This window comes from Rhodobacter sp. 24-YEA-8, from assembly GCF_900105075.1.
Classification (GTDB): Bacteria; Pseudomonadota; Alphaproteobacteria; order Rhodobacterales; family Rhodobacteraceae; genus Pseudogemmobacter.
Genome location: NZ_FNSK01000001.1, coordinates 2,881,160 through 2,936,895 on the forward strand (window position 1 = coordinate 2,881,160; position 55,736 = coordinate 2,936,895).

Below are 55,736 nucleotides of genomic sequence, written 5' to 3' on the forward strand. Positions count from 1 at the left end.
TTGGCGAAGACCGAGAAGAGAAATGCGGCCGACAACGCCCCCTTTGAGAGGGACCGGACCGAGGAAAGCTCATTCAGCCCGGATTGCGAGGTGCCTTGGACCAATGCATTTCTCCAGATGTCACATAAATCGCTCAGTGAATGGCCTGATTGTGGCCGAAGCCTGCCACCCGGGGGGTCGCTGCAGAAATGTCCGTTGTCTTGAGGATTGCCACACCGTAAGCCTCTCACGCAATATCTCTGCATCCTTCTCCTAGCTTAGTGTCTCGTGACGCCCTGAGATTCCGTTAATGACCGTGACCAGCCAGACCGAAATCGTCTCTTTCCGCCCCTTCCTGCTGGTCCTCGGGCTGAGCGTGCTTGCGGCCTGTGCCCAGACGCCCCATACGGATGGCATTTATGACCCGATCGAGCCGATGAATCGCGGCGTCCATGCGGTGAATAAAGGGCTGGACACAGTGATCGTGCGGCCGGTGTCAAAGGCCTATGGCACCGTGGTGCCGGGGCCGCTGCGCCAGGGGGTCTCGAATGTCGCCGATACGCTGGATCTGCCGGGCGTGGTGGTGAACCAGGTGCTGCAGGCCCGAATCGGCGAGGCAACGACAAATACACTGCGCTTTGCCGTGAACGCGACCGCCGGGATCGGCGGGCTGTTCGACGTGGCCTCGGTACTGGGGATGCCGAAAACCGATGCCGATTTCGGCCAGACGCTCGCCGTCTGGGGTGTCGGCGAAGGGCCCTATGTCGAATTGCCCATCGAAGGGCCGTCCACCGCGCGCGACACGGTCGGGATCGTGGTCGATTTCGCGATGAACCCGCTGAACAATGTGTTCGACGGCGATGATGCCGATGCGACTCTCGCCATTGAAGGGCTTTCACGCCTAAATGATCGCTACCGCTATTCCGATACGGTGGATTCGATCCTATATGACAGCGCTGACAGCTATGCCCAGCTCCGGCTTCTCTATCTGCAGAACCGGCGCCATGAGATTGCGAAGGCAAAGGGCGCAGCGGATGGGGATGATGGCGACTTCATCGACCCCTATGAAGACGATTTCATTGATCCCTATGCGGATTGACGTTGCGAGGACTGACATGTCTGTTCATCTGGTTTCCGGCCTTTCGCGCCGCCACTTTCTGGGCACCGGGCTTGCGGCAGCTGCCGCGCTTGGTGCCATGCCTGCCTTCGCGCTTTCCGATGCCGAGGCCAAGGCCCTGATCGACAAGGCCGTCGCCGATATCAACGGGATCATCAACTCGGGCCGCTCCGAGGCCCAGATGTATCCGGCCTTTGAAAAGCTCTTCGTGAATTACGCCGATGTGCCGCAGATCGCACGGTCTGCCCTTGGACCGGCGGCGAAATCGGCGTCAAAGGCCCAGATGCAGGCCTTCACCCAGGCCTTCCAGGGCTATATCAGCCGCAAATACGGTCGCCGCTTCCGCGAGTTCATCGGGGGCCGCATTGAGGTCACCGGCGCGCGCCCGGTGAAAAGCTATTTCGAAGTGATCTCAACCGCCTATCTGAAGGGCTCCAGCCCTTTCGAAGTGCGCTGGCATGTGTCGAACAAAAGCGGGCGGGATCTGTTTTTCAACATCATCATCGAAGGCGTGAACATGCTCGCCTCGGAACGCACCGAAATCGGCGCGATGCTCGACCGGCGCAGGGGCGATATTGATGCGCTGATCCAGGATCTGCAAAAGGCCTGAAGCCTCCGGCGCTCACCGGGATCAACACGCAAAAGCCCGCCGGAATTTCCGACGGGCTTTTTCTTTCGCGTGTGGCGGGGCCCGAAGGCCGCCGCCCGTGATCAGTAGTGATAGGCGCGCTCGCCATGCGAAGAGAGGTCGAGGCCTTCGCGCTCGGCGTCTTCCCTGACCCGCAGGCCGCCGGTCAGAACGCCGACCACCTTGTAGATGATGAAGGACAACACCGCGCAGTAGACAATGGTGATACCGACAGCCGCGATCTGGTAATAGACCTGCTCTGCCATGCCGCGACCTTCCGGATAGCCCTGGCCGCCCAGCGACGGTGCCGCGAAGATGCCTGCGCCAACCGCGCCGACGATGCCGCCGATCCCGTGGATGCCGAAGACGTCGAGGCTGTCATCATAGCCCAGCTTCACCTTCACGACGGCGACGAAGTAATAGGCCGCTGCCGAAGCGATGGCGCCGAGGAAGATCGCGCCGATCGGGCCGACTGCGCCGGCTGCCGGGGTGATGGCCACGAGACCAGCGATCATGCCCGAGACACCACCCAGCATCGAGGCCTTGCCGCGCAGCAGCGCCTCAACCAGCACCCAGCCGAGAATGCCGCCGGCGGTTGCGGTGAAGGTGTTGATCATCGCAAGGCCTGCCAGCGTGCCGGCCCCCAGAGCCGAGCCCACATTGAACCCGAACCAGCCCACAAAGAGGATCGAGGCGCCGACCATGGTCAGGGTCAGCGAATGCGGCTGCATGTTCTCTTTGCCGTAGCCGAGGCGCTTGCCGACGCAGATCGCGCCAACCAGAGCCGCGATACCGGCATTGATGTGCACAACCGTGCCGCCTGCAAAGTCAAACACTTCCCAGCCGAAGAAGAGGCCATTCGCGTCCCAGGCCATATGTGCGACCGGGTAATAGACGACGGTGACCCAGATCAGCGAGAAGAGGAGCGCCGCCGAGAATTTGATCCGCTCGGCAAAGGCGCCGATGATCAGCACCGGTGTGATCGAGGCGAAGGTCATCTGGAAGGCGATGAAGACATATTCCGGGATGGTGCCCGAAAGGCTCTCCGGCCCCACACCTGCGAGGAAGAGCTTGCCAAAACCGCCGAAATAGGGGCCCTCGGCGCCGCCAAAGGCGAAGGAATAGCCGTAAACCACATAGGCGACCATCATCAGTGCCGCGATGGTGGTGGTCTGCATCAGCACCGAAAGCATGTTCTTGCTGCGCACAAGGCCGCCATAGAACAGGGCGATGCCCGGGAAGATCATGAAGAGCACGATGGCGGTCGAGACCATCATCCACGCAGTATCACCGGTATCCAGCGCGGGCGCGGCCTCGGCCACTTCGACAACCGCTTCTGTGGCTTCCTGCGCCAGGGCGGGCAGACCGGCCAGGAGCGACATCGCCGCGGCAAGCCCGGAATATTTGACAAGTTTGTTCATTTTGGCTGTTTTCCCCTGTTCCCTCGGGTCCCTGTTCAGATCGCGTCTTCGCCGGTTTCGCCGGTGCGCACCCGCACGGCCTGTTCGACATCGAGCACAAAGATTTTTCCGTCGCCGATCTTGTCGGTCTTCGCGGTCTTCGCGATGGTTTCGACCACCTGCTCGGCCAGCGCATCGGCCACGACGATTTCCAGCCGGACCTTCGGCACGAAATTCACCGCATATTCGGCACCGCGATAGATTTCGGTATGACCTGACTGCAGGCCGAAGCCCTTGATCTCGGTCACCATCATTCCGCGCACGCCGATCGTGGTCAGCGCTTCGCGAACTTCGTCAAGCTTGAACGGTTTCAGTGCCGCAATGATGAGTTTCACATCTGTCCCCTTCCTGAGAGCGAGCCCGGGGCGAGCGGGCCTCTGAGCGAAAGAAGGCGGGATTTTGCAGATGCAGCACAAGAAAACGGCGTGTTCTGAACCGGTGCATCGCGGTGCAGTCGCAAAATTTTTGCACTAATCGGGGCATGTGATTATTTTTTCATCAGCGGATAGATTCGAATCGTTTCCTCCTGCCCTTCGCAAAGCCGGGCGAACCCGCTATTCTCTGCCGGATTCTGAAAGAACACGCTTCGAGGCGGGCAGCAGGCATATGGCGACGAGTGGCGGGGGCAAAAGCCCTCTGGTGGCAGACAGACGATATCCTCCCCGTGCTTCTGCGGGCGGCTCCGGTGGCAATTCCGGCAGAGGCCAGGGCGGAGGCCCGGGGCGTGGTGGCAGCGGCGGAGGCGGAGGTGGCGGCAGACCGCCGCAAAAACCGGCCCCGCGCAAACAGGCACCGAAACAACCCCGCAAAGCGGCCCGCGCCCGGCGCAAACATGGCTTCATTCTCGGGACCATCCTGTTCTTCTGGCGGATGATCTGGGGCGTGCTTTGGCGTGTCACCGCCGTCGGCGCATTGGTCGTCGGCGCAGTGGTCGCGTATTTCTACAGCCAGCTGCCGCCACTTGAGGCGCTGCTGGACGGGCGGGCGCGCGGCTCGGTCACCATGCTCGACCGCGACGGCAGGACATTTGCCTGGCGGGGTGAGACCTATGGCGGCCAGATCACCGCCGATACGGTCTCGCCGCATCTCCTCAATGCCATCGTTGCCACCGAGGACAAGCGCTTTTACTGGCACCTGGGCGTCTCGCCCCGCGGTATCGCCAGCGCGATCCGGATCAACCTTGCCGAGGGACGCAGCGCGTTCCAGGGCAATGGCGGCTCGACCATCACGCAGCAGGTGGCCAAGCTTTTGTGTCTGGGCGTGCCATTCAACCCGGCGGAATGGAAATCCGAAGCCGAATATGAGGCGGATTGCCGGGGCGGCGGTATCAAGCGCAAGGTCAAGGAAGTGCCCTATGCCATCGCGATGGAGCTGAAATACTCCAAGAAGGACATTCTCGGCATCTATATGAACCGCGCCTATCTGGGTGCCGGCGCGCGCGGGTTCGAAGCCGCCGCACAGCGCTATTTCGGCAAATCCGCCGCCACCGTGACCCCGGCCGAGGCCGCGATGCTTGCGGGTCTTCTGCAGGCCCCATCGGCGCTGGCGCCCACTTCCAACCTCGAACGCTCGCAAAACCGCGCCAATGTGGTGATCGGGCTGATGCAGGAACAGGGCTACCTGACCAAAGCCGAAGCCGATGAGGCTCGCGCCCATCCCGCCACCCCGACCGAGGCCGCGCGGCAGCGCTCGGGCGGCTATTTCGCCGATTGGGTGATGGAGACCACGCCGGATTACCTCGCCCGCGACACGACCGAAGATGTGGTGATCGAGACGACACTGGATCAGGATCTGCAGCGGAAATCCGAAGAGGCGCTGAAACATGTCTTTGATACGAAAGTCAAAGACGGCTCGACCGCCCAGGCCGCAATTGTGGTGATGAGTTCGGACGGTGCGGTGCGCGCGATGGTTGGCGGGCGCTCGATCCCGCGTGCGGGTGATTTCAACCGCGCGACCCAGGCGCTGCGGCAGACCGGGTCGGCGTTCAAGCCCTTCGTCTATGCGGTGGCGCTCGATCTGGGCTACAGCCCGCTCGATTATGTCGATGACAGCCCCTATACGATCAATGTGCCCGGCTCCGGCCCCTATAGCCCCAAGAATTACGACAATAAATTCAAGGGGATGATCACACTGGTCCAGGCGCTGAAGGAAAGCCGCAATATCCCGGCGGTCAAAATCTCGGAAATGGTCGGGCGTGACCTCGTGAAAAAGGTCGCGACCGAATTCGGCGTTGCCTCCAAAATGGCCGATGGCCCGGCGCTGGCGCTCGGCGCCTCGGAATCGACGCTGATCGAGATGACCGGCGCCTATGCCGGCATCCTGAACGGTGGCTCTTCGGTGACGCCTTACGGTCTGCGCGCGCTGAAGCTCCGGGGCGAAAATGACGAACTCTTTGGCAGCGGCGGCGGTATCGGCGAAAGGGTGATCTCGGAAACGGCCGCCCATGCGCTGATCTATATGATGACCGAGGTGATCAATTCCGGAACCGGCGCCCGCGCCCGCCTCCCCGGCCGCGAGGCCGCCGGCAAAACCGGAACCACCAATTCGGCGCGCGATGCCTGGTTCGTGGGCTTTACCTCGGATTACGTGGTTGGCGTATGGCTCGGCTATGATGACAACCGCCCGCTGACCGGCGTGACCGGCGGCGGCCTGCCCGCAGATGTCTGGCGCGAGGTCATGATCCGGATCAACGAAGGCGTCCCCCCGATGCCGCTGCCGAAAGAGATCCCCCCGAACACGGTCGAAGCTGGCGGATCCTTCGGCCCCTCCCCGGATATCGGCGGGGTCGACCGCCCGGTCCTGCCCGAGGAAGTGCCCTATTTCGACGGCTCCAACGCGCCGGTCTATCAGGGCGGCTCGAACCAGCAGGGCGCCCCCGCCTCGCAAAACCAGGACGATATCGACCGCGCGGTTCGCGACGCCATGGGATTGAACTGAGCCCCGGTCTTCCTCTTGCCGGAAATACTCCACGGGGGGTGAAGGGGGTGAAACCCCCACCGCGGCCCCCGGACAAATGCAAAAGGGCGGGACAATGTCCCGCCCTTTCCACATCCGTAAAACCGCTCAGAGAACCGAGGCAATCGCCTTTGCCAGCACCGGAACGGTCCCCTTGTTCAGCCCGGCGATATTGATCCGCGAATCCCCGACCATATAGACGCCGAAGTCTTCGCGCAGCTTCACCACCTGTGCTTCGGACAGCCCGAGCCGCGAGAACATGCCCCGATGATCCGCGACAAAGTCGAACCGGTCGGAATTGGTGGCCTTGCGCAGCTCGGATGCCAGCTGCTCACGCAGACCCAGCATGTTCAGACGCACCTCTTCCAGCTCGGCTTTCCAGTCGGCGGTCAGGGCGGCATCTTCCAGGATCGTGGTCACGATCCGGGCGCCGTGATCCGGCGGGAAGCTGAAATTCTGCCGGTTGAGGAAGTTCAGATTGCCCTGCACCACTGCCTTGCGATCCGCCTGGGTCAGCGCGATCAGTACGCCGGTCCGCTCGCGATAGATGCCGAAATTCTTCGAGCACGAGGCCGCGACCAGCACTTCATCAAAGGCCGCTGCCACTTTGCGGGTGGCTTCGGCATCCGCATCCAGCCCGTCGCCAAAGCCCTGATAGGCCAGATCGACCAGCGGCAGCGCCTTGCGCGCTTTCAGAACCGTGATCACCTCATCCCACTGCGCAGGCGACAGGTTCGCCCCGGTCGGGTTGTGGCAGCAGCCATGCAGCAGCACGACATCGCCCTCGGCAACCTGGCTCAGATCTTCGATCAGACCGGCGAAATCCAGCCCCGAGGTCTTCACGTCGAAATAGCGGTATTCCGCCATCGGCAGGCCAAGGAATTTCACCATAGACGGATGGTTCGGCCAGGTGGGGGCCGAAAGCCAGACCTTCGCCCCGGGCCGCGCAAGCTTTACCAGCTCGAAGGCCTGGCGCAGCGCGCCGGTGCCGCCGGGGGTCGAGATCGAGGCAGCACGTTCACCAAACCCATCGCCAAGGATCAGCGCGGTGATCGCGGCATTATAGGCGGGTTCACCGGCAAGCGCGGTGTAGGTCTTGGTGGTCTCGGCTTCCCAGATCTTCTTTTCGGCGGCCTTGACCGCGCGCATCACCGGGGTGAGCCCGGTCGCGTCCTTGTAAACGCCCACGCCAAGATCAATCTTGCCGTCCCGCTTGTCCTCACGAAACATCGCGATCAGTTGCAGGATCTTGTCCTGCGGCTGCTGGGTCAAAGCCTCAAGCATGTCTTCCTCACATCAGCGGGCCAGTCCCTGGCCCCATTGCGCCCGTTCCGGCGGCCTTGCCTTATGCAGCTGGGCCCGTCTCGACCGGCAAATCCTCATACATGCCCCATTCGGCCCAGGAGCCGTCATAGAGCGACCAGTTGCGATGCCCGATCCGCTCCAGCGCGAGCGCCAGGATCGCCGCCGACACGCCCGAGCCGCAACTGGTGATCACCGGCTGCGCCAGGTCTATCCCCGCCTCCTGAAAGATCATCCGCAGCACGGCGGGGTCTTTCATGGTGCCATCCTGGTTCAGCAGATTACCCCAGGGCAGATTGCGCGACCCGGGAATGTGACCTGCGCGCAGACCGGGGCGCGGCTCCGGCGCCTCGCCGGCAAAGCGCGCGGGCGCACGGGCATCAACCACCACGGCCTGTTTCAGTTTCGCGGCATGGGCGACCTGGGTCACGTCTTTCACCAGGTGGTTCTGACGCTGCGTGGTCATATGACGATCGCGGATCACCGGAGGCAGATCCTCGGTCTCGCGCCCTTCCGCCTGCCATTTCGGCAGGCCGCCATCCAGCACGGCGACATCGTTTTTGCCCATCAGGCGGAAGGTCCACCAGATCCGCGGCGCCGAAAAGATACCGGTCGAATCGTAGATCACCACCTGATGCCCGTCGCCGACACCCATTGCCCGCATCCGGGACATGAATTTCTCGACCGGTGGCACCATATGCGGCAGGTTCGAGCGGTGATCCGAAATTTCCTCAAGGTCGAAGAACCGTGCGCCCGGGATATGGGCCGCCTCATATTCCGCGCGCGCATCGCGCTCAGACGGGGGCAGGAACCAGCTTGCATCAAGCAACCGCAGATCCGGGTCTTTCAGATGGCTGGCAAGCCAGTCTGTCGAGACGAGGGTATGTGGGTCATCCTTCGGGGCGGGGGTCAGCGACATGGCGGCCTCAGGTCAAAGGGAGCGGATCAACAGGCGGACCAAAAGCGGTCAGTTTCCTATAGCCCGCCTGTATGTGCGTGCAACCCCGCACTGCCCTGTGCCGGGCAGAGCGGGCGATCTTTGCCCCGAAATTTGCCACCGGATTTGCGCTGAAATCGGAAATCCCGCCCGAAGCTGCTTCGGGCGGGATGATCTGAGACAGGAAGCTTCGCAAGATCAGGCGCTCTGTCAGCGCCGCCCGGCAATTCCGGCTTACTTCACCAGTGCTTTTTTGATTGCGCCGACAATGGCCACGAGGATACCGCCGCCGGCGCCACCGCCGACCACGCTCTGGATGATCGACGAGATGTCGAGCCCGGAAGACGTCGCGGCTGCCGCGGCCTCGCCTGCACCGCCAAGGCCCAGCAGGGACAGGATCTGCCCGCCGCCGACGCCGCCCAGAAGACCGATCACAGAATTCAGGATCGGACCCATGTTGAGGTTTTTCAACGCAGATCCGGCCGCGTTGCCGCCGATAAGGCCGGCCACGAGCTGGATGATAAGTGACATATCCATGATGACTATCCCCACAAAGGGCCGGTGTGTTCCGGCCTCACACCCGGACCATGGCGTAAACTTGCTCTCCGGGCAGGGGGAAGAGTGCCTGATCCTTCCCATTCTGGCAAATGTTGTGTGCAAGCGGCAGCCGGCAACAAGATCAGCCGCTCTGCAGGATCAGTTTTGATAACCCTGTTTCATGATCCGCGCCTTCTGGCGGTCCCAGTCGCGTTTGGCACTGGTATCGCGCTTGTCGGCATTGTTCTTGCCCTTGGCCACACCGAGCGCGATCTTCACCATGCCACGCTCGTTGAAATACATCCGCAAGGGCACGATGGTCATCCCCTCGCGCCTGGTCGCATTCCAGAGCCGTGACAGTTCTTTCTTTGACACCAGCAGCTTGCGGCGGCGGCGCTCGTCATGGCTGTCCCAGGCATTGGACTGTTTGTAAGGCGCAATATAGCCATTGATCAGCCAGAGCTCGCCGCCCTCGACCGAGGCATAGCTGTCGGCGATGTTCGACCCGCCGATCCGCAGGCTTTTGACCTCGGAGCCCTGGAGGACGATCCCGGCCTCGAGGTCGCTTTCGATATGATATTCGAACCGCGCCCTGCGGTTGTCAGCGATGAGTTTGGAATTGGGATCGTGTTTCTTCTGCATGATCGGGCAGAGATAGGGGATGGCGGGCCCTGAGTAAAGAAGCGCACCCCTCTCCGGCGCGCGCTTTTCATACCGCTGTGGCGCCTTTGCGTGCGCGGATCAGGGTATATAGCCCGCTCGCAACAATAATGGCACTGCCAAGCAGGGTCAGATGGTCGGGCCGCTCGGCAAGGAAGATCACCGCAAGAAGCATCGCAAAGACGAGGCGGGTATAGCGGAAGGGCGTTACGGCCGAGACCTCGCCCGTGCGCATGGCGGCGGTCAGCGCGTTATATCCCAGAAGTCCGAAAAACGTGGCGCCAAAGATCAGGCCGGCTCCGGTCCGGTCGGGCCAATGGGCGCCGCCGGTGTAAGACAGGACGATCAGCCCGGCGATTCCGAGCATCGAAAAACCAAGGATCCCGAGCTGCCGGTTCGACATGGTTTTCGGCGCGGCGCGGGTGGCGAGATCGCGCCCGGCAAAGCCCGCCATGCCCGCCACTGCGAGGAGCGACATCGCCGAGAAGCCGTCCAGCCCGGGCCTGAGCACGATCATCACACCAAGAAATCCGACCGCAACCGCCGACCAGCGCCGCCAGCCAACCTTTTCACCAAAGATTAGCGCCGCGCCGGCGAGCACCACCAGCGGCGTCGCCTGAAGAATGGCGACCGTGGTGGGCATGGAGGTCAGTGCAATGGCGAGACTGTAGAAAAGCCGCCCCGCGATCTCGAATCCTGACCGCACCAGCATTGCGGAAGACAGAAAAACCCGCGGAAAGACGGATTCACGCGCGGCGCGTGCCATGAGCGCGAAGACCATGGCGCCGCCAAAGCCCATGACCGCCATGACCTGGCCGACCGGCACATGGGCAGAGGCCTTGCGGATAAAGAGATCCTCGACCGCAAAGCCCGCCATGGCCAGCGTCATCAGGGCCGCGCCCCGCAGGTTTGGCGTGATGCCCTCGGTCATCCCGCGCGCCCCCGGAGTTTTTTGAAAACTCCGGGCCGGTTCCTGTGCAGGAACCGGGCGCTAGTTGAGAAGGCCGGCATGGGTCATGGCCGCGCGGATCTTTGCTTTCGTATCATCGCTCAGCCCGACCAGCGGCAACCGGACCTCTTCGCTGCACCGCCCCAGCAGAGAGAGTGCATATTTCGCGCCGACAAGACCCGGCTCGATGAACAGCGCCTCATGCAGCGGGAAAAGCCGGTCCTGGTAGTCAAGCGCCGTGCGGAAGTCACCGCGCAGCGTGGCCGCCTGGAATTCGGCACAGAGCTTCGGCGCCACATTGGCCGTGACCGAAATCGCGCCGCAGCCGCCATGGGCGTTGAAGGCCAGCGCGGTATCGTCATTGCCGGACAGCTGGATGAAATCTGCGCCGCAGGTCTCGCGCTGCTGGCTGACCTTGCCGATATTGCCGGTCGCGTCTTTCACGCCGACGATTCGCGGCAGCTTAGCCAGCTCGCCCATCGTCGCGGGCGACATGTCGATCACCGAACGACCCGGAATATTATAGATGATGATCGGCAGAGTGCTGGCCTCATGCAGGGCCTTGTAATGCGCGATCAGACCGGCCTGGTTCGGCTTGTTGTAATAAGGTGTCACGACCAGAGCGGCATCGGCACCGACGCGCTCGGCATGGCGGATCAGCCGGATGCCCTCGACCGTGCTGTTCGAGCCCGCGCCCGCGATCACCGGCACCCGGCCGGCCGCGAATGTCACCACGGCCTCGACCACGGCCTCGTGCTCTTCATGGCTCAGCGTCGGGCTTTCGCCAGTGGTGCCGACGGGAACCAGCCCGGTCGAGCCCTCGGCGATCTGCCAGTCGACAAGTTTCTTGAGCATGTCCATATCCACGGCGCCGTCCTTGAACGGCGTAACCAAAGCGGGAATCGACCCCTGGATCATGGCACGCGTCTCCTCATCTGGGGGCCCTTTTCGCCCCTGGCTGCAACGGACTTTCCTTACCCTTGCAATTGCGCCTTGCCAAGCACTGCATGAGGGCGCCGGCAGGACAGGCTCTGCGACAGATCCGGGGCCGGGACGGCGCCCTTTCTGGCAGGTGGTTTCCGACATGCGCCCCTGGTGCCGGGCCGCTGCTGACAGGAACGTGCCTTGTGGCGATCCGGCCTCTTTGGCAGACTCCGCCCCATGACCTTTCTCATCCGCCGCCTCCGCATCCTGACCCTGGTTCTCCCGGCTCTGCTCTCTCCGGCCCTGATCATCCCGCCTTTGTTCCTTCCGACAGCGGCGCGCGCCGATCAGGTGCAGGAGATGCGCAGCGCGCTTGAATTGGTGCGCAAGAAAGACTGGCCCGGGGCTCTCGCGGCCTCTCAGGACGGCCTGGTGCGGGACTTTGTCATCTGGAGCCAGCTGCGCGACGGCGATGGCCGGCTGGGCGATTACGAGGCCTTCCTAGCGCGGCGCGGCGACTGGCCGGGTCTTGCCCTCCTGCGGCAAAAGGGCGAGGAGGCGGTGGCCAGATCCGAGACGCCATCGCGGGTGGCCGGGTATTTCCGCGCCGCGCCACCCCGCAGCGGCACCGGCGCCGTGGCCCTTGTGCGCGCGTATAAGGCGCTTGGCCAGATCGGCCTGGCCGAAACCGAAGCGATGCGGGCCTGGGCAGAGCTTTCGCTCACCGCCGACCAGGAGGCCGAACTGCAGGTCCTGATGCCCGATGCCGTGGCGATGGTGAATGATCTGCGGCTGGAAAACCTGCTCTGGGAGGGGCGGCGTGCCGAGGCACTCCGGATGCTGCCACGGGTGCCGGAGGCAAAGCGCAAACTCGCCGAGGCGCGGCTTGCCTTGCGCGCCGGTCAGCCAGGGGTCGACGGGCTGGTTGCGGCGGTGCCCGACGCGCTGAAATCCGACCCTGGCCTCAGCTATGAGCGGTTCTTGTGGCGGATGAAGCGGGATCTCTATGCGGAATCGGCAGAGCTGATCCTGTCGGTCGCACCGGAAAATCTTGGCCGCCCCGAGGAATGGGCGCCGCGGCGCGCGCTGCTCGCGCGCTGGCTGATGCGCCAGGGGCGTGCGCAGGATGCTTACCGGGTGGCGGCACGGCATGGGATGACAGCGGGCGGCGCTTACGCCGATCTGGAATTTCTGGCGGGCTTTATCGCGCTGAGAAAGCTCAATGACCCCGAGACCGCGCTGAAACATTTCGCGCATCTGCGGGCCGGAGTTTCCACCGCGATCTCGGTCTCGCGTGCCGATTACTGGCAGGGCCGCGCCGATGAGGCCGCCGGGCGGGCCGAAAGCGCAAAGGCGCATTTCCAGCGCGCAGCACAGCATCAGACCGCCTATTACGGGCTTTTATCGGCGGAAAAACTCGGGCTGTCGCTGGATCCTCAGCTTTTGAACGATGCTCCGGCATCGGGCTGGCGCCAATCGTCTTTTGCCGGGTCTTCGGTTCTGGCGATGGGGCGGCTTATGCTCTCGGCCGGAAACCGGGTCGAGGGCAAGCGGTTTCTCCTGCATCTTGCCGAAGGGCAGGACGCAAGGGGCATCGCCCAGCTTGCCGAGATGGCGCTGGAGATGGGCCAGCCGCATATCGCGCTGGTGCTGGCGAAACAGGCGGCAGAGCGGGGCGCGATCCTGCCCCGCACCTATTACCCGGTGCCGGACCTCGTGCCGGACGGGCTGCATGTCAGCCGCGCGCTGGCCCTCGCCATTGCGCGGCGCGAAAGCGAATTCGAGCCGATGGCGCGTTCAGGCGCCGATGCGCGCGGGCTGATGCAGGTTCTGCCCGAGACCGCCGCGCGGATGGCCAAGGGGCTGGGCCTGGAATATTCGCTCTCGAGGCTTTATGACCCGGGGTTCAACACCCAGGTGGGTTCGGCCTATCTGGCGAAGATGGTTGAGGAATTCGGACCTTCGATTGCGCTGATCGCCTCGGGCTATAATGCCGGGCCCGGGCGGCCGCGCCGCTGGATCGGCGAGCTTGGCGACCCGCGCCTGCCCGAGGTGGATGTGGTCGACTGGGTCGAGATGATCCCGATCGGCGAGACCAGAACCTATGTGATGCGGGTGGTCGAAGGCGTGGTGATCTACCGCGCGAAACTGCGCGGGACGGTGGGTCCCGTCCGGGTGACGGCAGAGCTGAAGGGCTGAGGGCGGGTTTCTGGCTGGCGTATTTTGACTAGGAGAAACGGAGCAGCGGCTTTGCTGTCCGTCGCATGATATGCGCGATGGGTTTTCTTCCGGTCCACAACCTGATTTCTGGGCCGTGAAAGCAGCAGGGGGCAGCGATGGAACTGGTTCTGATCGGCATTGGTACCGGCAATCCGGACCATCTCACCTTGCAGGCCGTGAAGGCGCTGAATGCGGCTGATCTGATCCTGATCCCCGAGAAGGGTGAAGACAAAGCCGATCTTGCCGATCTGCGCCGCCAGATCTGCGAGGATCTCGTGACGCGGCCCGGGGTGATCGTCGCGGGCTTTGCCATGCCGGTGCGGGATCCGGCCAATCCCTCTTACCTTGCGCGGGTGAATGACTGGCATGATGCGATTGCCGGCGCATGGGCGGCGGCGATTGACGCGCATCCTGGCGTAAAGCGGGTGGCGCTGATGGTCTGGGGCGATCCCGCGCTTTACGACAGTACCCTGCGGATTGCCGCACGGCTGGGCAGGCTGCGCGAAGTCTCGGTCTCGGTGGTGCCGGGGATCATGTCACCGCAGGTGCTGGCCGCTGCGCATCGCATTCCGCTCAACGGGCTTGGCGCGCCGTTTCTGGTGACGACAGGGCGGCGGCTGCGCGAAGAAGGCTGGCCCGAAGGCGTCAACCGGCTGGTGGTGATGCTGGATGGCGGCTGTGCCTTTCAGGATCTGGCGCCCGAAGGCATCTCGATCTGGTGGGGCGCCTTTGTCGGCATGGCGAATGAGATCACCGAAGCCGGCCCCCTGGCCGAGGCGGGGCCGCGTATCCTCGCCCGGCGCGAAGCGGCGCGGACCGAGCACGGCTGGCTCATGGATATCTATATTCTGGACCGGACATCCCCGGCGGCATAAGCCGCCGGGAAGCTGGTTTATGCCTCGCGGCCACGGCTCCAGAGCGCGGCTGCGAAAAGGCCGAGCAGCGTCCAGACCGCAAGACCGACCCCGATGGCGCGGCCGGCGAATTGCGCAGCCAGTTCGGGCGGCGTCGGGCCGGTGAACTCATGCGGATGCGGCGCGCCGACGATATGGGGCGCGAGGATCAGCAGGATCGCCGCCGCCCAGACCACCCAGTTCCGACCGAAGGCGATGAGCCAGAGACCGATGGCGGTCGCAATCACTGTCGCCACCCACCAGATCGCGCGGGCGTTGACATCGGCCGCGGCCATGCCCGGAAGCTCGGGCGAGAGGCCGAAAGCCGGCGCCATCTGCACCGCGACAAAGCCCGCGATCCCCCAGAGAAGGCCCTGGCGTGCGGTGACCCGGTTGCCATTATTCTCAGACAGGGCCATCGCCGCGACCAGCAGCAGCCCGTAGCCGGCATAGACCATAATCGAGAACAGGATCGACAACCCGTCACGGGCTGCGTCAAAACCGATACCGGGGATCTCTGCCGCCTCGCCATGGTCATGCGCGGCTTCGGACCCATGATCATGGCCCGCTTCTGCCGCAGGCGCGGCCTGAGGCTCTGTCTGCGGCTCTGTGGTTTCCGACGCCGGTTCTTCACCGTGATGATGGTCTGAGGCCGCCGCGAAATGAGTGCGCTCGCCGCCCTCATAAAGCTCGGCATGAAGCAGCACGGGCTGCACGAAAACAAGCTGCAACAGGGCGGCAATCAGCCCCGCTGCAGCGCCAGCGATCAACGCGCTGGTCAGCAGTCTTTGCAACATATCAGTGGCAGGGGAATCCGACCGCGTGACGCACATCATGGGCGGCGTCATGCAGGGTTTCCGACTGGGCGAGGCCAGCGACGAAGATCAGCGCAGCACCCAAAAGCGCCACGACGAGGATATTCGCCAGTTTGACATCAGCCTTCGCGCCTGAGCGGGCAATGGTGGACATATGAGTTACTCCTTGCCGTCATCCCCGACGGCGGTTCCATCAGTGCGAAGGTCGGTCTCCTGACTTGCAGGTCACAGCCTCTGCCCTCCTTCCCATGGATTGCTCCACAGTGGTTAACGGGGTCGGCTCGCTGCGCACAGTCGCGGGGGCGGTCGGGTCGGGGAATCCCCCGCCCTGTTCCCATGCCGGTCGCCCGGCACCTTCACAATATCGAGAGTGACAGGCGCATGACGCCCGGTCAAGTCGCGCGCGCCACTTCGCACCCGTCAGGTCGCCAGCGCACCATAAAGGATAAGAGTCGGTGCCGGGTCGGGGGCCGCCCCCTCCAGACGCGCGGCCAGACCCGCGACGGTATCGCGGCGAAAGGCCTGCGCCGGGGTCGAGACGCCTTGGGCCATCAGCGCGGGCGTCTCGGGCGGCAACCCGGCAGCGACCAGCTTTGCCGCCAGCTGCGGAAATGTCGCCCGCGCCATGAAGACCGAGGTGACAGCCTGCGGATCGGCCAGTGCTGCCCAATTAAGACTTTCGGGCAGCGCCCCTGTCACGTCATGGCCGGTGACGAATTGCACCCGGCGCGCATTGACCCGCCGCGTGAGCGGGATCCCCGCCGCCGCCGCCGCCGCCGAAGGCGCGGTGACGCCGGGCACGATCTCATAGCCGATCCCGGCCTCGCGCAAAGCTGTGATCTCTTCTTCAAGCCGCCCGAACATACCGGAATCGCCGGATTTCAGCCGCACCACCTTCAGGCCCGAACGCGCATGATCGACCAGGAGCCGGCTGACATGATCCTGGCGCGGCGAGGCGCGCCCCGCCCGCTTGCCGACCGAAATCAGATCCGCCTCCGGCGCCGCCAGATCAAGGATCGGCCCGGCAGAGAGGTCGTCATAAAGCACCACATCCGCCGCTTGCAGCCGTTTGACCGCGCGCAGGGTCAGCAGATCGGGATCGCCCGGGCCAGAGGAGACAAAGCTGACGATCTCGCTCATGTGGCGGCTCCGATCAGGTGGAAGAAGGTGCCGGTGACAAGGCCTTTGCGCGATCCGGTTTCGGGGACCGGCGCGCTTTCGGCATCAGTCACGCGGGCAAGGGGCGCATCGGGCTGGGCGAGAATGGTCGAATAATGGAACTCATGCCCGCGCAGCCTCGCACCCGCCACATGGCCCGGGATCGGCGCGGAAAGCGCGGCCAGCCGGTAGCCCAGATGCATCCTGCGCTTTTCATACGAGGTCACAAGACCGAGGAGCCCGGCCATCTGATGCCGGGTGCCGGATGCATCGACCAGCGCCTCGCCCAGAACCATATAGCCGCCGCATTCGCCATGCACCGGCTTTGCCGCCGCGAAATTCCTGAGGCCCGCAAGAAAAGCTGATGCCGCCGCGATCCGGCCCGCATGCAGTTCGGGATAGCCGCCGGGCAGCCAGCAAAGATCGGCTTCCGGCGGCGCTTCATCGGCCAGGGGCGAAAATGGCAGAATCTCGGCCCCCTGCGCGTGCCAGGCATCCAGCAGATGCGGATAGGTGAAAGAAAACGCCTCATCCCGCGCCAGCGCAATGCGCTGGCCGGGCGGTTTCGGCAGCTCTCCCGCCGGGGTGCTCACGCCGCCCGCCGCCGCCGCGCGCAGGGCCGCAAGATCGGTATGTTCGCGCAAAAAACTCGCATAGTCACTGATGGCGCGTTCAAGATCGGGGTGCTCGACCGCCTGAACCAGACCCAGATGCCGCTCTGGCAGGGTCAGGTCGCCGCGCCTGGGCAGCGCGCCGAAAACCGGCAGCCCGACCGCCTCCATCCCCAGCCGGCAGAGCCGTTCATGCCGGGGCGAGGCCACACGGTTCAGGATCACGCCCGCGATTTTCACGTCCTTGCGATAGGCCGCCATCCCGGCCGCCATCGCCGCGACCGTCTGCGCCGCCCCCGAGACATCCAGCACCACCACGACCGGCCAGCCGGTCAGCGCCGCGATATCGGCACTGGCGCCGGTTCCGGTCTCGCCCGCGAATGCCACGCCGTCGAAGAGCCCCATCGAGCCCTCGGCCAGCGCCAGCGCGCCGCCCCGCGCCAGCTGCGCCCCGATCAGCCCGGGCGCCATCGCCCAGCTGTCGAGATTGAAGCTCGACCGTCCCGAAGCCGCGAGGTGAAAGGCCGGGTCGATGTAATCGGGCCCGCATTTATAGGGCTGCACCGCCACGCCGTCATCGCGCAATGCGCGCAAAAGACCCAGCATCACCGTCGTCTTGCCCGCGCCGGAGCGCGGGGCGGATATGATCAGCCCTTTGGTCACAGCTTCACCGCATCGGCCCGGCCCGCACGGAAACGGCGGTCATAATCGGTGGAATACAGGCTCGATTCGATGAACCCTTCCTGCCCTAAAGACGGGCCAACGAGGATCAGCGCCGTGCGCTCCATCGTGTCGCCGATCAGTCCGGCGATGGTTGCGAGTGTGCCGCGCACCACCCGCTCATCCGGCCAGGAGGCGCGCCAGACCACGGCCACCGGGCAATCGGCCCCGTAATGCGGGGTGAGTTCCGCCGTGGTTTCCCCGAGCCGGTGGATCGAGAGGTGAATGGCCAAAGTCGCGCCGGTGGCGGCGAAGGATTCAAGCTTTTCACGTTCGGGCATAGCGGAGGCGCGGCCAGGGGTGCGGGTCAGAACGAGGCTCTGGGCAAGGCCCGGCAGCGTCAGCTCCATCCCCAAAGTCGCGGCGGCAGCTGCGAAAGAGGGCACGCCCGGCGTCACATCATAGGGGATGCCCTCGGCCTTCAGGCGGCGGATCTGTTCACCCATCGCCGACCAGACCGAGAGATCGCCGGAATGCAGCCTTGCGACATCAAGGCCTGCCTCATGTGCGGCACGGATTTCGGCGATGATCGCGTCCAGATCCAGCGGCGCGGTATTGACGATCTTCGCGCCGGGCGGGCAATGCGACAGCACGGCCTCGGGGATCAGCGAACCGGCATAAAGACAGACAGGCGAGGCCGCGATCAGGTCACGCCCGCGCAGCGTCAGCAGGTCGGGCGCGCCGGGGCCGGCGCCGATGAAATGGACGGTCATGGGGCGGCTCCTTGCTGCGGGTCTTTGGGCTGCGGCAGGTCTTTTTGGGCGATAGCAGCCGTTGCCCTGCCATCTGCCGAGATCACACGCGGCGCGGTGAGGCAGGCACCGGGGCCAAGGGCGGCCAGTGCGCAGGCCTCTGACACCGACCCAGTACCATGCGCCGCGCGCGAGGCGGCACTGTCGGTCAGGGTTGCCGGCGCGGTCAATGCGGCAGCGGTGACCGGGTGCAGATGATAGCCCAGCCGCGACAATTGCCGGGCGGCATGGTGGCGCGCCTTGACTGCCGGCAGCGCGATATGGCGCAGATCAGCGGCGCCGGCACGTTCCAGCGCATCAAGAATCGATTCGACCTGGGCGGTTTCGCGAAAACCGATGCCGGCGATGCGCGACGGAGGCATTAGGGGCGGGATCATCGCGTCACGCACCATTGCACCACCGGATAGCTGGATTTCCAGCCGCGCCGGCGCCCGAGCGGCACGGCCTCGGCCAGCTCAAAGCGCAGAAGCTGGCCGCCTCTGGCGCCATGCCAGGCCGCGAGCAACGCCTCGGTCTCAAGCGTCACGCCATGCGCCACGACCCGCACCCCCTGCGGCAGGCAGGCCCAGAGCGCGTTCAGAAGGTTGTCATCGGCCCCACCGCCGATAAACACCGCATCCGGACGCGGCAGCGCGGGCAACACATCCAGCGCCCGCCCCTCGCGGATCTCAAGCCGGTCGGTGCCAAGCCGCATGGCATTGCCGCGCGCACGGCCTGCGCGGGAGGCATCCGCCTCGACGCCGATCGCCCGCATGGCGGGATGCGACAGCAGCCATTCGATCGCGACTGACCCCGACCCGGTGCCAATATCCCAGAGCAGTTCGCCCGCGCGCGGCGCGAGCGCTGACAAAGCCAGCGCGCGGATCGGGCGTTTGGTGATCTGGCCATCATGTTCAAAAAGATCATCGGCGCGCCCGGTGGCAAGCGTCGCCGCCCGGCCCACGCCCCGGATCTCCAATGCGGCGACGACAAGATCCTCTGTCACCGCCCCGTCGAAGTCACCGGCAGTGGTGGCGATCACGCGCTCTTCCGGCCCGCCGAGATGGGTGAAAAACGTCACCAGGCTTGCAGAAAACCCGGTTTCTACAAGGTAAGCCGCCAGCGCAGCCGGGGCCTTGCCATCGCGAAGCGTCACGATCAGCCGCGCACCAGGCGCCAGACCGGGACGCAGCCGGGATAACGGTGCTGCATGAAGCCCGTGGCAGCTGACCTCTTCCAGCCGCCAGCCCTTGCGGGCGGCAACCAGCGCAAAGACCGAAGGCGCAGGAAGGGCGCGCCACTCGCCCGGCGCCAGTTCCCGCGCCAGACTGCCGCCGGCGCCGAACCAGAACGGATCGCCCGAGGCCAGAACCGCAACCCGCTGCCCGCGCAAAGCCAGAACCGGCGCCAGCGCGAAAGGCACCGGCCAGGGCCGCTTGTCAGGATGCTCGATCATCGCCAGATGACGCGGCCCCCCGAACACGACATTCGCGGCCGCCAGCGCCTGACGGCTTGCATCCGGCAGGCCGGACGCGCCATCTTCGCCAATACCGATGATGGAAAGCCATTCAGCCATGACCCCGAACCTTCTCATTCTTGGCGGCACAACCGAGGCGAGCCAGCTCGCCCGCCTGGTCGCGGAACGCGGGATCAGGGCCACGCTGTCCTATGCTGGCCGGACAGAAACCCCGCGCGCCCAGCCCGTCGCGGTCAGAACCGGCGGGTTCGGCGGTGCCGAAGGGCTTGCCGCCTGGATGCGCCAGCACCAGGTCACGCATCTGATCGACGCCACGCATCCTTTTGCCGCACAGATGAGCCAGAACGCCCATGCGGCGGCGGCCCTGACCGGCACGCCTCTGATCCGGCTGATGCGCCCGGCCTGGACGCCTGCGCCCGGTGACGACTGGACCGGCCTCGCCGATCTCGAAACCGCCGCCATGCGGCTCGGGGCGGCACCGCGCCGGGTGTTTCTCGCCATCGGCCGGCTGCATCTCGCGGTCTTTGCCGGCCAGCCGCAGCATGACTATCTCCTGCGCCTTGTCGATCCGCCCGAGGCACCGCTGCCCTTGCCGCGCGTCACGGTTGAAATCGCGCGCGGCCCCTTTGATCTCGCCAGCGACCTCGCGCTCCTGCGGCGCCACGGCAGCGATCTGATCATCGCAAAAAACTCCGGTGGCCGGGGCGCGGATGCAAAACTCGAGGCCGCACGCGCGCTTGGCCTGCCGGTCTGGCTGATCGACCGCCCCGTTTTGCCGCCTGCGCAAACCGTCTCTGATCCTGCGGAAGTCCTCGCCCGGCTTCATGCCGACCTCGGCGTGTAAACAAACCGTCCGACCCGGCGCGTCAGCGAAGAGCCGACCAGAACCATGGTCCGCATATCGACCATCGCCGGCTGCAGATCGCGCAACTCGACCACGCGCAGTTCTTGTTCCGGGGTCGAAACCGCGCGGGCCAGCACCACCAGCCGCGACGGCTCACAGCCCTCGCGCAGCACTTCGATCACCCGCTCGAACCGTCCCGGTCGGGATTTCGAGCGCGGGTTGTAGAACCCCATCGCGAAATCCCCTTCCACCGCCAGACGCAGCCGTTTCTCGACCAGATCAAAGGGCTTGAGGTTATCCGAAAGATTTATCGCGCAGAAATCATGCCCCAAAGGCGCACCCGCCGCCGCCGCTGCCGCCAGCATGGCGGTGATCCCCGGCAGAACCCGCAGATCCAGCTCGCGCCATACCTCCGGCCCCGTCTCCATCGCCTCGAACAGGGCTGACGCCATGGCAAAGACCCCGGGATCACCCGAAGACACCACCACGACCTGCCGCCCCGCCGCCGCCAGCTCAAAGGCATGGCGCGCGCGCTCCAGTTCCACCCGGTTGTCGGACGGGTGCTTCACCAGACCGTCCCGGTCAGCGACCCGGGCGACATAGGGGATATAGCCAATCACATCCGTGGCCTCGGCCAGAGCCGCCGCCACTTCCGGCGTCACCATAGCCTCTGCACCAGGCCCCAGCCCTGCTACAACGACCCACCCCTTCTTCCCGGCAGCAATACCCCGGGGGAGCGGGGGCGGCGCCCCCGTCTTTGCATCCGTCATGGCCGCCGCCCTTTTCCATGGATGATGGCAATCGAGAAATAGGGCGCTTCTTCGCCCACATCCTGCAATAGCCGCACCCGCTCGGCGGGCATGGTGCCATGTTCCACGAGCCAGGCCTCCGGCAGGCGCCCCGCCGCCGCCAGTACGCGCCGGAGCTTGGCGAGGTTCCGCCCGATCTTCATCACCACCAGCGCATCGGTATCCGCCACCCGCCGCGCAAGTTCCGCTTCGGGCAGGGTCGCGGGCAGCACCGTCAGCACATCATCGCCCCAGGTCACCGGCTGGCCCGTGGCATGCCAGCAGCCGACCATGCCCGGGATCCCCGGCACCACCCCGACCATCCCGGCAGGCAGCCGCGATTGCAGATGCATGAACGAGCCATAGAGAAACGGGTCCCCCTCACACAGCACCACGACATCCTCTTCAGCCGCCGCGAGGCGCGCGGCCCAATGGTCGTAAAACGGCGCCAAAGCCGCATTATAGCCGGGATCCTGCACAGGAATCTCGGTCGTGACCGGATATTCCATCGGCCATTCCTCGGCCCCTGGCGGGATCAGCCCCTCGACCATCCGCCGCGCCTGGCCTTCACGGCCGGGCTTGCGGAAATAGGCAACGATCCGCGCCGAGGTCAGCAGCCGATGCGCCCTGACGCTCATCAGATCCGGATCGCCCGGCCCGAGGCCAATACAGGTGACTTTGGCCATGCTCACTCCTTGCGGCTGGCAAGCGCGTTGACCGCCGCCACCGTGATCGCCGAACCGCCAAGCCGGCCATCCACTACACACCAGGGCAGCGGGTTGTCTTCTGCCAGCGCCGCTTTTGATTCCGCCGCACCGATAAAGCCGACCGGACAGCCGATGATCGCCGCCGGGCGCGGGAAATCCGGATCCTGCAACAGGTTCAGCAGATGGAACAAAGCAGTCGGCGCATTGCCGATCGCCACCACCGCGCCCGCAAGATACGGCCGCCACAGTTCCACCGCCGCCGCCGAGCGCGTATTGCCGATCTTTGCCGCCAGACCAGGCACCGATGGGTCCTGGAGGGTGCAGATCACCTCATTCCCTGCCGGAAGACGCGCGCGGGTGATACCCTCGCTGACCATTTTCGCGTCACAGAGGATCGGCGCGCCCGCCTCAAGCGCCGCGCGGGCCGCAATCGCGAAGCCCGGCGCAAAGCGGATATAAGGCGCCAGTTCAACCATGCCGCTGGCATGGATCATGCGGACCGCGACCACCTCTTCCTCGGGGGTAAAGCGCGCCAGATCAGCCTCGGCGCGGATGGTGGCAAAGCTTGCGAGATAGATCTTCGCGCCGTCGGTTTCATAATGGTGGGTCAAGGCGGCCTCGCAAAATCGCAGGAAGGTCATCAGGGGAAAGCCCGCGCAGGGCGGGACTGGCACTGGCAGCGCCGTCTTCAATCAGATCGAAGCGGCCTTGTCTTGCTGTAAGGGTCAGGCGGGCGGGGCCGGGATGGGCGCAGCCCTTGCCACAGCCCGAAACATGCAACAAGGCGCCCGCCGGCACCAAAGGCGCCAGGCTGCGGGCAAGGTCGCGCACCGGCGCCTCGGCCGAAAGGCAACCGGGCGCACCGGTGCAGGCCGCCACGCGCAAAAGCGGATCATGCGGGTCTGCGATCAGGCCGGGGGCCGACGCTTCTGCAATGCCTTCGAGGATAACCGACCGCCAGGGCGTCAGCCGCAGCGGCGCAATCGCCAGCGCCCTGAGCGTTGTCGCCTGCATCTGGCCAAAGGGCAGCGCGAGGCACAGGCCCGCCGCAGTCATACCCAGACTCAGCGCCGCCCCTGTCAGCGGCAGCTCGGTCGCGTTCAGCGGCGGTCGGGCAGCGAGCCGCGCCATCCGGGTCGCGGAGCCTTGCGCGAGAAACCAGTGCAGCACCTCGATCAGACGCGGAATGGCGCTGTCAGCGGTCACCGGCTCGCCCCGCTCCATGCCCTCGGCGCGCAGGATCAGCCCCTGAGCCGCGCGTTCGATCCTCAGATCCGCCGAAGCCCCCCCGAGGATCGCCGCCGTCCCGGTATCCACCGCGAAGCCGAATTTCGCGGGCAACACCGGGGCGTGCCGCAGCGCGTTTTCCAGGCCTGCGACCAAAGCCAGCGTCTCATCACCGTCGCGGTGGAGGGGCGTCGTCAGGATATTGCGCCGCGCTTCGGCTTCCGCACTGGCATCAAGCAAATCCAGCGAGATCAGCGCCTGATGCAGCGCTGGCAGCGCGGCCTCGGTGACACCGCGCAATTGCAGATGCGCCCGCGAACCAAGATCGATCAGACCATTGCCATGGGTTTCTGCGAGATCGGCCAGCGCCAGCACCTGATCGGGCATCAGCCGCCCGGCATGGGGGCGGATGCGCAGCACAAGGCCGTCGCCGGACATCATCGGCCGCAGCGCACCGGGACACCAACCCTGCACCTGCCCGCTCATGCCACCCCCTCTGACGACATCCTGGCGGCGCGGGAATTGGAGCGGCTTTGCCAGAGGCCCGCTGCTTCCAGGGCGCGGAAGCAATCCTCCATCGCGGCAAGCGCATCCGGATTGGCGGCCTCGAGAAAATCGCGGATCGCCGGGTCACCCAGCGTCGCCTCGCGATACAGGTCGAAGAGATGCGACGGCACAACGCGGGCGAGATGGGCAAAAGCCGCGAGATGTTCCAGCGTCGCAGCGATCTCGGCTGCTCCGCGGAACCCATGCCGCGTCATCGAGGTCAGCCAGACCGGATTGGCGGCGCGGGCGCGGGTGACGCGAGCGATTTCTTCGGTCAGCGCCCGGGCGCGGGGCAGGTCGGGGCGGGTGGCGTCCAGGTGGTAAAGCGCCGGTTTTGCCACGCCAAGCCGCTCCATCGCGGCGGCGAAACCGCCTTCATGGCTGGCGTAATCCATCGCCAGCAAAAGATCGGTTTCCGGCATGTCCTGGCTGTGGAGGAACGCATCCGAAGCGCGGAGCCGCGTTTCAAGCAGATCGCGCGCAGGGGCGCCCTGGGCCGTATGATCCGAAGCCGCAAGCCAGGCCTCTCCCGCCGCCTTGCGGGCGCTTTCGGAATAATCGCCCTCGCGGATCCCGAGCCCATAGCTGCCAGGCGCCGGCGCGAAGACCCGGGCCCCGCGCGGCGCGGTCGTGTAGGGGTTCATATCGGCAGCTTCGTCACGCTCGGCCAGCGCCTCGCAGCCCGCGTCAAAAAGCCGGGCGAGATCGGGAAAGACGTCTCTGAACAGGCCGGATGCGCGGATCGAGACCTCGATCCGGGGGCGGTCCATCAGGGTCAGCGGCACAATCCCAAAACCGGTGACGCGGTCGGAACCTTCGTCCCAGACAGGCTCCAGCCCGGCGAGATGCAGCGCCATGGCAAATTCCTCGCCCGCCGTGCGCATTGTGGCCGAGCCCCAGAGGTTGAGGACAAGGCCACGCGGATAGTCGCCATGATCCTGGAGGTGGCGGCGGACCAGTTCTTCGGCAAGTCTGATGCCCTGGGCATGGGCCGCGCGCGACGGCACAGCGCGCGGATCGGTGCCAAAGAGGTTGCGTCCCGTGGGCAGCACATCGGCGCGGCCCCGCCAGGGCGAGCCGGAAGGTCCGGGCGGCACCGGCTGGCCGTTCAAAGCGGCAATCAGGTTGTCGCGTTCGGAGGTCAGGGAGGCCGGATCGCCTGTGGTCGCTGGCCAGGGGCGCTGCTCCCCGATGCTCTGAAGGGCCGCCCCCGGCACAGGTTCGGACAGATGAAGGGGTGTGCCGCGCGCCCAGATATGCAGGCCTTCACCGAACTGGCTTTCCTTCAGGTCGCAGACAAAACGGTCGATCCGCGGGATCGCCTCGGCGGGGGAAGCGGTTTCCGGAATATCGAGATCCTGTTCGACATTCGCGAGACGCGCCTCGTCGCGGATAGCGGCAATCAGCCGGTCACGGCGGGCAGGGTCGAGACCGTCGGCGGTGGAATATTCATCAAGCAGGCGTTCGAGCCGGGCCAGCGCCGGGGGCATTGCGGCATCCGCCAGCGGCGGGGTCAGATGGCCGAGCGTGACGGCACCAATGCGGCGGCGGGCCTGAGCGGCCTCGCCCGGGTCATTGACGATGAACGGATAAATGACGGGAAGCGGCGCGACCAGCGCCTCGGGCCAGCAGGTATCACAGAGGGCAACCGCCTTGCCCGGCAGCCATTCAAGCGTGCCATGGGCACCGATATGGAGGAGCGCGTCCGTGCCCTGCCGCAGCCAGAGATAGAAGGCGGTATAGGCGTGGCAGGGGATGCGGCCGGTATCGTGATATTCGCCGTCGCGATCGGGGCTGCGGCTGCGTTCGGGTTGCAGGGCGATCAGAAGATTGCCGCGCCTGGTTGCCTGGAACCGGAAGGCACCGGCCTCGATCGCCGGATCTTCTTCGGGGCGGCCATGCGTCTCTGTCAGGGCGGTCCTCAGCGTTTCCGGCAGGGTTGCCAGCGCCTCGCGATAGGCCGGGAGCGGCCAGGCGATGACCTCGGATTGCAGCGCCTGGTCAAGCGGGACACCGGGTTGAATGCTGAAACCGGCGGCGCCGAGATCTTCGGCCATCGCCTCGGCCGAGGCCAGAACGTCGAGGCCCACGGCATGGGCCATGCGCCAGGATTTGCCCGGATAGGTCGAGAGAACCATCGCGATGCGGCGGCTGGCCGGGGGCTCGGCCGCGAGGCGGATCCAGGCTCTGACCTTCGCGACCACGGCCCCGATACGCTCGGGGTCCGGCGCGTGGCTGGTGCGGGAAAATTGCAGATCCGGGTCGCGCGGCGCCTCGTCCTTGAACGAAATCACCCCGGCCGTGATACGGCCATCGACCTCGGGAAGCGCAACATGCATGGCGAGATCGGCGGGGGAAAGGCCGCGCCCGGCCCCTTCCCAGGCGGCGCGGGTGGAGGTCGCGTGGATCACCTGGAAGACCGGCACGCCGGCGGCCTCCAGCGGTGAGCCACTGGCCGCGCGGGCGGAAAAGGCGGTGGCATTGACCAGCGCTTTGGGACCAAGCACCGGGAGGATCTCGCGCAGCCAGCGGGCAGCGGCCTCGTCCTTGAGGCTGGGAAGGAAAGCGCCGTATGCCCGAAAGCCTTCGGCTTCGAACGCCCGGATCAGGGCGTCGATGGCGGCGGTGTCGCCGGCGGCGGCCCAGGCACGGTAGAAAGGGATCAGGACAAGCGGCGCCCCCCCCTGCGGCAGGTCACGGAGCACGCCGGCCGACGGGTGCCAGAAGCCAAAGCCCGGCAGCGATTTCGCGCCGGGCACCGGCCCGGCATAGAGACCCGCCGCAAGCGCGAGCTGCGCAAGCGCGCCCTGGGCCGCGACCGCTCCGCCGGTATCGCACAGCGCGGAGAGGCGCCGCAGCGTGGCCACCGGCAAAGTCGAGGCGGCATCCAGCCCAGGGTCGGGGCGACCATCCGCCGGCAGGAGCGCCAGCGCGATCCCGCGTGATCTGGCCATGTTAGAGACCTGTTCGACGCCGTAGGCCCAGTAATTCACCCCGCCGATCAGCCGGATCAGCACGCCCTTTGCCCCGGTCAGCGTCTGCCCGATCCAGGTATCGACCGACAGCGGATGCGACAGCCGCGACAGGTTCGCCAGCCTGAGCGAGGGCAGCGTCTCGCGCCCCCGCTTCCACCCTGCCGCGAAAGCCCCGAGATCGCTGTCGGAAAACGACATCACCACCAGATCCCCGGGCGTCTGCCCGAGATCCTGCGGCGTGTCGGTCTCTTCCAGACCGTGGCTTTCGCGAAAGAGGACGTGCATCAGGCCCCTTATGCCCCCAGAGCGGCCCGAACGGCGGCCGCGTCGATATTGCCATGTTCCGCGATCACGACAAGCTGCGAGCGGCGGGGCTGGTTGCCCCAGGGCCGGTCGAACTGATGACGCACACGCGGGCCGACGGCCTGGATCAGAAGGCGCATCGGCTTGCCTTCGACCGCCACATGGCCTTTGACGCGCAGGATGTTCTGCGAGGCCGCCAGTGCCGAGACTTTCGCCGCAAGCGCCTCCGGGTTGGTGATTTCGGGCAGATCGACCACGATCGTGTCGAAATCGTCATGATCATGATCATCATGGCCATCGTGATGCGAGGGGCGCTCATTCAGGCTGTCCTCGGCGGCCGCACCGATCCCCAGCACGACACGCGCATCGATCACGCCTTCGGTCAAAGGCAGCATCGGCAGCGGGCGCGGCGCTTCGGCCTCGATCACGGCTTTTGCCTTTGCGATGCCGGCATCCCCTGCGAGATCGGCCTTGGACAAAAGCACGATATCGGCACAGGCGATCTGATCTTCGAAGACCTCGGAAAGCGGGGTCTCGTGATCGGCTTCAGCCGCGCCGGGCCGGGCTGGGTTCGGAGCGAAAAGACCGGCGGAGACTGCTTCGGCATCGGCCACCGCGACCACACCGTCGATGGTGATTTTCGAGCGCAAAGCCGGCCAGTCAAAGGCCTTCAGCAGCGGTTTCGGCAGCGCAAGGCCCGAGGTTTCGATCACGATATGATCGGGACGCGGCTCCATCGCCATCAGCTTCTCGATCGAGGGGATGAACTCGTCGGCAACGGTGCAGCAGATGCAGCCATTGGTGAGTTCGACAATCGAGCTTTCCGGGCAATTCGCATCGGCGCAGTCGCGGATCAGGTCACCATCGACACCGACATCGCCAAATTCATTCACCAGCACAGCGAGCCGCCGCCCGCCCGGGTTTTGCAGCAGGTGCCGGATCAGCGTGGTTTTCCCGGCGCCAAGAAAGCCGGTGATCACGGTGACGGGGGTTTTTTCCAGGGATTTGTCTGCGGACATGTCAAAGCTCCATCGGAGGGATACGGGCGATTGTGTTCTTGCGGATGACCTCGGGCCGCGCACGCCAGGGGACGATGCCATCGGGCGTCGCCGCAAAGGCGTGATACATGGTGACGAGGTCGTTCAGATGCAGATCGGGGTCGAGATGGCCCTGCACATAGGTCCAGCGGCCCGGGCCGCGAAACACCACGGCGCAGCCATTGGAACAGGCGGACAGGCATTCCTGGCGACGATGCGCCACGCCTCTGGCGGCCAGCGCCTCAGAGAGCCGCGCGCCATCGCGTATGGCCTCGGGGCTGCTGCCCGGCAATCTGCATGTGGTACAGACCACAAGCTCGGCTTCTCCGGCCATCTGCCCCTCCGGCATGGCTTTGGCTGCGCGGGGAACAGGTGGCGGGCGAAAGCACCACCAGACCCGCGGCTCACCCCGGCCGCCCGTTGCGAATGATGCGCGCCCCGAAGGGCCGCACCGACGCTGGCAGGTCTCCCGGCTTGCGGATTTCGGGGGATGCCCCCTGCGGGCGCCCTGCCTTCCCGGCGCGGTGCCAGTGGCGGTTGGGCGACCTTTCCGGTCACGGTCGCGGGGGCGGCTGCGCTTGGGCTTTCGGCCTGTCGCATTCCCTCTTCGCCTGCTGTATGGCAGGAACCAGCGATGGCCACAGCCAAGCCATCAGACCCACCGAATGTCAAGCGAGGCCAGGAATGACCGATGCTCCCGATCCCGCCGCAAATCCTGCGGAAGATGCTGCCCGCCACGCCGCAAAAAAGGCGAAGATCAAGGCCGCGCGCGACCGGATGATGGCGGAAAAGACCGGCGAGAAGGGGCTGATCATTGTCCATACCGGGCCGGGGAAGGGCAAAAGCTCCTCCGCCTTCGGGATGATCCTGCGCTGCATCGCGCATGAGATGCCCTGCGGCGTGGTGCAGTTCATCAAGGGCGCGATGTCGACCGGCGAACGCGATCTGATCCTGAAGAATTTCGGAGGTCTCTGCCAGTTCTACACGATGGGCGAAGGCTTTACCTGGGAGACCCAGGACCTGGAGCGGGATAAGGCCGCAGCGGCGCGCGCCTGGGAAAAGGCGAAAGAGCTGATCCGGGACGAGCGGAACCGCATGGTTCTGCTGGACGAGATCAATATCGCGCTGCGCTATGACTATCTTGATCTGGCCGAGGTGCTGGAGTTTCTGCGCGATGAGAAACCGCCGATGACCCATGTCGTGCTGACCGGGCGCAATGCAAAGCCGGAACTGGTGGAAATGGCCGATCTCGTGACGGAAATGGCGATGGTGAAACACCCGTTCCGCGCCGGAGTTAAGGCCCAGGCCGGGGTAGAGTTCTGATGTCGGGCCAGCCCCCTGGCCGGGCGCTGATGATCCAGGGCACCGGCTCGAATGTCGGCAAGTCGCTGCTGGTCGCCGGGCTTTGCCGGGTGGCGCGGCGGCGGGGGCTTTCGGTCCTGCCGTTCAAGCCACAAAACATGTCGAACAATGCCGCGGTGACGGTGGACGGGGGCGAGATTGGCCGGGCACAGGCATTGCAGGCCCTGGCCTGCGGGGTCGCACCACATAGCGATATGAACCCGGTCCTGCTGAAACCCGAGACCGATACCGGAGCCCAGGTCGTGGTGCAGGGGAAGCGCCTGACCTCGGTGCGCGCTAAGGATTACGCCGCCATGAAGCCGAAGATCGCCGGAGCGGTGCAGGAGAGCTTCCAGCGTCTGAAAGCCAGGGCCGATCTTGTGATTGTCGAGGGTGCAGGCAGCCCCGCCGAGGTCAATCTGCGCAGGAATGACATCGCCAATATGGGTTTCGCCCTGGCCGCCGATGTGCCGGTGGTCCTGGCAGGCGACATCGATCGCGGCGGCGTGATCGCGCAGATCGTCGGCACCCAGGCCGTGCTGGATGCGGCCGATAACGCGCAGATCGCGGGTTTTCTGGTCAACCGCTTTCGCGGCGATCCCTCATTGTTCGATGATGGCTACCGGCTGATCGCGGACCGGACCGGCTGGCGCGGTTTTGGCGTTCTGCCCTGGTTTCGCGATGCCCGGCTTTTGCCGGCAGAGGACGCGCTCGACCTTGCGGCCTCGGGCACCGGCCGGGTGAAAGTCGCCTGCCTGGCCCTCAGCCGGATCGCGAATTTCGACGATCTTGACCCGCTGAAACTCGAGCCGGATCTGACAGTTTCGATGATCCTTCCCGGTCAGGCGATCCCCGGTGATACCGATCTTGTGGTGATCCCTGGGTCGAAATCGACACGCGGAGATCTGGCGTTTCTGCGCGAACAGGGCTGGGATATCGACATTCTCGCGCATCGCCGGCGCGGCGGGCGGATCCTCGGGCTTTGCGGTGGCTATCAGATGCTGGGCCGCTCGGTCGCCGATCCCGATGGGATCGAAGGCGCGCCGGGGGTGACGCCGGGGCTTGGCCTTCTTGATGTGGAAACGGTGATGTCGGGCGACAAGCGGCTGGCGCGGGTCACGGCCCGCCATGCCGCCACCGGCCTCGATGTGACCGGCTATGAGATCCATATCGGACGGACCGAAGGCGCTGACCGCGCCCGCCCCTTTGCCTGTCTCGGCGACCAGCCGGAAGGCGCGCGTTCGCCCGATGGCAGGGTCGAGGGCAGCTATCTCCACGGGCTTTTCACCAGTGATGCCTTCCGCGCCGCCTGGCTGAAGGATTTCGGCATCACCGCGGGCGCAACCCGATACGGCGCCGAAGTGGAGCGCATCCTTGACCGCCTTGCCGATCATATGGAAACCCATCTCGATTGTGACGGGCTGCTTGCACTCGCCCGCTGATCGGGCAGAGTGACACGCCGCAACAGGAGGCCATCATGGGACCATATCTGCGCCGGACGCTGCGCCATGCCGGCCCCGCAATGGGCTTTACCGGCTGGACCGAAACCCTGCGCGCCACGGCAGGCATGTTTGTCGGCATGGTGGCGTTGATCCTGTTCCTCAGCCCCGACCCTGGCGCCTCGGCCTGGGGGCTGTTCGTCATTGCGCCCTTTGGTGCCAGCGCGGTGCTTTTATTCGCCCTGCCGAACAGCCCGCTGGCACAGCCCTGGTCGGCGGTGGTGGGGAATGCGGTCTCGGCCCTTATCGGCGTGGCGCTGGTTCTGACCATCGAGACGCCGGAGCTGCGGATCGTGCTGGCCCCGGCGCTGGCCGTGCTGGCGATGCATCTCTGTCGCGCCCTGCATCCGCCCGGGGGGGCGGTTGCGCTGGCGACAGTGCTGGCCCCGCACGCGGCGGCGGAGCTCGGCTTTTTCTATGTGCTGGTGCCGGTCGCGCTTGGCACGCTGGCGCTGGTGCCGGTGGCGGCGCTGGCGGCGGCGATGACCGGGCGGCGCTATCCGTTCCGTCAGCCTGCCACCGCCGCCCCCGGCCAGCCCGAGCCGCGCCCGCTTGACCGGCTCGGCGTTTCGCGCGCTGAACTCGCCGGGCTGCTGCAAGAGTTTCACCAGAGCGCCAATATCGGCGTTGAAGACCTCGCCCGGCTGATCTCGGCCGCCGAGCTGCTGGCCGCACGGCACCAGACCGAAGGCATCACCTGCGGCGAGATCATGTCGCGCAACCTTGTGACCGTTGGCCCTGAGACGCCCCTGACCGAGGTTGGCGCGATCTTTCGCGACCGGGGCTTTACCTCACTGCCGGTGGTGGCGGCGGATGGCAGCTATCTGGGCGTGATCTTCCAGATCCACCTGATCCGGCGCGGCGCCGAAGACGCCCGGCTGAGCGGCACCCGTTTCACTGCAAATCTTGCGCGGTTGCTGGGCGCTGCGGGCGGGCGTACCGTTCGGGCGCGGGAGGTGATGGATCCCCATGTGCCGACCCGCAGCCCCGGCACGCCGGTCCATGATCTGCTGCCGCTGCTGGCCGAGGGGCCGAATGACGCCGTGCCGGTGCTTGAAGGCGCACGTATCCTGGGCATCGTCACCCGCACTGATCTGATTGCTGCGCTGGCACATCAGTGCAAGGAAGAGGGCTGAGATTTGCATTTCGATCTGGAAAGTAACGCGGCAGGGATCGCTTATAAGCTGCTCGTCGCCACGGTCATGCCGCGCCCCATCGCCTGGGTGGTGACGAAATCCGCCGCCGGCGTGGTGAATATCGCGCCGTTCAGTTTTTTCAACGTGATGGGAGATGAGCCGCCCACCGTGGTACTGGGGATCAGCCCGGGCCGTGACGGCGGGCTGAAGCATTCGGCGCAGAACATCCTCGACAGCGGTGAATTCGTGGTGAACCTGGTGCCTTTCGCGCTGGCCGGGGCGATGAACCTGACCTCGATCGACGCGCCCGAAGGCGTGAGCGAGGCAGAGCTGGCCGGGCTGGAAGTGACGCCTTCGGTCAAAGTCGCACCGCCCCGGATAGCCGCGAGCCCCGTGGCGCTGGAATGCCGCCTCCTGCAGCGGGTAGCGACCGGGCCCCGGCAGACGCTGATTGTCGGCGAGGTGCTGTCGATCCATATCGAGGACCGTTTCGTGCTGGATGAGGCGCGCGGCCATGTCGACACGCCCGGGCTTGACCTCGTCGGGCGGTCTTTTGGTGCGGATTATGTGCGCACGCGCGATGTGTTCCGACTGGAGCGCCCGTTCTGGCAGGACCGCATTGCCAAAGACCCCGGCTGAGGCACGATTTTCGCTGGCATTTCCTGCCCGCTCAATGCAATAAATTTGTACTAACGTACAGGAGACCCATCAATGGACCCGGAACTGCGCAGATGTTTTGTCGAAGGCATGAGCCGGGCTGCGACCTTTGTCGCCGTCGCCACCACGGATGGAGAAGGCGGGCGCTTTGGCGTGACGATTTCCTCGCTGACCTCTGTTTCGGCGGATGGCGACCATCCCTCGCTGCTGGCCTGTATCCATCACCGCAGCTCGACCGCGACAGCGATCCTGAAAAACCGCGCCTTTTGCGCCAATCTGCTGCATGAAGGCCAGCACGAGATCGCCAATATCTTTGCCGGCCGCAGCGGTATGGCCGATCATGACGCGCGCTTCGACCAGGTGCCCTGGCAACCGGGCAGCCTTGGCCAGCCGAAAATCGCGGGGGCGACGGCGGTGTTTGAATGCCGCCTTGCCACCGCGCTTTACTGGGAAACCCATCATATCTTTGTCGGCCATGTCACCGGTGTGACCCTGTCGGAAGACCCCGCGACCCTGCTTTACGGCCAGCGCGCCTATCGCCGGGCGGTGGATATCAGCTGATCTGCCGGCCCGGGCCCATCAGCATTCCGGATAGCCGAGGCGGATCAGCTCTGCCCCGCTCACCCGGAGAGGGTTGTCGAGCCTGTAACGCGCCGTTTCCATGAACCAGCTGCGAAGTGGTTCGCGGTAATGCTGCGCCATGATCTGCGACCAATGGTCAAATTCCGGCTTTGGCAGCGGCTTGCCGTAAGAGCTCGGGCCATGAAAGCCAAAGCTCGCGCGGCGGTGGACGCAGATATTGTCGAGCCCGAGATACATCGTGCAGGCCGAATTGCAGGTGCCACGCAGCTCGACGCGGTCGCCGCTGGCCCGCAGGCGCTGAACCTCGCGTTCCCTGGTCGCGATCAGACCGCCCGGGTCGGCCCGCACCACCCTGATCGTGCCGATATGGGTGGGCCGCATCTGCGCCAGGGCCTTTCCCGGACTGAGCGGTGGTATTGCACCGCTGGCTATTGAAAAGCACAGGACAGCAAAGCCCGCCCGCACCCGGGTCGAGACACGTTTCATGACAAACCCCTTTCCACCTTAGCGGCGGGGTCATCTGAGTTTCCGACCCTCACCCATCGCGAAGATGAGCAAAGCAGAAGCGTGCTTAAGACGAGGTTTTCACAGCTGAGGCCGGAGGCATTCGAGTCATTAAAACAGGATCTTAATTCCCCGGATTTGCCATATTCCGCGCAGGCTATCGGTCTGGATCTGCCGCCCGCACTGGCCCCGATCAGGCATGGGTCAGCGTCGGATCAGGGCGGCAAGCGCGGCCTCGCCCGGAGCACAGGCCGCGATAAGACGCGCCCTCTCAGCGGGGGCAAGCCGGTCCGCGCGAGACGGGCGGTGCTCCGGCCGGGCTCCGGCCTCCCTCAGCCAGCCCGCCGGGGCCGATACATCCAGATACAAGGCCAGCGCCGCCAGTTCCGCCTCCGGCGCCGCGACCAGTGCCTCATAAGAAAGGTGATGCCAGCGCGCATGTGGCAGGGCCGCAAGCGCGTGCGCGCCCCGGATCACCATGGCCGACCAGAACCGCGCCAGCAGCAGCGGATCGGCGGGCTTATCCAGCATCGGCGTGACCGGCATCGCGACGCTCAGCGCCTGCAGGACCCGCCAGATCCGCCCGCGCCCGTAATGGCTGTCAGGGTCAAGAAGGTCGATGCCAAGGCCCAGCATCCGCTGCCACATCCGCGCGGCCAGCCTGGTGGCGGGGTAATCGCTCATCGAGAGCACGGTTTCCGGGCCGCTCCGCGTCAGAAGGACAAGGCGCGCCTCGGGAAACAGGCGCGCCAGCGTCCGCGTCGCCACCAGCGAGCCGCCCGAACGTTCAACCCAGAGCCGGCGATTGCGGGCCATGGCCATCGCGCCAAACAGCTGGCGGTAGTGATCCGCAACGCTTTGCCGGGGAAATGCAGCAACCTCCGCCGCCAGCTGGTCGAAAAGGTCATCGGGCGCGTCCGTCAGATGCGGCAGAGCGACCTGGAGGAGCGGCGGGCAGCGAAACGGGTCATGGCGGTTGCGCTCCTGGCACCCATAGAGAAACTCACGCGGCGCCCGCAGCGGATTGCCGGCCAGCGCGCCGATCCGGGTCGGCTCCGCGAGGCCACGCCAGAAGCGCCGCGCCGAAAGCTGCCCGGGCGGGAAGGCCCGCGCGCCGGCAGTGGAAAACACCTCCGAGAGGCTGAGCAGTTCGGGATGCAGCCGGATCAGATCCGAAACCAGCGTCGACCCGCAGCGCGCAGAACCAAGGATGAAAGCCCCCGCCATTTTTTAGCCCTTCGGCTTGAGCCGGCTGAGCATCGCATCCAGCACCGAAGCCGCGATCTCGCCGGCGCTTTGTGTGGTCAGGATGTCGAGCCGGCGATCCACCTCCAGCGCCACCGCGCCATGAACCGATACATAAAGCTGCTCGGTCAGCCGCATGGCACGATTGTCATCCAGATCGGGCGCATGTTCGCGGAGCAGCTCTGTCAGCCGCCCCATCAGGCCCCGGACCGCCTCGCCATACCAGTCGGGAAAGGTCTCGCGCTGGCGCATACCGCCGAAAAGTGCGCTCCACAGAGCCGGGTTGCGGCGCATGAAAGAAATATAGCTCTGGCAAATCAGATGCAGCCGCGCTGCAGGGGTGCCTGCCTCGGGGAGTGTGTCAAAGAGCTGTTCAAGCCGGGCAAAGGTCTCGCGGTTCACCTCCATCAGAATATCCGACATCGAGCCGAAGACATTGTAGATCGAGGCTGCCGTATACCCGACCTCACGCGCGATCGCGCGGGCCGAGAGACCCGGGACGCCTTCGCGATCCAGGATCCCGCGTGCAGACTCAAGGATGGCCTGGCGCAGCTCTGCCCGCGGCACACGCTGGGGTCGGCTCATATTCGCCTCCGTAAGGTTTTGCATACTGAACATCGTTCAAAAACTTCTTGACGTAAAGCCCGGCCCAGGTCAAGGGTTAATGAACATTGTTCAATAAGGTGCATCATGCAGAGTTCATCCCATCCGGACAGCCCCCAGGCGATGCGGATTCTCGGTACGGGTATGTATCTGCCGGAACAGCGCCTTGCCTCATCCGCGATTGACCAGCGGTTCGGCTGGGCTGCGGGCACCACCGAACGTCGCTACGGGCTTGCCGCCCGCCATATTGCCGGACCCGAGGAAAGCACATCGATGATGGCGTCCGAAGCGGCGCGCCAGGCGCTTGAGGTGGCCGGGATCCGCGCGGGCGATCTCGATCTGATCCTTGGCGCCTGCGGGGTGATGGAACAGGCGATCCCGTCGACCGCGACACTGGTGCAGGCACGGCTTGGGCTGGGGAAGTCGGGCATTCCCTCTTATGACGTGAATGCGACCTGTCTGAGTTTCGTGCAGGCGCTGGATCTGGCCGCGATGCAGATTGCCGCCGGGCGCGCGCGCCGGGTGCTGGTGTTTTCCGCCGACATCGCCTCGGTCGGGCTGGACTGGTCCGAACCCGATACGGCAGCGATCTTCGGCGATGGCGCGGCGGCGGTGGTTCTGGGCGCAGATGCGGGCGAAGGCGTGCTGGCAAGCCGTTTTGAAACCTATTCCGAAGGCCAGGCCGCCTGCGTGCTTGAGGGCGGCGGCACCCGTTACGGCGGCACCCGCGATCCGGAACTGCTCAACCGGACCAATGTGTTTCATATGGATGGGCAGACCGCCTTTCGCATCGCCGCGCGCTACCTGCCGCGTTTCCTCCGGGCGCTCATGGACGAGGCCGGTGTCGGTTACAGCGATCTGGCCTGTATCGTGCCGCATCAGGCCTCTGGCCCGGCGCTGGATCATGGTCTGGCGCGGCTGGGAATACCGCCCGAAAAGGTGGTCCGGACCTTCGGGCAGCTGGGCAATCAGATCGCGACCTCGATCCCGACCGCATTGCATCACGCGATCACCTCGGGGCGCCTGCAGCGCGGCGAACTTGCCATGCTGATCGGCACCTCGGCGGGGCTGTCGCTGGGTGGCATGGTGGTGCGCTGCTGATGGCGGTTCTGATCACAGGGGCGACAGGGTGTCTTGGCGGCGGCATCGCGCGCCAGTTGATGGCCGCAGGTGTCAGAGTCACCGGCCAGGGCCGCGATCTGCGGGCCGGGGCAGAACTGGTGCAGCAGGGCGCGGAATTTCTGCCGCTCGATCTCTGCGATCCGGTGCCGCTTGCGCCGGTTTTGGCCGGCACAGAGACTGTTTTCCACTGTGCCGCCCTGTCTTCGGCCTGGGGACGCGCCCGTGACTTCCAGGCGCTGAATGTCGACGCAACCCGCAGACTGCTGGACGCGGCGCGCGACGCCGGGGTGAAGCGGTTCATCTTTGCCTCCTCCCCCAGCATCTATGCCAATGGCACCGACCGGCTGGATCTGACCGAGGACGCGCCCCTGCCCGCACGCTTTGCCACGCATTACGCCCGCACCAAGGCGGAATCCGAGGCATTGGTACTGTCTTATGACCAGCCCGGCGCGATGCGGGTGGTGGCGTTGCGCCCCCGCGCGATCTATGGGCGCGGCGACCGGGCGCTGATGCCGCGCCTTCTGGCGGCAATGCGGCGCGGGACGCTGCCCCTGATCTCGGGCGGTGCGGCGCTGATTGATGTCACCCATGTCTCGGATGCCGCGCGCGCGATGGTTCTGGCCGCAGATCACGCCCACAAGGTCGGAGGGCGGGTATTCAACATCACCTCGGGCGAGAGCTGGCGGTTCGACCGTCTTGCTGATGCAGCGGCGGATCTTTTTGGCCTCACCCCGCGCCGCAGGCACCTGCCCTATGGGCTTGCCATGGCAATCGCCACCGGGTTCGAGGCCATGCATCACCTGTTTCGCCCCGATATTGAGCCGATACTGACCCGCCAGGCCGTGGCCTCGCTGGGACGCAGCCTGACACTCGACATCTCTGCCGCACGGGCCGATCTGGGATATCGCCCGCAAGTGACCCTTGCCGAAGGGATGCGTGACTATGCTGCCTGAGATCATCCCGTTTCGCGTCGGCTATTGCAGCGCGCCCGCACGATTGTCGCGCCGGGATGCGGGCTGGTGGCCGATCCGCTTTCCCGCCGGTGTCGTGCTGATCCGCCATCCGGGCCTCGGCGATATCCTGTTCGATACCGGCTACGGACCTGCCTTTTTCGAGGCAACCCGCCCCATTCCGGAACGCTTCTACCGCTGGCTCACGCCGGCGCATCTGGATAGGGACCAGCGCCTGCCCGCGCAGCTCGGCCGCCACGGCGCGCAGATCCGGCACGTGGTGCTCTCGCATCTCCATGCCGATCATGTCGCGGGGCTGTTCGGGATGGATCCGATCCCACCCGTCCTCACCTCGCGCAAATCCTGGGCGCATCTGCATCAGGGCAGCCGCCTCGCCACGCTGAAAGCGGGGTGCCCCGAAGGGCTCCGACGGCGGCTTCAGGCTCTGTCACCGCAGTTTTTCGAAGGTTTCCCGCAGGTCCCGCCCCCGGAGGGCGGCAGCAGCCTGGGACCGTTTCACGACATTTCCGGCACCGGCAGCCTGCTTGCGGTGGCCCTGCCCGGGCATGGTCATGGTCAGTTCGGCCTTTATCTGCCCCGGACCACCGGCGGCCCGGCCTTTCTGATCGCCGATGCCGCATGGAGCCGCCAGGCGCTGCGCGATGGCTGCCCGCCGCCCGATTACACCCTGCGCCGCCTTGGCGATGCAGCGGCCTATCTCGCCACTTTCTCGGCGCTGGCCGATCTCGCCCGGAACCGGCCCGACATCACCTTCTGGCCGTCCCATTGCCCGGAGGCCTTTGCGTGACCCCCTCGCCCCTCACCGCCTTTCTGGCCGCACGTTACGGACACGGCTTTCGCTCGCGTGCGGAAATCATCGCCTGGCAGGCCGCCGGGCTGCGCCGCCTGCGCGAGCAGATCATGCCGCGCTCGCCCTTTCACGCGCCCTATGCCGCGAGGCGAATTGCGGAATGGCCGATGATGAACAAGGCCCGGCTGATGGAGCATTTTACCCTCATCAATACCTGCGGCATTCATCGCGATCAGGCCCTGGATATAGCGCTGAAATCCGAAGAGAGCCGTGATTTTTCCCCGATGATCGGCGAGGTGGCGGTGGGGCTTTCCACCGGCACCTCGGGGCAGCGCGGGTTGTTTCTCAGCGATAAACGCGAACGCGCGCTCTGGGCGGCGGTGATGTGCGGCCGGTTCTGGCCCGCGCCACTCCTGTCGCGTCAGCGGATCGCGTTTTTCCTGCGCGCGAATAACGCGCTCTATGAAAGCCTTTCGAACCCGCTGATGCAGTTCCGTTTCTACGATCTTCTGTCTGAGTTTGAGGTGCATCTGCCCCTGCTGAACCACCAGAACCCGACCGTGCTGATCGCCCCGGCGCAGATCCTCGGCCTGATCGCAAAGGCGCAGGCGGCGGGGCAGATCCGCATTCGCCCAAAGCGAATCATCTCGGTCGCCGAAGTGCTCTCTCCCGAAGACAGCGCGCTCATCGAGACCGTTTTCGGCCTGCGTCCCGACCAGGCATACCAATGCACCGAAGGTGTTCTGGGCTATACCTGTCGCCACGGGTCGCTGCATCTGAACGAGCGCTATATCCATTTCGACCGCGATGTGATCGACGACGCGACGGGCGCCTTTTGCCCGGTGATCACCGATTTCACCCGGCAGAGCCTGCCGATCCTGCGCTACCGGCTGGATGATGTGCTGATCCCCGACCCGGAGCCCTGCCCCTGCGGCTGTGCGAGCCAGCGGCTGAAACGGATTGAAGGGCGCAGCGATGACATCCTGTGGTGGGCCGGCGCGGATGGCAGGCCGCGCATGGTGCCCTCGGACGCGATCCGCCAGGCAGTGGCGACCCTGCCGGTGCCGGTGCGGGATTACCGGGTGATCGAAGAGGCCGGGCAACTGACAATCTGGCTCGACACCACGGTCGGGGAAATCGCCGGGCCGGCGATGGAACATGCCGTCACCCGCCTCGCCGCCGGCCTTGGCTGCATCCCGCCGGTGATGCAGATCCGCACCGGATTGCCCGCCGATCTGGCCGCCAAACGACGCCGCGTGCTGGTGCGGCGCTGACAGGGTCAGCCAGGATGGGGCTTGCCAGCGCGGGGGCGTGACGGGCAGGCTGGCGTGATGGACAAGCTGCAAGATATCCTGAACGAGATCACCGCCACGCTCGCGAGCCGCGAAGAGCGCGGGCATCCCGCCGATTACATCCCGCCGCTGGCCCATGTCAGCCCGAAGCATTTCGGCATCGCCGTCGCGCTGAATGAGGGCGGGCTTTTCACCGCCGGCGAGGCGGATCTGCCTTTCTCCATCCAGTCGATTTCCAAGGTTTTCACCCTGACACTGGCGCTTGGGATGTATGGCGATGCGCTCTGGCGTCGTGTCGGGCGCGAACCTTCGGGAAGCGCCTTCAACTCCATCGTGCTGCTGGAACAGGAAAAGGGCATCCCGCGCAACCCGTTCATCAATCCGGGCGCGCTGGTGGTGGCGGATGCGCTGCTGGCGCATGCCCGGGCGCCGCGTGAGACGATTGGCGAGATCCTGCGGTTTTTGCGTTTCATCTCGGATGATGACACGATCAGCGCCGATCCGGCGGTGGCGCGCGCCGAAAAGGCGACCGGCTTTCGCAACGCGGCGCTTGCGAATTACCTGCATTCCTGGGGCAATCTGACGAACCCGCCCGACCATGTGCTGGGCGTCTATTTCCACCATTGCGCCGTCACCATGAGCTGCGCGCAACTGGCCCGCGCCGGGGGCTATCTGGCAAATGGGGGCCGCAATCCGGTCACGGGGCGTTCGGTGGTCTCGAACGTGCGCGCGCGGCGGATCAATGCGCTGATGCTGACCTGCGGCCATTATGACGGCTCGGGCGATTTCGCCTACCGCGTTGGATTACCCGGGAAAAGCGGGGTCGGAGGCGGGATCCTCGCGGTGGTGCCGGGGGTGGCGTCGATTGCCGTCTGGTCGCCCGGGCTGAATGCGAATGGCAATTCGCTGTTGGGCACCGAGGCGCTGGAAATGCTGTCGCAGCGGATGGGCTGGTCGGTTTTCTGATCAGCGTGTCAGGTAATCACGGATCAGATCGACCTCTTCCGCCGCACCAAAGACCAGGGGCGTGTGTTCGTGATGGGCCAGGGGCAGGCGCGTCAGGATCGTGCTGACGCCATCGGTGGCCTTGCCGCCCGCCTGTTCGATCAGGAAGGCAATTGGAAACGCCTCGTAAAGCGTGCGCAAACGCCCGTTTTCATAGCCTTTGCGGCTGTCGGCAGGATAGAGAAACGCGCCGCCCTCGATCAGGATACGGTGCAGCTCGCCCGCCGCCGCCGCAAGCCAGCGCATGTTGAAATCACGCCCGCGCGGACCGTCGCGGCCGAGTTCGATATCACAGACCCAATCCTGCAATCCTTTGGCCCAATGCCGCTGGTTCGAGGCGTTATAGGCAATGGTCGAGGCCTTTGGCTTGAGCATGACATTGGCATGCGTCTGGCGGAAATCATGATCTTTGGGGTCATACCCGAAGATCTGGACACCATTTCCCAGCGTAAATCCGTAATCCAGCGAATGGCCGATCGAGGCATACCCCGCCGCGACGATCTCGCTGCCGGGGCGCAGGAAATCCGTGCCTTTGGCCGGGAAGACCGCGAAGAACATCCCCAGCGGCGCCCCGATCCCGATGGAGTTCGAGCCGTCAATCGGGTCCATCGACACATCCCAGAGCCCGTCGGGATTCAGCGTGACGATTTCTTCGGCCTCTTCCGACAATACAAGCCGGACGCCCGCCTCACGCAGATATGGCAGCACATAATGATGCGCCGCGTCATCCATCGCCTTTTGCTTGTCGCCGCTTTCATTGATGCCGATCACCGCTGCCGGATCGGAATAAAGCCGCCCCGCCGCCAGCCGCGCCGCAATCCCGGGAAGCGCCCCGGCAAAGGCGCGGATCACGGAAACCGGGCCGGATTTGCCGGTCAGGTGATCTTCAAGACGCATCCCGTCAGGCGCGTGATCAGCGGGCAGGATCAGCATCGGCAACTCCGCAAGTAAGGTGGGGCGCGAGAGGAGGAGGAGTTCGCGCCCCGACAGGCCCCGTCGGGGATAGCCCCAGGGGGCTTGTTGTTCAATGGGGCTCAGCCGCCCGAAAGCTTCGCGTTGTATTTCGCGCCGACCGCGTCGATGGCATCGACATTGCTGGCGGATTTGCCGGCGGCGTCGAAGTTTTCGGTCTCAGACAGCCAGGCGTCGGCAATGGCTTTCGCCAGTTCCGGCCCGATGACGCGCGCGCCCATGGTGATGATCTGGGCGTTGTTCGACAAAGCCGCGCGGGTGGCGGAATAGGTGTCATGGGTCAGTGCTGCGCGGATGCCCGGCACTTTGTTCGCCGCGATGCAGACACCGATGCCAGTGCCGCAGACGAGGATCGCGCGGTCATATTTGCCTGCCATGACCTCAGATCCGACGCGATCCGAGAGGTTTGCGTAAAACGCATCCGGGCCCGCATCGGTGCGCGAGATTTCCGAGACCTCGAATTTGCCTTTCAGGTGATCGGCGAGAACTTTCGCCAGACCTTCACCGGCGCTGTCGCCTGCAATTGCCAGTTTCATTTCCGTTTCCTCACAGTTTAGCGCTGACTTGCGCCATGATAGCCAGATAGCCCTCGACCTCCCAGGCCGAGCGACCGACGAAAAGACCGTCAATATGCGGGCACTGGATCAGTTCCTCGCAATTGCCGGGATTGACCGAGCCGCCATAAAGGCAGGCCACGCGACGGCCCAGCGCTTCTTCTGCGACCGCGATGATTTCGGCCTGGCGCGCATCAGCATAATCGGCTTTCGCCGGGATGCCGCCGACGCCAATCGCCCAGACCGGCTCGTAAGCCAGCAGGATTTCTGCCTGTTTCTGTGCGGGGCTGAGGCGCTCCAGCGCAGAACGGGTCTGTTTCGCAAGCACCTCGGGCGCGCGGCCCGAATTGCGGTCTTCCAGCGTTTCTCCGATGCAGATCAGCGGCACCAGCCCGTGGCGGATCGCGGATTCGGTTTTCAGCCCGACGCCTTCATCGGTTTCGCCAAACATCTCGCGGCGCTCGGAATGGCCGAGTTCAACCATGTCGAGACCGGCATCTTTCAGCATCATCGGGGAAATCTCGCCGGTAAAGGCCCCCTCGGATTCCCAATGCATGTTCTGCGCGCCGACCTTGACCGAAGTGTCCTTCAGCATCTCTTTGATCTCACGCACATAAAGATAGGGCGGAATGATAAAGCGCTGGATGCGCGGGTCGCGATCCGCATCAGATGCGATCAGGCCCTCTGCAAAGCGCTTTGCTGCGGCCCAGTCTTTATGCATCTTCCAGTTGGTGCCGATCCAGGTTTTCCCGGTCCAGGTCTCTTGTGCCATTCTCTTTCCTCTTCAGTCCAGCAGCGCGCGCGCTGTCGGCTCATCTGTGATCAGCCCGCTCAGCCGGCCGCTGGCCAGCACGGCCCGGATGGCGTGATGTTTGTCGGCACCGCCCGCGATGGCGACGATGCGGTCGCCCCCGGGCCGGAACCCGACCGAAAGCGTGCGGGCGGTCAGGCTGGTTTCCACTTCGCGCCCGAGCGCGTCAAAGAAATGGCCAAGCATCTCGCCCGCGCCTCCGGTGGCGGTGATCTCCTCGATCTCGCGCGGCTCGATCATGCCCGAGGCCACCAGCCCCGCCCCGGCATCCGCCGTGCCGATCCCCACGAGCTTCAGCCCGGCCCCGGCCGAGAGGTCGAAAATCTCGCGCACGCCCGGCTGCGACAGCAGAACCTCGCGATCGGTGACCGAGCGGGCAAAGAACGGCACCGGCAGCACAAAGGCCATTGCGCCGGTCTTTTCCGCAAGGCTGTGCATCACGTCATGCGGATTGGCCGCGTAATTGCGCGTAAGCCCGCCCAAAAGCGAGACAAAGCTGACGCCGGATGCATTGATCCTGGGCAATTGGCGCACGGTTGCCTGCATGGTGCGGCCATGGCCCAGACCGATCACCGGCGTCTCGCCGCGCTCAATCTCGCGCCGCAAGAAACCGGCGCCCGCCATGCCGAGGGCGCGCAGAGGCATCCCCTCTTCGCCCAGATCCGGCGCCACTTCGCAGTAATCCAGCCCGTAGCGGTGCGACAGCTGGTCTTCGAATTCCACGCATTCGACGATGTCGCCGTCAATCGTGACCTTGACCGCGCCCTCAAGCACCGCCCGGGCAATCAGTCGATGGGTCTTGACGGATGCAAGCCCTAGCCGTTTCGCCACCGCAGCCTGGGTCAGTCCGCCTGCGTAATGCAGCCAGGCCGCACGGATTGCGAGGCTTTCTTCGGGATCAATGTCGCGGCGCGGTGCCATATTCGTCCTGTGGTTGCGGCGGGGTCAGATATGCAGGTCCTGCACACCGGTGTCGATATGCGGCGCCCAGAAAGCGACGCTTTCGGCGATCTGCGCAATCACCTGGCGGTCATTCGGCTCACGCTCCTTGAAACTCAGCTCAAGGCAGATCTCGTTATCCACCGCCCCGCCTTCGCGGAAAGCGGCGAGCAGCGGCTCGGGCTGGATGCGGCCTTTGGCGTTGAAATCGGCGGTGAAAGGCTTGTGGCCCGATTTGTCCATCATCGACTGTTTGATATGGATGATCGGCGAGTATTTCGGCACCGCCCGCGCCCAGGCATAGGGGTCGGTGTCGTCGGGGTTCGGGCTGGTGACATCGCCATGGTCGATATCGGCCATCATCCACATCGGCACCGCCATATTCGCAGCCGTCAGCCGGTCCTGCAACGCGATGGCCTCGCGGATCGTCTCGCCGAATTCGCGGCCCACCGACATCGGCTCCCAATAGACATATTTCAGGCCCGCGCCTTTGGCATGTTCCGCGACCTCGGCCCAATGGTCGATGGCGATCTGCGTCAGCTCTTCGCGCCGCGCCTGGTCGTCGAAATCCTTATAGGTGAAGATCGCGAACTGAGTGCCGACCGAGACCCCGCCCAGGTCGGCGGTGATATCGGCAAAGGTCTTGAACCAGTCGGTATAATAGCGGCGCACATCCGGGTCCGGGTGGCCAAAGTGATTGAGCCGCCCATAAGGCCCGGTCATGCCGGAGGTCACCCGGACGCCGGTCCGCGCCTGGGCCGCCTGCATCTCGCGCGTGAGGCGGCGGATCACCGGGGCGGGCCAGGACGGGTTGATGAATTCATGCGTCAGCTGCAGATCGCGGATCTTCAGATCGCGCGCCACCGTTTCGATCAGATCGGACGGTTCCGCGAAACGGTTCACCAGCGGGTTGGTGTTCAGCGAAAGCGTCAGTTTCATGCCTGCGCTCCCGCTTTCCAGCCGTCAAACCAGGCGGTGAATTCCGCAATCTGATCGTCGGTCAGGTGCAGCTTGTGCTTGGTGCGGCGCCAGAGGATGTCTTCCGCCTCCATCGCCCATTCCTTCGCCACCAGGTATTTCACCTCGGCCTCGTAAAGATCGCCACCGAAGTGACGGCCAAGGCCTTCAACCGAGCCAGCCTCCGCGATGAGATCCTTCATCCGGCTGCCATAGCGGCGGGCATAGTAAAGGATCAGCGCGCGCGGCATCCAGGGGAAGGCCTCCCGCTGGGTCTCGATAAAGCTCTCATAATCGGCGTTCGGCATCTCGCCGCCCGGCAGTTTTGCGGTGGCGGTCCAGTCCGGCCCCATCTGCGGGAAGATATGTTTCAGCTTGTGCATCCCGCGCTCTGCAAGCTCGCGGAAAGTGGTGATCTTGCCGCCAAAGACATTCAGCATCGGCGCGCCGCCGGTCTCGTCGAGATCAAAGACGTAGTCGCGCGTCACCGCCGAGGGGTTGCCCTTGCCATCGTCAAACAAAGGCCGCACGCCGGAATAGGCGTGAACGACATCCTCGCGGCGCAGCTTTTCCTTGAAATAGCGGTTCACGCATTTCAGCAGATAGTCGATCTCACTCTCATTGATCTCGACATCCTCGGCGCGGCCCTCCCAGGGGATATCGGTGGTGCCGATCAGCGCCATGTTCCCCTCATAGGGGTTGATGAAGATCACCCGCTTGTCGTGGTTCTGCACCAGGTAGGCATTTTGCCCGGCCCACCATTTCGGCACGATGATATGGCTGCCCTTGACCAGCCGCACACCGCGCGTCGATTTGGTATGCGCGACATTCTGGATTACATCGGAAACCCAGGGACCGGCGCAGTTCACGATACATTTCGCGCGGTAAACCTGCTCTGCGCCCTGATGATTGCGGACCGTCACCGTCCAGCCGCCATTCTCACGCACCGCCGAGGTCACCGGCGAGCGGGTCAGGATCGTCGCGCCCTTTTCCGCCGCGCCAAGCGCATTCAGCGCCACCAGCCGGGCGTCATCGACCCAGCAATCGGAATATTCAAAGCCCTTTTTATACTGATCGAGGATTGCAGCCCCTTCCGGGTCACGATGCAGGTTCAGCGTGCGGGTGCCGGGAAGCTTTTTGCGCCCCCCCAGATGGTCGTAAAGAAAGAGGCCCAGCCGGACGAGCCAGGCCGGCCGGTCGGTCGGTGAATGCGGCAGCACGAAGCGCATCGGCCAGATGATATGCGGCGCGGCGTTCAGCAGCACCTCACGCTCGATCAGCGCCTCACGCACCAGACGGAATTCGTAATATTCCAGATAGCGCAGCCCGCCATGCACCAGCTTGCCCGAGCGCGAGGATGTCCCCTGTGCAAGGTCGTCTTTTTCCGCCATCACCACGGAAAGGCCACGCCCGGCTGCATCCCGCGCCATACCGGCGCCATTGATGCCGCCCCCGATCACAAAGAGGTCAATCATATCGGTCATGTCATTCTCCTGACGGGCGGCGGGCGCGGGACAGCTGATCCCAGACAGGGACCAGAACCTGCCGCGCCGATTGATAGGCGGGGAAGATGCGGGAATAGGCGTCAACTAGCCCCGCATCTGGGGCTTCGGGCGCGCCCAGAAGCGGGATCACCCATTCGTTGACGCAATCATCCATGGATTTATAGGCACCGATGGCAACGGCGGCCATCATCGCGGCCCCGGCGGCTCCGGCCTCATCGCGGGCAGAGACCCGGACAGGTGCATCAACCGAGGCAGAAAAGATCTTGCGCAAAGCACCGGAACGCGCCGCACCTCCGGTCAGCCGCAGCTCTCCGGGCAGCTTGCCCATCGCGGTGTAGCAGTCACGCATCGCGTGCCCGAGGCCCTCGGTCACTGCGCGCAGGAGATCAGGGAAGCCGTGATATTGCGAAAACCCGGTAAACCCCGCACGGGCCTGGGCATTGACGAAAGGCCCCCGCTCGCCGGCCTCGGAAATATAGGGGTGGTAGACGATCTGGCCGGGCTGGCTTTCGGAAAGCCAGGCATCGATGCGCGAGACCAGTTCTTTATGGCTGACCTCATGGCCAAAGGCTTTCAGCGCGTCTCCGGCCAGGCCAAGCGCCCAGTCGACATTCAGGGTCGCCGCCATATTGGTCTGCACCTGGGTCACCACGCCGGGGACCGGCAGGCAAATCACATAGCCGGTGCCTTCATCGTTCAGATGCACATCCTGCCATCTGACCGCCCGCATATGCACCCCGGTCGATCCCACGGTCGAACAGGCGACATCCTCGCCGCCGCCGCCATAGACCCCGGCGCCAAGCGCAGTCATCACCATATCGACATAGCCGAGGCTGACCGGCGTTCCCGCCCTGAGCCCGGTCGCAGCCGCAGCCGCAGCACTCAGCGGATGCGTGACCTCGGTGCCTTCGATGATCGGCGGCAGCAGATGACGCTGCGACTCGAGCCCGAGCGCCGCGATCACCGTATCATCATATTGCCGGTTGCGGTAATTCCCGAAGGTGAAACTCGCCTCTGACGGATCGGTGGCCCGCACCCCGGTGAGGTTCAGGTAAAGCCAGTCCTTGCAATGCAGCGCGACCTCTGCCGCCTCAAGCAATTCTGGCCGGAAGCTTTGCATATGGGCGATCTGGCTGCCCATCTGACAGGTGTTAAGCCCGGTCCCGGTCGCCTCGAACCGCGCGCGGTTTTCACCACAATGGGCGAGCCGTTCGACCGTCGGCGCCGCGCGGGCATCAAGCCAGAGCCAGGCATCACCGACCGGCCGGTTCCCCGCCCCGGCAAGCCAGGTGCCGTCGCCCTGTCCGGTCACCGCCAGCGCGGCGGTACGGCCCGCCAGCCCGTCTACCAGATCGCCAAGCTCACGCAAGGCACGGGCACAATCATCCCAGGTCTGGCCCAGCGGCTGCGTCGCCGATCCGTCAGCGGCGGTCGCGTAGCGATTCGGCACCGCAGCCGAGGCCAGTTGCCGCCCCGCGAGATCAAAGGCCACCGCCTTGATCACCGAAGTGCCCGCGTCAATTCCGATCAGAATATCAGTGCCGGCCATGTCCGGACCCTCCCCCAGCCGCCACGACAGCCCTCGCGGCAGTCACGCCAGTGCGGAGCCGGAGGGAGGCCGGAGCGTGATCTCTCTGCCGCCCGATATGAAAACCGATATGCAATCCATCCCTCCCGCCGATCCGGTCGCATCCGCGACCTCCCCCGTTTCGGCTGAAAAATCCAGGTCCGCATTTTACCATGCAGCCCTGCGCGAGGTATATCCCACAATCATACCATAGTGAATGAATTTTTTTACGGACAAAGTAATTTATTTCATATATTCTTGAGGAAAGAAACCAGCATCCGGACAGGTGTTTTTCCGCCTGCCATCCCGAAAAGGCCGATGACCAGCGCCGGGCCATCATAGCGAATCCAGAGATGGATCTGCGCCAGATCCTGCTATTAAATCACATTAAATCAATAAATTGCGATTCAATTTCGCTGCTCCTGCAGCACGCCCGGCTGCAACAGCAGCATGTTCGCCGCCAGGGCCCGTACCCACCCCACACCAAAAGGAATCGGCCGGAGCGTCGCGGCCTTCCCGGAAATTTCAAAGCCTGCACCCACCCCATTTCATATCTTACTTGACGGATTAAATATCACTATAATATCACAATGACTGCAAACGAAGGCGAAAGTCCCCTGGCCCAAAGCCAGCGCGTTGAGGAGCGTGACACCCGGGACCGTCGCAAGGTGAGGAGTTAAAGGTATGCAAACGGACGTTCTGGCCTTCGCCGCCGGCGGCCATGCCCGCTTTGGCACTGGCCCTCTGATGCCGCGCCTGCCGCTTCTCTCAGACATCACTTTCCCGGGAACCAAAACATGAGCCAAAGCCTGGAAACCGCAGCCGCGCCGCGCAGTGAAAGCCGTCGCAGGATCTGGATCGCCGGCGCGATTGTTCTGGCCGTAATCGCGGCAATCGCGCTCGACACCAGGGTGGTAAGGGTCGGATCCGAATCTGATACCCGCCAGCAGGCTTTCGCACCCGACACTTACGGTCAGGCCGAATTTCCCCGCATCAAAGATGTCGTGATCGCGAAAGCGGTGGATGTGGTGACGCTGGCCCAGGCCGTCCAGGCCGATAAGGCGGCGGCAGCGAAGGAATATGGCACCCCGGCGACCACCGGGACAGTGATGATGGTGAAATTCACCGGTGTCGCGGGCGAGGCGAAATCAGGCGTCTATGAAATGGCGATTGACGGGATGCCGGAAGGGATCAGCGTCCGGCTTCAGACCGGGCCGGCGATCAACGGCACCGACCTGCGCGATGCGCCCGGCGATATCGAATTCGGCGCCTTCAAGAACCAGATCGAATATCAGGATGCCGGTTCGGCGATCAACCGCGCCATGAAAGCCGCTGTGCTGGACGGGATCGATACCACGAACCTGACCGGCAAGACGCTTGAGGTCACCGGCGCCTTCACCCTGATCAATGCCAAAATGTGGCGCATCACCCCCGTCAGCTTGACGGTGCAGTGATGAGCACTGAAACAGCCAAATTCGACACCGCCGAAGTGGTGCTCGCCGCGCGCAATGTGGCGAAATCTTACGGCGCGGTTCATGCGCTGAAAGGCGTGAATTTCGACATTCATCGCGGCCAGGTCACCACGCTTTTCGGCGAAAACGGCGCCGGCAAATCGACGCTGATGAAGATCCTTTCGGGCGTGATCCAGCCAACCTCGGGCGAGATCATCCTGGATGGCCAGCCGGTCCATTTCCAGAATTCGACCCATGCCCGCGATCTGGGCATCTCGATCATCCACCAGGAGCTGAGTCTCGCACCCAATCTTTCCGTGCGCGACAACATCTTCATGGGCCGTGAGATCAAAGGCCCGATGGGCGTCGATTTCGCCGAGGAAGAACGCCAGGCCCGCAAGCTGATGCAGGATCTGGAGCAGGATATCGACCCGCTCACCCCGGTCGAGGATCTGCGCCTTGGTCAGCAACAGATCGTCGAGATCGCCCGCGCGCTTTCCGTCGACAGCCGTATCCTGATCATGGACGAGCCGACTTCGGCGCTTTCCGCGACCGAGGTCGAGGTTTTGTTCAAGGTGATCAATGACCTGACCTCCAAGGGCGTGTCGATCGTCTATATTTCGCACCACCTGGAAGAGGCGCTGCTGATCACCGATCACGCCGTGGTTTTGCGCGATGGCGCTATGACCGCCTGGGCGCCGCGCGCTGACATCGATCTGAACTGGATCGTGCGCAATATGGTGGGCGAGAATTACAATCTCGGCACGCCGCCGGACGGGTATGAATTCGGCCAGACCGCGCTTGCTGTTAAAAACATGGTCGTCCCCGATCCGGGCGGCAATGCCTATAATGTGGTCGACAACCTCTCGCTTGAGGTGAAGGCCGGCGAAGTCGTCTGCATTTACGGGCTGATGGGCGCCGGGCGGTCAGAGCTGATGGAGACACTGGCCGGACGGCTGCATGCGGCCTCGGGCCGGATCGAGCTGAAAGGCGAAGAGATCTCGCATCTTTCCATCGCGCAGCGGATCGGGCGCGGGCTTGCACTGGTGCCGGAAGACCGGCAGCGCGACGGGCTGGTGCAGACGATGTCGGTGGGGCAGAACCTGTCGCTCGCCTCGATAACCGCCTTTACCCGCGGGCTTTTCACCTCGCGAAGGGCAGAAAAGGCGCTGATCGCCGATTCGATCAAACGCGTTACCGTCAAGACCTCCGGACCGGACGCCGCGATTGGCTCGCTTTCGGGCGGTAACCAGCAAAAGGTGGTCATTGGCAAGATGATGGCGACCAATCCGCAGGTTATCTTGCTGGACGAGCCGTCGCGCGGGATCGATATCGGCGCCAAGGCCGAGGTGTTCCGCCTGCTCGCCGATGGCGCGAAACGGGGCCTCGCCGTGGTCTATACGACATCGGAAGTCAGCGAATGCCTGTCAATCGCGCATCGCATCATCGTCATGCACAAGGGCCGGATCACGGCTGAATTCGGCGCAGACGCCACCAAAGAAATGATCATGGCCGCCTCTGGCGAACAGCACGCGGCTTAAGAGCGAAGTTCGGGGAAAACAGAACAATGTCCGACACCACCAAACCCGCCACCGCCACCAGGAGCGAAGGTTTCAGCCTGCTGAAGCTTCTGCTTGAAGGCCGGGCTTTCTTCGCTCTGATCGTGATTGTCGCGGTCTTTTCATATCTCTCACCGAATTACTTCACGACTTCGAACTTCCTGATCATGGCCAGCCAGGTCGCGATTTTCGGACTGCTGGCCATCGGCATGCTGCTGGTGATCCTGAACGGCGGCATCGATCTGTCGGTCGGCTCGATCCTCGCGCTGTGCGGCGTAATCGGCGGCGCGCTGATGCAGGGCGTTGAGATCGACGCGCTTGGCGTGATCCTCTATCCGCCGGTCTGGGCGGTTGTGGTGATCACCCTGGTCGTGGGCGCGCTGGTCGGCGCGGTCAATGGCGTGCTGGTTGCTTACCTGAAGGTTCCTGCCTTTGTCGCCACGCTTGGCGTGATGTATGTGGCGCGGGGCGTCGCCCTTCTGATGACCAATGGCCTGACCTATAACCGCCTCGCAGGCTCGCCCGATCTGGGCAATACCGGCTTCAAATGGCTGGGATCCGAGCGGATCGCCGGCGTGCCGATCTCGGTTCTGGTGCTGGCTTTCTGCGCGATCATCGCCTGGCTGGTGCTCAGCCGCACCGCTTTTGGCCGCTGGCTCTATGCCTCGGGCGGCAATGAGCGCGCGGCGGAGCTGTCGGGCGTGCCGGTGAAATTCGTCAAGGTCACCGTTTATACGCTGTCGGGGATGCTTTCGGCGGTGGCGGGTCTGGTCCTGTCGTCGCAGCTGACCTCGGCCGGCCCGACCGCAGGCACGACTTACGAGCTGACCGCGATTGCCGCGGTGGTGATCGGGGGCGCCGCCCTGACCGGCGGGCGCGGCACCGTGCTCGGCACCATGCTCGGCGCTTTCGTGATCGGCTTCCTGTCGGCGGGCCTCGTGATCACCGGCGTCTCGTCCTACTGGCAAACCGTTTTCACCGGCGGCGTGATCGTGCTCGCCGTGCTGATGAACTCGATCCAGACCGGCAAAGGCGGGAGGAAAGCCTGAGCCTGATCTCCTTCGCCCCGGGCGCATGGCATTTTCCCGCGCCCGGGGCAAAGACCGCAAGACCGCATGCAACCCCTGGGAGGATTACACATGCTTAAACTGACCCGCCGCGCGCTGATGGGTGCTGCCGCCGCTCTGCCGATGATGGCTTTCGCCGCATCGGCCGAAGGCCTGATCACCATCATCGTCAATGACCCGGCGAACCCCTATTGGTTCACCGAGGGCGAAGTCGCCAAAGCGACCGCAGAAGAGCTTGGCTACACCGCCAATGTCTCCTCGCATAAAGGCGACACCAATACCGAGAGCACCCTCGTCGACACCGCCATCACCAATAAGTCGGTCGCAATCATCCTCGACCCGGCCAATGCCGATGGCTCGATCGGTGCGGTTCAGAAAGCCGTCGATGCCGGCATTCCGGTCTTCCTCGTGAATGCCGAGATCAACCAGGAAGGTCTGGCCAAGGGTCAGCTCGTCTCGAATAACGCTCAGGGCGCAGCTCTGGGTGCCCAGCAATGGGTCGAGGCCGTTGGCGACGCGGGCAAGTTCGTTGAACTGTTCGGCAACCCGGCTGACAACAATGCCGCGACCCGTTCGAACGGCTATGAAACCGTCATCACCCAATATCCGGATCTGGTGAAAGCCGGTCAGGAAGTGGCAAACTGGGACCGCACCCAGGGCTACCAGAAGACCCAGTCGCTCCTGCAGGCGAACCCGGATGTCATCGGCCTGATCGCCGGCAATGACGAAATGGCTCTGGGCGCGATTGCCGCGCTGAAAGAGGCCGGCAAGCTGGCTCAGGTCAAGGTCGGTGGCTTCGACGGCTCGCCCGACGCGGTCGAGGCAATTAAGGCCGGTGAGCTGCAATATACCGTTCTCCAGCCGGTCGCGATCTTCTCGCGCGAAGCTGTGGTGCAGGCCGACAAGTTCATCAAAACCGGTGAAACCGGCGCGGCATCGGAAAAGCAACTGTTTGACTGCCTGCTGATCACCGCGGACAATGTCGACAAATACACCGCTCCCTTCGTTCTGTCGGAGTGAGCCCCGGCGCGGGCCGGTCCCCGGCCCGCCGCTTTTACCTTCTGCCGGTGCCGGATTGTTCCGGCCCGGCTTTCCCTCCGCTGAACATCGCCGTCGTTTGCCTTTCGGGTAAAATGCAGTAACCGGCTGGCGGGAGGCCCAAATGTCCGAGCAAAAATACTGGTCAGATCCGCTGCAGGATTCGCGCCCTGATCTTCTGGGCGGAGATGCGATTCCGTCTGACAGCCGCCATGCCCGCCAGATCGCGCGGCGCCAGCTGATCGCGGAGACGGTGATCGCCGAGGGCTCGATGCGGATCGAAGATCTGACCTCGCGTTTCGGGATCAGCCTGATGACGGCGCATCGCGATCTTGATGACCTCGCCGGGCGCGGGCTTTTGCGCAAGATGCGCGGCGTGGTCTCGGCTGCGCCGACAAGCCTGATCGAGGCCTCAGATCTGTGGCGGACTTCCCGTCAGGGCGCCGAGAAACGCGCCATCGCCGCCATGGCCGCAGCGGAGCTGGAGCCGGGTCAGGCCGCGTTTTTCGATGACAGCACCACCGTGTTCGAGATGGTGCCGCATCTGACCACCCGCGTGCCGCTGACCGCGATCACCAATTCACTGACGCTGATGAATGCGCTGCGCTCAACGCCGCATATCACCCTGCTCGGCCTGGGCGGGCAGTTGCACAACTGGTGCAACGCCTTTCTCGGGCCGGTGACCGCGACCAGCATTCGCGCGCTCCGCGCCGATCTCGCCTTCATGTCCACCGCCGCGATCACCGATGGCCAGGCCTTTCACCAAAGCCCCGAGATGACCGAGATCAAGCGCGCCATGCTCAATTGCGCCGATCGCCGCATCCTGTTGGCCGATCACTCCAAATTTACCCGCCGGGCGCTGCATTCCATGGCCGCCTTGCGGGATTTCGACCTGGTGATCGTGGATGACGGGCTGGATCCGACGCTTGCCAGCCAGCTCCTGCGCGAGGGGGTGCGGTTGAAACTCGCGCCGCTCGCGGGGGATGATCCGGCAATGTAACATCACTTGATGTTATATTAACATCATGAGATGGTGCATTCCGTAGGGCCGCCCATGTTGCGCGGTCGGGAGATCTGTTTCATGGCTGATCACGGTCCCTGCCTTCTCGGCATCGACAATGGGCTGACAGTGACCAAGGCAGTCGTGTTTGACGCCATGGGCAACCCGCTTGCTGTGGCGCGGCGGCGTCTGCCGCAACTGATGCCCCGCCCCCGCCATGTCGAACGCGATATGAACCAGCTCTGGGCCGCGACGGCCGAGGCGATTTCCGAGGCCCTCGCGCTCTCGGGCCGCGCCGGTGATATAGCGGCGGTGGCGGCAACGGCGCATGGCGACGGGCTTTATCTTCTCGACCGCGATGGTGCGGCGCTTGGGCCCGGGGTCTTGTCCCTCGACAGCCGCGCGGCGGATCAGGTGGCGGAATGGGAGGCGAATGGCATCTCGGCCCGCGCGCTGGAACTGTCGGGCCAGATGCCGCATGCTTCGGCGCCGACTGCGCTCCTGGCCTGGCTCCAGGCGCATGAGCCGGAACAGTTCGCGAAAATCGGCCATATCCTCGCCTGCAAGGACTGGCTGCGCTATTGCCTTTCGGGCGAGATCGGCACCGATCTGACCGAGGCGAGCACCTGTTTCACCAATGTTCACAGCCAGGATTATAACCCGGAAATCCTGAGGCTTTTCGGGCTTGAGGCATTGTCACACGCGCTGCCGCCGGTCTCGCTGCCCGATCAGATCATAGGCCAGGTCACCGCTGCCGCCGCCTGGCTGACGGGGCTGCGCGAGGGCACGCCTGTTGTTGCCGGGCTGCATGATGTGACCGCCTCGGCGCTTGGAATTGGCGGGCATGGTGCGGGACGCGTCGCGATTGTTGCCGGCACCTATTCGATCAATGAAACCGTCTCGAATACGGCCAAAACCGATGCGCGCTGGTTCTGTCGCAACGGGCTGCGGAAAGGCGAATGGAACAATATGTCGATCTCGCCAGCCTCGGCGGCGAATTACGACTGGTTCCTTGATACGCTTTGCGGCGGTGATCGGGCAAAGGCGGAAGCGGCGGGCGAGAGCTTTC

General features: G+C 64.7%; 55 protein-coding genes and 2 riboswitches (2 of these 57 running past the window's edge). Of the genes, 22 read left to right on the top strand and 33 right to left on the bottom strand.

Annotation, left to right across the window (positions count from 1 at the left end; all coding sequences use genetic code 11):
• A protein-coding gene (locus BLW25_RS13990) for a type I secretion system permease/ATPase (RefSeq protein WP_092900022.1) crosses the window boundary here: on the bottom strand, positions 1 to 104 show its 5' portion. 1,654 nt of this gene lie to the left of the window's left edge; the window shows 104 of its 1,758 coding nt (coding positions 1-104); it begins with the start codon at positions 102 to 104; the stop codon falls past the left edge of the window.
• A gap of 185 nt (positions 105 to 289) precedes the next feature.
• Here BLW25_RS13990 and BLW25_RS13995 point away from each other — a divergent pair, with 185 nt between their 5' ends.
• Positions 290 to 1,078: an MlaA family lipoprotein gene (locus BLW25_RS13995; RefSeq protein WP_092900024.1), complete on the top strand. Its 789-nt coding sequence runs from the start codon at positions 290 to 292 to the stop codon at positions 1,076 to 1,078.
• Positions 1,079 to 1,094: 16 nt separating this feature from the next.
• Entirely contained in the window at positions 1,095 to 1,706 is a 612-nt protein-coding gene (locus BLW25_RS14000) for an MlaC/ttg2D family ABC transporter substrate-binding protein (RefSeq protein WP_092900026.1), read from the top strand.
• Positions 1,707 to 1,807: 101 nt separating this feature from the next.
• Here the strand turns inward: BLW25_RS14000 and BLW25_RS14005 are convergent, their stop codons facing one another.
• Together BLW25_RS14005 and BLW25_RS14010 are read right to left on the bottom strand one after the other, a co-directional pair.
• Positions 1,808 to 3,145 carry an ammonium transporter gene (locus BLW25_RS14005; RefSeq protein ID WP_092900028.1) on the bottom strand — a complete coding sequence of 446 codons (1,338 nt, stop codon included), beginning with the start codon at positions 3,143 to 3,145 and terminating at the stop codon, positions 1,808 to 1,810.
• 35 nt (positions 3,146 to 3,180) lie between these two features.
• Positions 3,181 to 3,519, bottom strand: a complete 339-nt coding sequence (locus BLW25_RS14010; RefSeq protein ID WP_092900030.1) for a P-II family nitrogen regulator — start codon at positions 3,517 to 3,519, stop codon at positions 3,181 to 3,183.
• Between the two features lie 271 nt (positions 3,520 to 3,790).
• Between BLW25_RS14010 and BLW25_RS14015 the strand changes: the two genes are divergently transcribed.
• Positions 3,791 to 6,121, top strand: a complete 2,331-nt coding sequence (locus BLW25_RS14015) for a transglycosylase domain-containing protein (RefSeq protein WP_092900032.1) — start codon at positions 3,791 to 3,793, stop codon at positions 6,119 to 6,121.
• A 126-nt stretch (positions 6,122 to 6,247) separates the two neighbouring features.
• Here BLW25_RS14015 and BLW25_RS14020 read toward each other — a convergent pair whose 3' ends face one another.
• The 6 genes from BLW25_RS14020 to dapA form a co-directional block, all read right to left on the bottom strand.
• Entirely contained in the window at positions 6,248 to 7,423 is a 1,176-nt protein-coding gene (locus BLW25_RS14020; protein ID WP_092900034.1) for an amino acid aminotransferase, read from the bottom strand.
• A 61-nt stretch (positions 7,424 to 7,484) separates the two neighbouring features.
• Positions 7,485 to 8,360 (bottom strand): 3-mercaptopyruvate sulfurtransferase, encoded by an 876-nt coding sequence (sseA, locus tag BLW25_RS14025; protein WP_092900036.1) that lies wholly within the window; start codon positions 8,358 to 8,360, stop codon positions 7,485 to 7,487.
• Between the two features lie 252 nt (positions 8,361 to 8,612).
• On the bottom strand, positions 8,613 to 8,915 hold the full coding sequence (locus tag BLW25_RS14030; RefSeq protein ID WP_092900038.1) for a hypothetical protein: 303 nt from the start codon (positions 8,913 to 8,915) through the stop codon (positions 8,613 to 8,615).
• Positions 8,916 to 9,074: 159 nt separating this feature from the next.
• Positions 9,075 to 9,557 (bottom strand): SsrA-binding protein SmpB, encoded by a 483-nt coding sequence (gene smpB, locus BLW25_RS14035; RefSeq protein ID WP_092900040.1) that lies wholly within the window; start codon positions 9,555 to 9,557, stop codon positions 9,075 to 9,077.
• Between the two features lie 67 nt (positions 9,558 to 9,624).
• Positions 9,625 to 10,506 (bottom strand): DMT family transporter, encoded by an 882-nt coding sequence (locus tag BLW25_RS14040; protein ID WP_216279366.1) that lies wholly within the window; start codon positions 10,504 to 10,506, stop codon positions 9,625 to 9,627.
• 60 nt (positions 10,507 to 10,566) lie between these two features.
• Entirely contained in the window at positions 10,567 to 11,442 is an 876-nt protein-coding gene (gene dapA, locus BLW25_RS14045; protein ID WP_092900042.1) for a 4-hydroxy-tetrahydrodipicolinate synthase, read from the bottom strand.
• A 243-nt stretch (positions 11,443 to 11,685) separates the two neighbouring features.
• Between dapA and BLW25_RS14050 the strand changes: the two genes are divergently transcribed.
• Complete coding sequence (locus BLW25_RS14050) at positions 11,686 to 13,647, top strand: lytic transglycosylase domain-containing protein (RefSeq protein ID WP_092900044.1); 1,962 nt, start codon at positions 11,686 to 11,688, stop codon at positions 13,645 to 13,647.
• A gap of 137 nt (positions 13,648 to 13,784) precedes the next feature.
• A complete protein-coding gene (gene cobF / locus BLW25_RS14055) occupies positions 13,785 to 14,543 on the top strand; it encodes a precorrin-6A synthase (deacetylating) (protein WP_092900046.1) in 759 nt (252 codons plus the stop codon).
• Between the two features lie 17 nt (positions 14,544 to 14,560).
• On the opposite strand, the gene BLW25_RS14060 is transcribed toward cobF, so the two are convergent.
• The 7 genes from BLW25_RS14060 to cbiE all read right to left on the bottom strand — a co-directional run bounded on the left by BLW25_RS14060 (position 14,561) and on the right by cbiE (position 20,172).
• Positions 14,561 to 15,358 (bottom strand): CbtA family protein, encoded by a 798-nt coding sequence (locus BLW25_RS14060; RefSeq protein WP_092900047.1) that lies wholly within the window; start codon positions 15,356 to 15,358, stop codon positions 14,561 to 14,563.
• 1 nt (position 15,359) lies between these two features.
• Positions 15,360 to 15,530, bottom strand: coding sequence for a CbtB domain-containing protein (locus tag BLW25_RS14065; RefSeq protein WP_092900049.1), 171 nt, complete (start codon positions 15,528 to 15,530; stop codon positions 15,360 to 15,362).
• Positions 15,531 to 15,561: 31 nt separating this feature from the next.
• Positions 15,562 to 15,749, bottom strand: a riboswitch (cobalamin riboswitch).
• 47 nt (positions 15,750 to 15,796) lie between these two features.
• Positions 15,797 to 16,516: a uroporphyrinogen-III C-methyltransferase gene (gene cobA, locus BLW25_RS14070; protein ID WP_092900051.1), complete on the bottom strand. Its 720-nt coding sequence runs from the start codon at positions 16,514 to 16,516 to the stop codon at positions 15,797 to 15,799.
• A complete protein-coding gene (locus BLW25_RS14075; protein WP_092900053.1) occupies positions 16,513 to 17,808 on the bottom strand; it encodes a cobyrinic acid a,c-diamide synthase CobB in 1,296 nt (431 codons plus the stop codon). Before BLW25_RS14075 ends, cobA begins: the two co-directional genes overlap by 4 nt.
• Entirely contained in the window at positions 17,805 to 18,578 is a 774-nt protein-coding gene (gene cobM, locus BLW25_RS14080) for a precorrin-4 C(11)-methyltransferase (RefSeq protein ID WP_092900055.1), read from the bottom strand. Before cobM ends, BLW25_RS14075 begins: the two co-directional genes overlap by 4 nt.
• Positions 18,575 to 19,009 carry a cobalamin biosynthesis protein gene (locus tag BLW25_RS14085; protein ID WP_253188462.1) on the bottom strand — a complete coding sequence of 145 codons (435 nt, stop codon included), beginning with the start codon at positions 19,007 to 19,009 and terminating at the stop codon, positions 18,575 to 18,577. Before BLW25_RS14085 ends, cobM begins: the two co-directional genes overlap by 4 nt.
• Positions 18,991 to 20,172 (bottom strand): precorrin-6y C5,15-methyltransferase (decarboxylating) subunit CbiE, encoded by a 1,182-nt coding sequence (gene cbiE, locus BLW25_RS14090; protein WP_092900059.1) that lies wholly within the window; start codon positions 20,170 to 20,172, stop codon positions 18,991 to 18,993. Before cbiE ends, BLW25_RS14085 begins: the two co-directional genes overlap by 19 nt.
• On the opposite strand from cbiE, the gene BLW25_RS14095 reads away from it, so the two are divergent.
• Positions 20,171 to 20,917 (top strand): cobalt-precorrin-6A reductase, encoded by a 747-nt coding sequence (locus tag BLW25_RS14095; RefSeq protein ID WP_092900061.1) that lies wholly within the window; start codon positions 20,171 to 20,173, stop codon positions 20,915 to 20,917. The genes cbiE and BLW25_RS14095 overlap by 2 nt on opposite strands.
• Here the strand turns inward: BLW25_RS14095 and cobJ are convergent.
• Genes cobJ through BLW25_RS14130 form a run of 7 tightly spaced genes read right to left on the bottom strand, consistent with a single transcriptional unit; the run spans position 20,896 to position 28,834 of the window.
• Entirely contained in the window at positions 20,896 to 21,687 is a 792-nt protein-coding gene (cobJ, locus tag BLW25_RS14100; protein WP_092900063.1) for a precorrin-3B C(17)-methyltransferase, read from the bottom strand. The genes BLW25_RS14095 and cobJ overlap by 22 nt on opposite strands.
• Positions 21,684 to 22,391 carry a precorrin-2 C(20)-methyltransferase gene (gene cobI / locus BLW25_RS14105; protein WP_092900065.1) on the bottom strand — a complete coding sequence of 236 codons (708 nt, stop codon included), beginning with the start codon at positions 22,389 to 22,391 and terminating at the stop codon, positions 21,684 to 21,686. Before cobI ends, cobJ begins: the two co-directional genes overlap by 4 nt.
• Before the next feature lie 2 nt (positions 22,392 to 22,393).
• Positions 22,394 to 23,023 carry a precorrin-8X methylmutase gene (locus BLW25_RS14110; RefSeq protein WP_092902107.1) on the bottom strand — a complete coding sequence of 210 codons (630 nt, stop codon included), beginning with the start codon at positions 23,021 to 23,023 and terminating at the stop codon, positions 22,394 to 22,396.
• Positions 23,007 to 24,125 (bottom strand): hypothetical protein, encoded by a 1,119-nt coding sequence (locus tag BLW25_RS14115; protein ID WP_092900067.1) that lies wholly within the window; start codon positions 24,123 to 24,125, stop codon positions 23,007 to 23,009. The genes BLW25_RS14110 and BLW25_RS14115 overlap by 17 nt, the downstream gene beginning before the upstream one ends.
• Complete coding sequence (gene cobN / locus BLW25_RS14120) at positions 24,122 to 27,445, bottom strand: cobaltochelatase subunit CobN (RefSeq protein WP_092900069.1); 3,324 nt, start codon at positions 27,443 to 27,445, stop codon at positions 24,122 to 24,124. The genes BLW25_RS14115 and cobN overlap by 4 nt, the downstream gene beginning before the upstream one ends.
• A gap of 8 nt (positions 27,446 to 27,453) precedes the next feature.
• Positions 27,454 to 28,482 carry a cobalamin biosynthesis protein CobW gene (cobW, locus tag BLW25_RS14125; protein ID WP_092900071.1) on the bottom strand — a complete coding sequence of 343 codons (1,029 nt, stop codon included), beginning with the start codon at positions 28,480 to 28,482 and terminating at the stop codon, positions 27,454 to 27,456.
• A gap of 1 nt (position 28,483) precedes the next feature.
• Positions 28,484 to 28,834 carry a DUF1636 domain-containing protein gene (locus BLW25_RS14130; RefSeq protein WP_092900073.1) on the bottom strand — a complete coding sequence of 117 codons (351 nt, stop codon included), beginning with the start codon at positions 28,832 to 28,834 and terminating at the stop codon, positions 28,484 to 28,486.
• A gap of 107 nt (positions 28,835 to 28,941) precedes the next feature.
• Positions 28,942 to 29,148, bottom strand: a riboswitch (cobalamin riboswitch).
• A 36-nt stretch (positions 29,149 to 29,184) separates the two neighbouring features.
• Here BLW25_RS14130 and cobO point away from each other — a divergent pair.
• The 5 genes from cobO to BLW25_RS14155 all read left to right on the top strand — a co-directional run bounded on the left by cobO (position 29,185) and on the right by BLW25_RS14155 (position 33,694).
• The gene (gene cobO, locus BLW25_RS14135; RefSeq protein ID WP_092900075.1) at positions 29,185 to 29,823 is read left to right on the top strand and encodes a cob(I)yrinic acid a,c-diamide adenosyltransferase; all 639 of its coding nucleotides are present in this window, start codon (positions 29,185 to 29,187) and stop codon (positions 29,821 to 29,823) included.
• Positions 29,823 to 31,283 carry a cobyric acid synthase gene (locus BLW25_RS14140; RefSeq protein ID WP_216279367.1) on the top strand — a complete coding sequence of 487 codons (1,461 nt, stop codon included), beginning with the start codon at positions 29,823 to 29,825 and terminating at the stop codon, positions 31,281 to 31,283. Before cobO ends, BLW25_RS14140 begins: the two co-directional genes overlap by 1 nt.
• A 35-nt stretch (positions 31,284 to 31,318) precedes the next feature.
• A complete protein-coding gene (locus BLW25_RS14145; protein WP_092900077.1) occupies positions 31,319 to 32,476 on the top strand; it encodes an HPP family protein in 1,158 nt (385 codons plus the stop codon).
• Between the two features lie 3 nt (positions 32,477 to 32,479).
• Positions 32,480 to 33,115 (top strand): flavin reductase family protein, encoded by a 636-nt coding sequence (locus tag BLW25_RS14150; RefSeq protein WP_216279368.1) that lies wholly within the window; start codon positions 32,480 to 32,482, stop codon positions 33,113 to 33,115.
• A 72-nt stretch (positions 33,116 to 33,187) separates the two neighbouring features.
• A complete protein-coding gene (locus tag BLW25_RS14155) occupies positions 33,188 to 33,694 on the top strand; it encodes a flavin reductase family protein (protein WP_092900079.1) in 507 nt (168 codons plus the stop codon).
• A gap of 18 nt (positions 33,695 to 33,712) precedes the next feature.
• Here BLW25_RS14155 and BLW25_RS14160 read toward each other — a convergent pair whose 3' ends face one another.
• From BLW25_RS14160 to BLW25_RS14170, 3 genes are all read right to left on the bottom strand, one after another.
• Positions 33,713 to 34,201: a hypothetical protein gene (locus BLW25_RS14160; protein WP_092900081.1), complete on the bottom strand. Its 489-nt coding sequence runs from the start codon at positions 34,199 to 34,201 to the stop codon at positions 33,713 to 33,715.
• A gap of 222 nt (positions 34,202 to 34,423) precedes the next feature.
• The gene (locus BLW25_RS14165) at positions 34,424 to 35,446 is read right to left on the bottom strand and encodes a sulfotransferase (RefSeq protein WP_092900083.1); all 1,023 of its coding nucleotides are present in this window, start codon (positions 35,444 to 35,446) and stop codon (positions 34,424 to 34,426) included.
• Positions 35,447 to 35,449: 3 nt separating this feature from the next.
• Positions 35,450 to 36,049, bottom strand: coding sequence for a TetR/AcrR family transcriptional regulator (locus tag BLW25_RS14170; protein ID WP_092902116.1), 600 nt, complete (start codon positions 36,047 to 36,049; stop codon positions 35,450 to 35,452).
• A gap of 105 nt (positions 36,050 to 36,154) precedes the next feature.
• Here BLW25_RS14170 and BLW25_RS14175 point away from each other — a divergent pair, with 105 nt between their 5' ends.
• From BLW25_RS14175 to BLW25_RS14195, 5 genes are read left to right on the top strand one after another with little or no spacing between them, the layout of a single operon-like run.
• Positions 36,155 to 37,168 carry a 3-oxoacyl-[acyl-carrier-protein] synthase III C-terminal domain-containing protein gene (locus BLW25_RS14175; protein ID WP_092900085.1) on the top strand — a complete coding sequence of 338 codons (1,014 nt, stop codon included), beginning with the start codon at positions 36,155 to 36,157 and terminating at the stop codon, positions 37,166 to 37,168.
• On the top strand, positions 37,168 to 38,142 hold the full coding sequence (locus BLW25_RS14180) for an NAD-dependent epimerase/dehydratase family protein (protein WP_092900087.1): 975 nt from the start codon (positions 37,168 to 37,170) through the stop codon (positions 38,140 to 38,142). Before BLW25_RS14175 ends, BLW25_RS14180 begins: the two co-directional genes overlap by 1 nt.
• Complete coding sequence (locus tag BLW25_RS14185) at positions 38,132 to 38,947, top strand: MBL fold metallo-hydrolase (RefSeq protein ID WP_092900089.1); 816 nt, start codon at positions 38,132 to 38,134, stop codon at positions 38,945 to 38,947. Before BLW25_RS14180 ends, BLW25_RS14185 begins: the two co-directional genes overlap by 11 nt.
• Entirely contained in the window at positions 38,944 to 40,224 is a 1,281-nt protein-coding gene (locus tag BLW25_RS14190; protein WP_092900091.1) for a F390 synthetase-related protein, read from the top strand. Before BLW25_RS14185 ends, BLW25_RS14190 begins: the two co-directional genes overlap by 4 nt.
• A gap of 57 nt (positions 40,225 to 40,281) precedes the next feature.
• Positions 40,282 to 41,208 carry a glutaminase gene (locus BLW25_RS14195; RefSeq protein WP_092900093.1) on the top strand — a complete coding sequence of 309 codons (927 nt, stop codon included), beginning with the start codon at positions 40,282 to 40,284 and terminating at the stop codon, positions 41,206 to 41,208.
• Here BLW25_RS14195 and BLW25_RS14200 read toward each other — a convergent pair whose 3' ends face one another.
• The 7 genes from BLW25_RS14200 to BLW25_RS14230 all read right to left on the bottom strand — a co-directional run bounded on the left by BLW25_RS14200 (position 41,209) and on the right by BLW25_RS14230 (position 48,534).
• Positions 41,209 to 42,180 (bottom strand): class 1 fructose-bisphosphatase, encoded by a 972-nt coding sequence (locus tag BLW25_RS14200; RefSeq protein ID WP_092900095.1) that lies wholly within the window; start codon positions 42,178 to 42,180, stop codon positions 41,209 to 41,211.
• Between the two features lie 101 nt (positions 42,181 to 42,281).
• The gene (locus tag BLW25_RS14205) at positions 42,282 to 42,755 is read right to left on the bottom strand and encodes a D-erythrulose-4-phosphate isomerase (protein WP_092900097.1); all 474 of its coding nucleotides are present in this window, start codon (positions 42,753 to 42,755) and stop codon (positions 42,282 to 42,284) included.
• Positions 42,756 to 42,765: 10 nt separating this feature from the next.
• Complete coding sequence (locus BLW25_RS14210) at positions 42,766 to 43,545, bottom strand: triose-phosphate isomerase (protein WP_092900099.1); 780 nt, start codon at positions 43,543 to 43,545, stop codon at positions 42,766 to 42,768.
• Between the two features lie 12 nt (positions 43,546 to 43,557).
• Positions 43,558 to 44,505, bottom strand: a complete 948-nt coding sequence (locus BLW25_RS14215; RefSeq protein WP_092900101.1) for a sugar-binding transcriptional regulator — start codon at positions 44,503 to 44,505, stop codon at positions 43,558 to 43,560.
• Positions 44,506 to 44,529: 24 nt separating this feature from the next.
• Positions 44,530 to 45,462, bottom strand: coding sequence for a sugar phosphate isomerase/epimerase family protein (locus BLW25_RS14220; RefSeq protein WP_092900103.1), 933 nt, complete (start codon positions 45,460 to 45,462; stop codon positions 44,530 to 44,532).
• Positions 45,459 to 46,964: a glycerol-3-phosphate dehydrogenase gene (locus tag BLW25_RS14225; protein WP_092900106.1), complete on the bottom strand. Its 1,506-nt coding sequence runs from the start codon at positions 46,962 to 46,964 to the stop codon at positions 45,459 to 45,461. Before BLW25_RS14225 ends, BLW25_RS14220 begins: the two co-directional genes overlap by 4 nt.
• Position 46,965: 1 nt before the next feature.
• Positions 46,966 to 48,534, bottom strand: a complete 1,569-nt coding sequence (locus BLW25_RS14230; protein ID WP_092900108.1) for an FGGY-family carbohydrate kinase — start codon at positions 48,532 to 48,534, stop codon at positions 46,966 to 46,968.
• Between the two features lie 815 nt (positions 48,535 to 49,349).
• Between BLW25_RS14230 and BLW25_RS14235 the strand changes: the two genes are divergently transcribed.
• From BLW25_RS14235 to BLW25_RS14260, 6 genes are all read left to right on the top strand, one after another.
• Entirely contained in the window at positions 49,350 to 50,006 is a 657-nt protein-coding gene (locus BLW25_RS14235) for a DUF2291 family protein (protein WP_092900110.1), read from the top strand.
• Positions 50,006 to 51,544, top strand: coding sequence for a sugar ABC transporter ATP-binding protein (locus tag BLW25_RS14240; RefSeq protein ID WP_092900112.1), 1,539 nt, complete (start codon positions 50,006 to 50,008; stop codon positions 51,542 to 51,544). Before BLW25_RS14235 ends, BLW25_RS14240 begins: the two co-directional genes overlap by 1 nt.
• Positions 51,545 to 51,570: 26 nt before the next feature.
• Positions 51,571 to 52,611, top strand: coding sequence for an ABC transporter permease (locus tag BLW25_RS14245; RefSeq protein ID WP_092900114.1), 1,041 nt, complete (start codon positions 51,571 to 51,573; stop codon positions 52,609 to 52,611).
• Between the two features lie 90 nt (positions 52,612 to 52,701).
• Positions 52,702 to 53,649 carry a D-ribose ABC transporter substrate-binding protein gene (locus BLW25_RS14250; RefSeq protein WP_092900116.1) on the top strand — a complete coding sequence of 316 codons (948 nt, stop codon included), beginning with the start codon at positions 52,702 to 52,704 and terminating at the stop codon, positions 53,647 to 53,649.
• Positions 53,650 to 53,791: 142 nt separating this feature from the next.
• The gene (locus tag BLW25_RS14255; protein ID WP_092900118.1) at positions 53,792 to 54,667 is read left to right on the top strand and encodes a DeoR/GlpR family DNA-binding transcription regulator; all 876 of its coding nucleotides are present in this window, start codon (positions 53,792 to 53,794) and stop codon (positions 54,665 to 54,667) included.
• Positions 54,668 to 54,748: 81 nt separating this feature from the next.
• On the top strand, positions 54,749 to 55,736 hold the 5' portion of the coding sequence (locus BLW25_RS14260) for an FGGY-family carbohydrate kinase (RefSeq protein WP_092902119.1). It continues 533 nt past the right edge of the window; only the first 988 of its 1,521 coding nucleotides appear in the window; its start codon is at positions 54,749 to 54,751; its stop codon lies beyond the right edge, outside the window.

Bases quoted from the DNA above. Each gene is read 5' to 3' on its own strand.
- BLW25_RS14000 (WP_092900026.1), top strand. From the start codon at position 1,095: ATGTCTGTTCATCTGGTTTCCGGCCTTTCGCGCCGCCACTTTCTGGGC.
- BLW25_RS14020 (WP_092900034.1), bottom strand. From the start codon at position 7,423: ATGCTTGAGGCTTTGACCCAGCAGCCGCAGGACAAGATCCTGCAACTG.
- smpB (WP_092900040.1), bottom strand. From the start codon at position 9,557: ATGCAGAAGAAACACGATCCCAATTCCAAACTCATCGCTGACAACCGC.
- BLW25_RS14015 (WP_092900032.1), top strand. From the start codon at position 3,791: ATGGCGACGAGTGGCGGGGGCAAAAGCCCTCTGGTGGCAGACAGACGA.
- BLW25_RS14140 (WP_216279367.1), top strand. From the start codon at position 29,823: ATGTCGGGCCAGCCCCCTGGCCGGGCGCTGATGATCCAGGGCACCGGC.
- BLW25_RS14065 (WP_092900049.1), bottom strand. From the start codon at position 15,530: ATGTCCACCATTGCCCGCTCAGGCGCGAAGGCTGATGTCAAACTGGCG.
- BLW25_RS14005 (WP_092900028.1), bottom strand. From the start codon at position 3,145: ATGAACAAACTTGTCAAATATTCCGGGCTTGCCGCGGCGATGTCGCTC.
- cobJ (WP_092900063.1), bottom strand. From the start codon at position 21,687: ATGACGGATGCAAAGACGGGGGCGCCGCCCCCGCTCCCCCGGGGTATT.
- BLW25_RS14040 (WP_216279366.1), bottom strand. From the start codon at position 10,506: ATGACCGAGGGCATCACGCCAAACCTGCGGGGCGCGGCCCTGATGACG.
- BLW25_RS14130 (WP_092900073.1), bottom strand. From the start codon at position 28,834: ATGGCCGGAGAAGCCGAGCTTGTGGTCTGTACCACATGCAGATTGCCG.
- BLW25_RS14210 (WP_092900099.1), bottom strand. From the start codon at position 43,545: ATGGCACAAGAGACCTGGACCGGGAAAACCTGGATCGGCACCAACTGG.
- BLW25_RS14085 (WP_253188462.1), bottom strand. From the start codon at position 19,009: ATGGTGCGTGACGCGATGATCCCGCCCCTAATGCCTCCGTCGCGCATC.
- BLW25_RS14030 (WP_092900038.1), bottom strand. From the start codon at position 8,915: ATGGATATGTCACTTATCATCCAGCTCGTGGCCGGCCTTATCGGCGGC.
- BLW25_RS14185 (WP_092900089.1), top strand. From the start codon at position 38,132: ATGCTGCCTGAGATCATCCCGTTTCGCGTCGGCTATTGCAGCGCGCCC.
- BLW25_RS14175 (WP_092900085.1), top strand. From the start codon at position 36,155: ATGCAGAGTTCATCCCATCCGGACAGCCCCCAGGCGATGCGGATTCTC.
- BLW25_RS14145 (WP_092900077.1), top strand. From the start codon at position 31,319: ATGGGACCATATCTGCGCCGGACGCTGCGCCATGCCGGCCCCGCAATG.
- BLW25_RS14205 (WP_092900097.1), bottom strand. From the start codon at position 42,755: ATGAAACTGGCAATTGCAGGCGACAGCGCCGGTGAAGGTCTGGCGAAA.
- BLW25_RS14220 (WP_092900103.1), bottom strand. From the start codon at position 45,462: ATGAAACTGACGCTTTCGCTGAACACCAACCCGCTGGTGAACCGTTTC.
- BLW25_RS14255 (WP_092900118.1), top strand. From the start codon at position 53,792: ATGTCCGAGCAAAAATACTGGTCAGATCCGCTGCAGGATTCGCGCCCT.
- cobI (WP_092900065.1), bottom strand. From the start codon at position 22,391: ATGGCCAAAGTCACCTGTATTGGCCTCGGGCCGGGCGATCCGGATCTG.
- BLW25_RS14250 (WP_092900116.1), top strand. From the start codon at position 52,702: ATGCTTAAACTGACCCGCCGCGCGCTGATGGGTGCTGCCGCCGCTCTG.
- BLW25_RS14235 (WP_092900110.1), top strand. From the start codon at position 49,350: ATGAGCCAAAGCCTGGAAACCGCAGCCGCGCCGCGCAGTGAAAGCCGT.
- BLW25_RS14245 (WP_092900114.1), top strand. From the start codon at position 51,571: ATGTCCGACACCACCAAACCCGCCACCGCCACCAGGAGCGAAGGTTTC.
- BLW25_RS14215 (WP_092900101.1), bottom strand. From the start codon at position 44,505: ATGGCACCGCGCCGCGACATTGATCCCGAAGAAAGCCTCGCAATCCGT.
- cobA (WP_092900051.1), bottom strand. From the start codon at position 16,516: ATGAGCGAGATCGTCAGCTTTGTCTCCTCTGGCCCGGGCGATCCCGAT.
- BLW25_RS14165 (WP_092900083.1), bottom strand. From the start codon at position 35,446: ATGGCGGGGGCTTTCATCCTTGGTTCTGCGCGCTGCGGGTCGACGCTG.
- dapA (WP_092900042.1), bottom strand. From the start codon at position 11,442: ATGATCCAGGGGTCGATTCCCGCTTTGGTTACGCCGTTCAAGGACGGC.
- BLW25_RS14180 (WP_092900087.1), top strand. From the start codon at position 37,168: ATGGCGGTTCTGATCACAGGGGCGACAGGGTGTCTTGGCGGCGGCATC.
- BLW25_RS14050 (WP_092900044.1), top strand. From the start codon at position 11,686: ATGACCTTTCTCATCCGCCGCCTCCGCATCCTGACCCTGGTTCTCCCG.
- cobM (WP_092900055.1), bottom strand. From the start codon at position 18,578: ATGACCGTCCATTTCATCGGCGCCGGCCCCGGCGCGCCCGACCTGCTG.
- cbiE (WP_092900059.1), bottom strand. From the start codon at position 20,172: ATGGCTGAATGGCTTTCCATCATCGGTATTGGCGAAGATGGCGCGTCC.
- BLW25_RS14230 (WP_092900108.1), bottom strand. From the start codon at position 48,534: ATGGCCGGCACTGATATTCTGATCGGAATTGACGCGGGCACTTCGGTG.
- BLW25_RS13995 (WP_092900024.1), top strand. From the start codon at position 290: ATGACCGTGACCAGCCAGACCGAAATCGTCTCTTTCCGCCCCTTCCTG.
- cobW (WP_092900071.1), bottom strand. From the start codon at position 28,482: ATGTCCGCAGACAAATCCCTGGAAAAAACCCCCGTCACCGTGATCACC.
- BLW25_RS14095 (WP_092900061.1), top strand. From the start codon at position 20,171: ATGACCCCGAACCTTCTCATTCTTGGCGGCACAACCGAGGCGAGCCAG.
- BLW25_RS14170 (WP_092902116.1), bottom strand. From the start codon at position 36,049: ATGAGCCGACCCCAGCGTGTGCCGCGGGCAGAGCTGCGCCAGGCCATC.
- cobF (WP_092900046.1), top strand. From the start codon at position 13,785: ATGGAACTGGTTCTGATCGGCATTGGTACCGGCAATCCGGACCATCTC.
- cobO (WP_092900075.1), top strand. From the start codon at position 29,185: ATGACCGATGCTCCCGATCCCGCCGCAAATCCTGCGGAAGATGCTGCC.
- cobN (WP_092900069.1), bottom strand. From the start codon at position 27,445: ATGCACGTCCTCTTTCGCGAAAGCCACGGTCTGGAAGAGACCGACACG.
- BLW25_RS14155 (WP_092900079.1), top strand. From the start codon at position 33,188: ATGGACCCGGAACTGCGCAGATGTTTTGTCGAAGGCATGAGCCGGGCT.
- BLW25_RS14160 (WP_092900081.1), bottom strand. From the start codon at position 34,201: ATGAAACGTGTCTCGACCCGGGTGCGGGCGGGCTTTGCTGTCCTGTGC.
- BLW25_RS14195 (WP_092900093.1), top strand. From the start codon at position 40,282: ATGGACAAGCTGCAAGATATCCTGAACGAGATCACCGCCACGCTCGCG.
- sseA (WP_092900036.1), bottom strand. From the start codon at position 8,360: ATGTCGCTGACCCCCGCCCCGAAGGATGACCCACATACCCTCGTCTCG.
- BLW25_RS14115 (WP_092900067.1), bottom strand. From the start codon at position 24,125: ATGAGCGGGCAGGTGCAGGGTTGGTGTCCCGGTGCGCTGCGGCCGATG.
- BLW25_RS14240 (WP_092900112.1), top strand. From the start codon at position 50,006: ATGAGCACTGAAACAGCCAAATTCGACACCGCCGAAGTGGTGCTCGCC.
- BLW25_RS14225 (WP_092900106.1), bottom strand. From the start codon at position 46,964: ATGACCGATATGATTGACCTCTTTGTGATCGGGGGCGGCATCAATGGC.
- BLW25_RS14200 (WP_092900095.1), bottom strand. From the start codon at position 42,180: ATGCTGATCCTGCCCGCTGATCACGCGCCTGACGGGATGCGTCTTGAA.
- BLW25_RS14060 (WP_092900047.1), bottom strand. From the start codon at position 15,358: ATGTTGCAAAGACTGCTGACCAGCGCGTTGATCGCTGGCGCTGCAGCG.